Origin of the sequence: Colwellia sp. BRX8-5, from assembly GCF_014077325.1 — a bacterium.
In the GTDB taxonomy this organism is placed as follows: Bacteria; Pseudomonadota; Gammaproteobacteria; order Enterobacterales; family Alteromonadaceae; genus Colwellia_A.
The window spans coordinates 1-57,671 of sequence record NZ_JACGVR010000003.1; the positions used below are offsets into that span (position 1 = coordinate 1).

52 protein-coding genes are annotated in these 57,671 nt (G+C 37.5%); 29 read left to right on the forward strand and 23 right to left on the reverse strand.

Annotation, left to right across the window (positions count from 1 at the left end; genetic code table 11):
* From H4J62_RS02815 to envZ, 3 genes are all read left to right on the forward strand, one after another.
* The coding region (locus H4J62_RS02815) for a hypothetical protein (RefSeq protein ID WP_139083085.1) at nucleotides 1–66 on the forward strand (66 nt) is incomplete at its 5' end.
* 872 nt (nucleotides 67–938) lie between these two features.
* Nucleotides 939–1,664 (forward strand): two-component system response regulator OmpR, encoded by a 726-nt coding sequence (gene ompR / locus H4J62_RS02820; RefSeq protein ID WP_070375641.1) that lies wholly within the window; start codon nucleotides 939–941, stop codon nucleotides 1,662–1,664.
* A 58-nt stretch (nucleotides 1,665–1,722) separates the two neighbouring features.
* Nucleotides 1,723–3,018 carry a two-component system sensor histidine kinase EnvZ gene (envZ, locus tag H4J62_RS02825; protein WP_182213863.1) on the forward strand — a complete coding sequence of 432 codons (1,296 nt, stop codon included), beginning with the start codon at nucleotides 1,723–1,725 and terminating at the stop codon, nucleotides 3,016–3,018.
* 170 nt (nucleotides 3,019–3,188) lie between these two features.
* Here the strand turns inward: envZ and pckA are convergent, their stop codons facing one another.
* Entirely contained in the window at nucleotides 3,189–4,799 is a 1,611-nt protein-coding gene (gene pckA / locus H4J62_RS02830) for a phosphoenolpyruvate carboxykinase (ATP) (protein ID WP_070375643.1), read from the reverse strand.
* 473 nt (nucleotides 4,800–5,272) lie between these two features.
* Nucleotides 5,273–7,837, reverse strand: a complete 2,565-nt coding sequence (locus H4J62_RS02835; RefSeq protein WP_182213861.1) for a penicillin-binding protein 1A — start codon at nucleotides 7,835–7,837, stop codon at nucleotides 5,273–5,275.
* A gap of 185 nt (nucleotides 7,838–8,022) precedes the next feature.
* Between H4J62_RS02835 and H4J62_RS02840 the strand changes: the two genes are divergently transcribed.
* The 9 genes from H4J62_RS02840 to H4J62_RS02880 all read left to right on the forward strand — a co-directional run bounded on the left by H4J62_RS02840 (nucleotide 8,023) and on the right by H4J62_RS02880 (nucleotide 16,983).
* Nucleotides 8,023–9,102: a pilus assembly protein PilM gene (locus tag H4J62_RS02840; RefSeq protein ID WP_182213859.1), complete on the forward strand. Its 1,080-nt coding sequence runs from the start codon at nucleotides 8,023–8,025 to the stop codon at nucleotides 9,100–9,102.
* Nucleotides 9,090–9,680, forward strand: a complete 591-nt coding sequence (locus H4J62_RS02845; protein WP_070375646.1) for a PilN domain-containing protein — start codon at nucleotides 9,090–9,092, stop codon at nucleotides 9,678–9,680. The genes H4J62_RS02840 and H4J62_RS02845 overlap by 13 nt, the downstream gene beginning before the upstream one ends.
* A complete protein-coding gene (locus H4J62_RS02850; RefSeq protein WP_182213857.1) occupies nucleotides 9,677–10,285 on the forward strand; it encodes a type 4a pilus biogenesis protein PilO in 609 nt (202 codons plus the stop codon). The genes H4J62_RS02845 and H4J62_RS02850 overlap by 4 nt, the downstream gene beginning before the upstream one ends.
* Entirely contained in the window at nucleotides 10,282–10,821 is a 540-nt protein-coding gene (locus H4J62_RS02855) for a pilus assembly protein PilP (protein ID WP_070375648.1), read from the forward strand. Before H4J62_RS02850 ends, H4J62_RS02855 begins: the two co-directional genes overlap by 4 nt.
* Complete coding sequence (locus H4J62_RS02860) at nucleotides 10,821–12,878, forward strand: type IV pilus secretin PilQ (RefSeq protein ID WP_182213855.1); 2,058 nt, start codon at nucleotides 10,821–10,823, stop codon at nucleotides 12,876–12,878. Before H4J62_RS02855 ends, H4J62_RS02860 begins: the two co-directional genes overlap by 1 nt.
* Nucleotides 12,879–13,035: 157 nt before the next feature.
* Entirely contained in the window at nucleotides 13,036–13,554 is a 519-nt protein-coding gene (gene aroK / locus H4J62_RS02865; RefSeq protein ID WP_070375650.1) for a shikimate kinase AroK, read from the forward strand.
* Nucleotides 13,555–13,586: 32 nt separating this feature from the next.
* Nucleotides 13,587–14,651, forward strand: coding sequence for a 3-dehydroquinate synthase (gene aroB / locus H4J62_RS02870; protein ID WP_182213854.1), 1,065 nt, complete (start codon nucleotides 13,587–13,589; stop codon nucleotides 14,649–14,651).
* A gap of 23 nt (nucleotides 14,652–14,674) precedes the next feature.
* Nucleotides 14,675–16,075, forward strand: coding sequence for an SPOR domain-containing protein (locus H4J62_RS02875; RefSeq protein ID WP_182213852.1), 1,401 nt, complete (start codon nucleotides 14,675–14,677; stop codon nucleotides 16,073–16,075).
* An 89-nt stretch (nucleotides 16,076–16,164) separates the two neighbouring features.
* Entirely contained in the window at nucleotides 16,165–16,983 is an 819-nt protein-coding gene (locus tag H4J62_RS02880; RefSeq protein ID WP_220463144.1) for a Dam family site-specific DNA-(adenine-N6)-methyltransferase, read from the forward strand.
* A gap of 18 nt (nucleotides 16,984–17,001) precedes the next feature.
* On the opposite strand, the gene H4J62_RS02885 is transcribed toward H4J62_RS02880, so the two are convergent.
* Nucleotides 17,002–17,229 (reverse strand): DUF2970 domain-containing protein, encoded by a 228-nt coding sequence (locus H4J62_RS02885; RefSeq protein WP_070375653.1) that lies wholly within the window; start codon nucleotides 17,227–17,229, stop codon nucleotides 17,002–17,004.
* Nucleotides 17,230–17,544: 315 nt separating this feature from the next.
* Here H4J62_RS02885 and H4J62_RS02890 point away from each other — a divergent pair, with 315 nt between their 5' ends.
* Nucleotides 17,545–18,726 (forward strand): GGDEF domain-containing protein, encoded by a 1,182-nt coding sequence (locus H4J62_RS02890; protein WP_182213850.1) that lies wholly within the window; start codon nucleotides 17,545–17,547, stop codon nucleotides 18,724–18,726.
* Nucleotides 18,727–18,783: 57 nt separating this feature from the next.
* Here H4J62_RS02890 and nagB read toward each other — a convergent pair whose 3' ends face one another.
* Nucleotides 18,784–19,590, reverse strand: coding sequence for a glucosamine-6-phosphate deaminase (gene nagB, locus H4J62_RS02895; RefSeq protein WP_182213848.1), 807 nt, complete (start codon nucleotides 19,588–19,590; stop codon nucleotides 18,784–18,786).
* Nucleotides 19,591–19,830: 240 nt separating this feature from the next.
* Entirely contained in the window at nucleotides 19,831–20,520 is a 690-nt protein-coding gene (locus tag H4J62_RS02900; protein WP_182213846.1) for a TorF family putative porin, read from the reverse strand.
* 447 nt (nucleotides 20,521–20,967) lie between these two features.
* Between H4J62_RS02900 and rpe the strand changes: the two genes are divergently transcribed.
* Both rpe and trpS read left to right on the forward strand, forming a co-directional pair.
* Entirely contained in the window at nucleotides 20,968–21,642 is a 675-nt protein-coding gene (rpe, locus tag H4J62_RS02905) for a ribulose-phosphate 3-epimerase (protein WP_182213845.1), read from the forward strand.
* 39 nt (nucleotides 21,643–21,681) lie between these two features.
* Nucleotides 21,682–22,686: a tryptophan--tRNA ligase gene (gene trpS / locus H4J62_RS02910; protein ID WP_182213843.1), complete on the forward strand. Its 1,005-nt coding sequence runs from the start codon at nucleotides 21,682–21,684 to the stop codon at nucleotides 22,684–22,686.
* 88 nt (nucleotides 22,687–22,774) lie between these two features.
* On the opposite strand, the gene H4J62_RS02915 is transcribed toward trpS, so the two are convergent.
* Together H4J62_RS02915 and H4J62_RS02920 are read right to left on the reverse strand one after the other, a co-directional pair.
* On the reverse strand, nucleotides 22,775–23,749 hold the full coding sequence (locus tag H4J62_RS02915; protein WP_182213841.1) for an FHA domain-containing protein: 975 nt from the start codon (nucleotides 23,747–23,749) through the stop codon (nucleotides 22,775–22,777).
* The gene (locus tag H4J62_RS02920) at nucleotides 23,740–24,993 is read right to left on the reverse strand and encodes a serine protease (protein WP_182213839.1); all 1,254 of its coding nucleotides are present in this window, start codon (nucleotides 24,991–24,993) and stop codon (nucleotides 23,740–23,742) included. Before H4J62_RS02920 ends, H4J62_RS02915 begins: the two co-directional genes overlap by 10 nt.
* A gap of 141 nt (nucleotides 24,994–25,134) precedes the next feature.
* Here H4J62_RS02920 and H4J62_RS02925 point away from each other — a divergent pair, with 141 nt between their 5' ends.
* The 7 genes from H4J62_RS02925 (at nucleotide 25,135) to H4J62_RS02955 (ending at nucleotide 32,358) form a co-directional block, all read left to right on the forward strand.
* Nucleotides 25,135–25,557, forward strand: coding sequence for a CBS domain-containing protein (locus H4J62_RS02925; protein WP_182213838.1), 423 nt, complete (start codon nucleotides 25,135–25,137; stop codon nucleotides 25,555–25,557).
* Between the two features lie 323 nt (nucleotides 25,558–25,880).
* The gene (locus tag H4J62_RS02930; RefSeq protein ID WP_182213836.1) at nucleotides 25,881–28,061 is read left to right on the forward strand and encodes a TonB-dependent receptor; all 2,181 of its coding nucleotides are present in this window, start codon (nucleotides 25,881–25,883) and stop codon (nucleotides 28,059–28,061) included.
* A gap of 327 nt (nucleotides 28,062–28,388) precedes the next feature.
* Nucleotides 28,389–28,613 carry a FeoA family protein gene (locus tag H4J62_RS02935; RefSeq protein ID WP_182213834.1) on the forward strand — a complete coding sequence of 75 codons (225 nt, stop codon included), beginning with the start codon at nucleotides 28,389–28,391 and terminating at the stop codon, nucleotides 28,611–28,613.
* Nucleotides 28,613–30,829, forward strand: a complete 2,217-nt coding sequence (feoB, locus tag H4J62_RS02940) for a ferrous iron transport protein B (protein WP_182213833.1) — start codon at nucleotides 28,613–28,615, stop codon at nucleotides 30,827–30,829. The genes H4J62_RS02935 and feoB overlap by 1 nt, the downstream gene beginning before the upstream one ends.
* Nucleotides 30,830–31,009: 180 nt before the next feature.
* The gene (locus tag H4J62_RS02945) at nucleotides 31,010–31,405 is read left to right on the forward strand and encodes an MmcQ/YjbR family DNA-binding protein (RefSeq protein WP_182213896.1); all 396 of its coding nucleotides are present in this window, start codon (nucleotides 31,010–31,012) and stop codon (nucleotides 31,403–31,405) included.
* Nucleotides 31,406–31,815: 410 nt separating this feature from the next.
* Nucleotides 31,816–32,097, forward strand: a complete 282-nt coding sequence (locus tag H4J62_RS02950; RefSeq protein WP_259364960.1) for a DUF6482 family protein — start codon at nucleotides 31,816–31,818, stop codon at nucleotides 32,095–32,097.
* 3 nt (nucleotides 32,098–32,100) lie between these two features.
* The gene (locus H4J62_RS02955) at nucleotides 32,101–32,358 is read left to right on the forward strand and encodes a DUF3081 family protein (protein WP_182213831.1); all 258 of its coding nucleotides are present in this window, start codon (nucleotides 32,101–32,103) and stop codon (nucleotides 32,356–32,358) included.
* A 128-nt stretch (nucleotides 32,359–32,486) separates the two neighbouring features.
* Here the strand turns inward: H4J62_RS02955 and H4J62_RS02960 are convergent, their stop codons facing one another.
* Genes H4J62_RS02960 through H4J62_RS02975 form a run of 4 tightly spaced genes read right to left on the reverse strand, consistent with a single transcriptional unit; the run spans nucleotide 32,487 to nucleotide 34,778 of the window.
* On the reverse strand, nucleotides 32,487–33,233 hold the full coding sequence (locus H4J62_RS02960; protein WP_182213829.1) for an SDR family NAD(P)-dependent oxidoreductase: 747 nt from the start codon (nucleotides 33,231–33,233) through the stop codon (nucleotides 32,487–32,489).
* Nucleotides 33,196–33,621: a thiol-disulfide oxidoreductase DCC family protein gene (locus tag H4J62_RS02965; protein ID WP_182213827.1), complete on the reverse strand. Its 426-nt coding sequence runs from the start codon at nucleotides 33,619–33,621 to the stop codon at nucleotides 33,196–33,198. Before H4J62_RS02965 ends, H4J62_RS02960 begins: the two co-directional genes overlap by 38 nt.
* 15 nt (nucleotides 33,622–33,636) lie before the next feature.
* A complete protein-coding gene (locus H4J62_RS02970; protein ID WP_182213825.1) occupies nucleotides 33,637–34,074 on the reverse strand; it encodes a DUF3429 domain-containing protein in 438 nt (145 codons plus the stop codon).
* 29 nt (nucleotides 34,075–34,103) lie between these two features.
* Nucleotides 34,104–34,778, reverse strand: coding sequence for a flavin reductase family protein (locus tag H4J62_RS02975; protein ID WP_182213824.1), 675 nt, complete (start codon nucleotides 34,776–34,778; stop codon nucleotides 34,104–34,106).
* A gap of 300 nt (nucleotides 34,779–35,078) precedes the next feature.
* Between H4J62_RS02975 and H4J62_RS02980 the strand changes: the two genes are divergently transcribed.
* A complete protein-coding gene (locus H4J62_RS02980) occupies nucleotides 35,079–35,852 on the forward strand; it encodes a MipA/OmpV family protein (protein WP_182213822.1) in 774 nt (257 codons plus the stop codon).
* A 13-nt stretch (nucleotides 35,853–35,865) separates the two neighbouring features.
* On the opposite strand, the gene H4J62_RS02985 is transcribed toward H4J62_RS02980, so the two are convergent.
* The 6 genes from H4J62_RS02985 to H4J62_RS03010 form a co-directional block, all read right to left on the reverse strand.
* The gene (locus H4J62_RS02985; protein ID WP_182213821.1) at nucleotides 35,866–36,300 is read right to left on the reverse strand and encodes a hypothetical protein; all 435 of its coding nucleotides are present in this window, start codon (nucleotides 36,298–36,300) and stop codon (nucleotides 35,866–35,868) included.
* Nucleotides 36,301–36,386: 86 nt separating this feature from the next.
* Nucleotides 36,387–38,156, reverse strand: a complete 1,770-nt coding sequence (locus tag H4J62_RS02990; protein ID WP_182213819.1) for an alpha-amylase family glycosyl hydrolase — start codon at nucleotides 38,154–38,156, stop codon at nucleotides 36,387–36,389.
* Between the two features lie 13 nt (nucleotides 38,157–38,169).
* Nucleotides 38,170–39,399, reverse strand: coding sequence for a glycosyl transferase (locus H4J62_RS02995; RefSeq protein ID WP_182213817.1), 1,230 nt, complete (start codon nucleotides 39,397–39,399; stop codon nucleotides 38,170–38,172).
* A gap of 10 nt (nucleotides 39,400–39,409) precedes the next feature.
* On the reverse strand, nucleotides 39,410–40,258 hold the full coding sequence (locus tag H4J62_RS03000; RefSeq protein WP_182213815.1) for a mannosyl-3-phosphoglycerate phosphatase: 849 nt from the start codon (nucleotides 40,256–40,258) through the stop codon (nucleotides 39,410–39,412).
* Nucleotides 40,255–41,136, reverse strand: coding sequence for a kinase (locus H4J62_RS03005; protein ID WP_182213813.1), 882 nt, complete (start codon nucleotides 41,134–41,136; stop codon nucleotides 40,255–40,257). The genes H4J62_RS03000 and H4J62_RS03005 overlap by 4 nt, the downstream gene beginning before the upstream one ends.
* 374 nt (nucleotides 41,137–41,510) lie before the next feature.
* Nucleotides 41,511–42,038, reverse strand: coding sequence for a hypothetical protein (locus H4J62_RS03010; RefSeq protein WP_182213811.1), 528 nt, complete (start codon nucleotides 42,036–42,038; stop codon nucleotides 41,511–41,513).
* A gap of 151 nt (nucleotides 42,039–42,189) precedes the next feature.
* Here H4J62_RS03010 and H4J62_RS03015 point away from each other — a divergent pair, with 151 nt between their 5' ends.
* Entirely contained in the window at nucleotides 42,190–42,777 is a 588-nt protein-coding gene (locus H4J62_RS03015) for a CIA30 family protein (protein WP_259364801.1), read from the forward strand.
* A 19-nt stretch (nucleotides 42,778–42,796) separates the two neighbouring features.
* On the forward strand, nucleotides 42,797–43,012 hold the full coding sequence (locus H4J62_RS03020; RefSeq protein WP_182213809.1) for a TIGR02450 family Trp-rich protein: 216 nt from the start codon (nucleotides 42,797–42,799) through the stop codon (nucleotides 43,010–43,012).
* Nucleotides 43,013–43,098: 86 nt separating this feature from the next.
* Here the strand turns inward: H4J62_RS03020 and H4J62_RS03025 are convergent, their stop codons facing one another.
* Complete coding sequence (locus H4J62_RS03025; RefSeq protein WP_182213807.1) at nucleotides 43,099–43,971, reverse strand: LysR family transcriptional regulator; 873 nt, start codon at nucleotides 43,969–43,971, stop codon at nucleotides 43,099–43,101.
* A gap of 94 nt (nucleotides 43,972–44,065) precedes the next feature.
* On the opposite strand from H4J62_RS03025, the gene H4J62_RS03030 reads away from it, so the two are divergent.
* Both H4J62_RS03030 and H4J62_RS03035 read left to right on the forward strand, forming a co-directional pair.
* Nucleotides 44,066–44,566 carry a lactoylglutathione lyase family protein gene (locus H4J62_RS03030; protein ID WP_070375692.1) on the forward strand — a complete coding sequence of 167 codons (501 nt, stop codon included), beginning with the start codon at nucleotides 44,066–44,068 and terminating at the stop codon, nucleotides 44,564–44,566.
* Nucleotides 44,567–44,811: 245 nt separating this feature from the next.
* Nucleotides 44,812–46,119, forward strand: a complete 1,308-nt coding sequence (locus H4J62_RS03035; RefSeq protein WP_310733532.1) for a GGDEF domain-containing protein — start codon at nucleotides 44,812–44,814, stop codon at nucleotides 46,117–46,119.
* 32 nt (nucleotides 46,120–46,151) lie between these two features.
* On the opposite strand, the gene H4J62_RS03040 is transcribed toward H4J62_RS03035, so the two are convergent.
* Entirely contained in the window at nucleotides 46,152–46,505 is a 354-nt protein-coding gene (locus H4J62_RS03040; RefSeq protein ID WP_182213806.1) for a DUF3802 family protein, read from the reverse strand.
* Nucleotides 46,506–46,875: 370 nt separating this feature from the next.
* Here H4J62_RS03040 and H4J62_RS03045 point away from each other — a divergent pair, with 370 nt between their 5' ends.
* Nucleotides 46,876–49,863: a TonB-dependent receptor gene (locus H4J62_RS03045; protein WP_182213804.1), complete on the forward strand. Its 2,988-nt coding sequence runs from the start codon at nucleotides 46,876–46,878 to the stop codon at nucleotides 49,861–49,863.
* Nucleotides 49,864–50,054: 191 nt separating this feature from the next.
* Here H4J62_RS03045 and H4J62_RS03050 read toward each other — a convergent pair whose 3' ends face one another.
* Complete coding sequence (locus H4J62_RS03050; RefSeq protein ID WP_182213803.1) at nucleotides 50,055–50,198, reverse strand: hypothetical protein; 144 nt, start codon at nucleotides 50,196–50,198, stop codon at nucleotides 50,055–50,057.
* Between the two features lie 368 nt (nucleotides 50,199–50,566).
* Here H4J62_RS03050 and H4J62_RS03055 point away from each other — a divergent pair, with 368 nt between their 5' ends.
* Nucleotides 50,567–53,533 carry a TonB-dependent receptor gene (locus tag H4J62_RS03055; protein ID WP_182213801.1) on the forward strand — a complete coding sequence of 989 codons (2,967 nt, stop codon included), beginning with the start codon at nucleotides 50,567–50,569 and terminating at the stop codon, nucleotides 53,531–53,533.
* Nucleotides 53,534–54,028: 495 nt separating this feature from the next.
* On the opposite strand, the gene H4J62_RS03060 is transcribed toward H4J62_RS03055, so the two are convergent.
* The 3 genes from H4J62_RS03060 to astA form a co-directional block, all read right to left on the reverse strand.
* A complete protein-coding gene (locus H4J62_RS03060) occupies nucleotides 54,029–54,850 on the reverse strand; it encodes a DUF1338 domain-containing protein (RefSeq protein ID WP_182213800.1) in 822 nt (273 codons plus the stop codon).
* Nucleotides 54,851–55,054: 204 nt separating this feature from the next.
* On the reverse strand, nucleotides 55,055–56,524 hold the full coding sequence (astD, locus tag H4J62_RS03065) for a succinylglutamate-semialdehyde dehydrogenase (protein WP_182213798.1): 1,470 nt from the start codon (nucleotides 56,522–56,524) through the stop codon (nucleotides 55,055–55,057).
* Nucleotides 56,525–56,648: 124 nt separating this feature from the next.
* Nucleotides 56,649–57,665 carry an arginine N-succinyltransferase gene (gene astA / locus H4J62_RS03070; protein WP_182213797.1) on the reverse strand — a complete coding sequence of 339 codons (1,017 nt, stop codon included), beginning with the start codon at nucleotides 57,663–57,665 and terminating at the stop codon, nucleotides 56,649–56,651.
* Nucleotides 57,666–57,671 lie beyond the last annotated feature (6 nt).

A 57,671-nucleotide genomic window follows, 5' to 3' on the forward strand; every position in this document is an offset into this window, starting at 1 on the left:
CGCTTCGCTATCCGTGAAGGTGGTCGTACTGTTGGTGCTGGTGTTGTATCTAAAATCATCGCATAATTGCAGATTTTAGTTCTCACGAGAACTTAAAGAAAAGACGCTTAGGCGTCTTTTTTTATCACTAAATTTTAGTGAAATTGTCAAACAGTCAAAACTGTCAAAGCTGCTAACACAGAGCAGGTGTTGTATCGCTGTACCTGAAAGAAGCATCGCATAATTGCAGATTTTAGTGCTCACGAGAATTCAAGAAAAGACGCTTAGGCGTCTTTTTTTATATCTAGATTTTAGTGAAATAGTCAAAACAGTCAAAGTTACTAACACAGAGCAGGTGTTGTATCGTTGTACCTAAAAGAAGCATCGCATAATTGCAGATTTTAGTTCTCACGAGAACTCAAGAAAAGACGCTTAGGCGTCTTTTTTATATCTAAAATTTAGCAAAACAGTCAAACAGTCAAAGCTGCTACCACAGAGCAGGTGTTGTATCGCTGTACCTGAAAGAGGCATCGCATAATTGCAGATTTTAGTTCTCACGAGAACTTAAAGAAAAGACGCTTAGGCGTCTTTTTTTATATCTAGATTTTAGTGAAATAGTCAAAACAGCCAAAGTTACTACCACAGAGCAGGTGTTGTATCACTGTACCTAAAAGAAGCATCGCATAATTGCAAATTTTAGTTCTCACGAGAATTCAAGAAAAGACGCTTAGGCGTCTTTTTTTATCTCTAAATTTTAACAAAACAGTCAAAGTCGCTAACACAGAGCAGGTGTTAATAACTTTGCAGTTCAATGAGACTGTCTGGCCTCACTCCGTATGCCTGTAAACGGTCAAACTTCATAAATTGTAACAAATACCTTAACTTTAATTCTTAATAGCAGCTTTATTATTACTTTTTTTAGATTATAGTGAACAAATGATTGTTATAGGATGACCCCAATGAGTAATGAAACTAAAAAGATATTAGTAGTTGATGATGATATGCGCCTTCGAGCGCTTTTAGAGCGATATTTAGTTGAACAAGGGTTTGCTGTGCGTACTGCGGCGAGTTCAGAGCAAATGGATCGTTTACTTGAGAGAGAGAACTTTCACTTGTTAGTCTTAGATTTGATGTTACCTGGCGAAGATGGCTTATCTATATGTCGTCGCTTACGTCAACAATCTAATGATATGCCAATTGTCATGCTAACCGCCAAAGGCGATGAAGTTGATCGTATTATTGGTTTGGAACTCGGTGCTGATGATTACATGCCAAAACCTTTTAATCCAAGAGAATTATTAGCGCGAATTAAAGCTGTGTTGAGACGTAGGGTACAAGAAGCTCCTGGCGCTCCTTCACAAGAAGAGAACATTGTTTCTTTCGGTGAGTATCAACTTAACCTTGCCACTAGAGAGATGGTAAAAGGCGATATTAATATGCCTTTAACGAGTGGCGAATTTGCTGTTTTAAAAGCCCTGATCACTCACCCGAGAGAGCCACTGTCTCGTGATAAACTGATGAATTTAGCGCGTGGTCGTGATTATTCAGCTTTAGAGCGTAGTATTGATGTACAGGTTTCACGTTTAAGAAGAATGTTAGAAGTAGATCCGGCAAAACCTCGTTATATTCAAACGGTTTGGGGTTTAGGCTACGTCTTTGTGCCTGAAGGTAAAGAAGTCAATTAGTGCGTTTAACACCGTTACCTACCTTATATAAGCGAAGACCCTACTATGGATGTAAACCATGAAAATATTGCCACGTAGTGCCTTTGGGCAAACCGTACTCTTGATTGGTTTTTTACTCTTGATTAATCAAGTTGTTTCTTGGGTATCAATGGTTTATTACATCATCCAACCTAATACTCAGCTAACTAATGAGTTGTTAGCAAAACAAGTACGGGTTGTGCTTATTGATATTGATGATGATCTGCTTAGAAAGGCATTCTCAAGATCATTTCAAGAAAAAACGGGCATTGAAGTTTATCGTGAAAGTGACGCATTATCGTCAGGGTTGGCAGAAGCTACCTATCTTGCGCATCGCTCTAAAGAGATGTCAAAATTACTTGATGGCGATGCTGAACTGAGACTGACCCAAGGAGGGGAGCAATATATATTCTGGATCAGGCCTCCGCAAGCGCCACATTATTGGATCAGAATTCCCCTTTCAGGTCTAGAAGAAGCAAACTTTTCTCCGCTTACAGTGGTGTTAATGTTTCTGGGCCTATTAAGTGTCATTGGCGGTTGGTTGTTTGTTCGGCAAATAAATCGTCCTTTAAAAGCATTACAAAAAGCCGCAGAAGATGTCGGGCGTGGCGAGTTTCCTCAGCCATTAGCCGAGTTAGGAACCACTGAAATTGTTGCGGTAACTCAAGCTTTTAATCATATGTCTCGAGGTATAAAACAGCTCGAAGACGATCGTAACTTATTGATGGCCGGAATTTCTCATGATTTACGCACGCCATTAACCAGAATTCGCCTTGCGGCGGAGATGATGTCAACACAAGATGAGTTTTTAAAAGAGGGTATCGAAGGCGATATTGATGATATGAACAGTATTATTGATCAGTTTATCGACTACATTCGCCATAACAGTAAAGATAAGCCTGAGCTTTGCGATCTCAATCACTTAATTAATGATGTGATGCAAACCGAACTTATTTATGGTCGGCAGATAAATTTTTCAGAGCAAGAACTACCTGAAATACCGCTACGCTTTGTTGCGATGAAGAGAGCGGTTGCTAATATTATTCAGAATGCCTTACGTTACTCTGATGGAGATATTGATATTATTACCGGGATTTCAGCGGATAAAAAGTCAGTGTATTTCTGTGTGTCTGACAACGGCCCTGGTATTCCTGAAGAAGATATAGAACGTTTGTTCCAACCTTTTACGCAAGGGGATAAAGCGCGAGGCACAGAAGGAAGTGGTTTAGGCTTAGCGATAATAAAGAAGATAGTGAATACCCATGGTGGCGATGTTCTGTTAACTAACCGTGCTGAAGGCGGTTTATCAGCCAAGGTTTTATTACCCATTAAATAAATTTTCTGAAATTCACACAGTAACCGTGCGTTGCACAATGGACTGATGCAATAGAAGGCATGTCTCACTAAGAATGGTCATGCTGTGATAACGGTTCATCCTGAACATAAAAAAGCCGCTAAATGTTAAGTTTAGCGGCTTTTTAGTGATAACATTTAAATATTAAGTCGTTATAGCTGAGGTCCAGCATCCACTAATGACTTACCATTATCAGTATCAGTAAACTTACTAAAGTTTTTAACAAAGCGCTTAGCTAAATCTTCTGCTTTAGTGTTCCACTCTTCTTTATCTGTGTAAGTATCACGAGGGTCAAGAATATCGCCTTCAACTCCTGCAACACTCGTTGGGATTTCTAAATTAAATAACGGTAAAACAGTAGTTTCAGCGCTATCTATAGAACCATCTAGAATCGAATCAATAATCGCACGAGTAGCCTTTATTGAGATACGTTTACCCGTACCATTCCAACCGGTGTTAACTAAGTAAGCTTCAGCACCAACGGCTTGCATACGTTTACGTAGAACTTCAGCATACTGAGTAGGGTGCAAGCTTAGGAAGGCTGCGCCAAAACAACTTGAGAATGTCGGAGTCGGCTTGGTAATACCACGCTCAGTTCCAGCAAGTTTAGCTGTAAAACCAGATAAAAAGTAATATTCAGTTTGTGCGGGGGTTAACTTTGAAACAGGTGGTAATACACCAAAAGCATCGGCAGTTAAGAAAATAACTTTTTTCGCATGACCAGCACGAGAAATAGGCTTAACAATATTTTCAATATGATCAATAGGGTAAGACACACGGGTATTTTCAGTTTTTGAGTTATCATCAAAATCAATTTTACCGTGCTCATCAACGCTAACATTTTCTAATAATGCATTGCGACGTATCGCATTATAAATATCAGGTTCATTTTCTTTGCTTAAGTTGATCGTTTTAGCGTAACAACCACCTTCAAAGTTAAACACACCATTATCATCCCAGCCATGTTCGTCATCGCCGATAAGTTGACGCTTTGGATCTGTAGAAAGCGTTGTTTTACCTGTACCTGATAAGCCGAAAAATACCGCTACATCGCCTTCTTCACCGACGTTTGCACTACAGTGCATTGAAGCAATACCTTTTAAAGGTAATAGGTAGTTCATCATTGAGAACATACCTTTTTTCATTTCTCCGCCGTACCAAGTACCGCCGATCAATTGAATTTTTTCAGTAAGGTTAAAGGCAACAAAGTTTTCAGAGTTAAGACCTTGTTCTTGCCATTTATCGTTAGTTGTTTTAGCACCATTCATTACGATGAAATCGGGTTCGTAATCTTTCAACTCTTCATCTGAAGGGCGAATAAACATGTTTTTAACAAAGTGAGCTTGCCATGCAACTTGAGTGATAAAGCGAACTTTTAAGCGTGTATCGGCATTAGCACCACAGTAAGTATCGACAACAAATAAACGCTGTTTAGAAAGTTGAGTAGTCACTAAAGTCTTTAAATGATCCCAAGTTTCTTGCGTCATTGGTTTGTTATCATTCTTACCTTGATCAGACCACCAAACCGTATCACGGCTAGTATCATCACGAACAATATATTTATCTTTAGGTGAGCGACCGGTAAAAATACCCGTATCGACGTTAACCGCACCAAGTTCGGTTTCTATGCCTTTATCAAAACCAGTCAGTTCAGACTTAGTTTCTTCAGCAAAGAGTAACTCGTAAGACGGATTGTAAACAATCTCGGCAACATCATTGATGCCATATACAGATAAATCAATTGAGCTTTCTAAAGAAGCCATAGCGAATACTCTCCTAAAAGTACGACAGTGAACATTTTGTGTTAAACATGTTTGAGAACGCAATTTTAGGCGATTATTAGACAAAACGAAAGCAAAATTTCTTTCGTTGTGAAAGTTTTCACTATAACTTTCATTTATAGTGGTAGGGGGGAAGATACGGTGACTGAGTAATTAAACTAAATATTTTACCATTAGAACCATGTTGATTTATTTTAATTGTTTTATTACAAGAACTTATTGCTGGTTTTGCTTTATGGGAGAGACTGTAGATTATGCTGTTGATTCGCATAATCTACAGTGAATTTATTTTTGTAAAAGGAACAAAACAATTAAATAAATGTTTTGTTCTGTAAGGAATAAGTTGCAAATGAAAGTTATAAAAGTCAAAAGCTGACAATAGCGACAAGTTACAGCAAGTATCTCACTAACATTTGTCAGGCGACTAATGATATTGGAAGAAAATTACTGCCTGGTTAAAATATATCGCCGTTACTACTCTCATCAAAAATACGTGAGCCATCAAGTATTTCACTACTATTATCTTGTGTTACCGATTCTGTTGGCGCGGTGCCAAACTGAAAGTATTCAAAAAAGCTGGTTTTATCTGTTTTATTGGTCAGTTTACCGCTGCTTTTATCAATGCGTACTGACACTATATCAACAGGCTGAATAAAAGGTTCTTCAGGATGAGCAACTAATGCAACTTCCATAAAGTCTATCCAAGCTGGTTGTGCTGATTTTGCACCAGCTTCGCCACCGGTAATTTGATATTTATCGAGATTGCTATTATAACGTGTTTTACCCAAACTTCTGCCAGGGTCATCAAAGCCTACCCAAGAAGTAGTGACCAATCGACGGCTAAAGCCTGAAAACCACGCATCTTTTGATTGATTTGTTGTCCCTGTTTTTCCTGCAATATCATGTCGTTTTAATGTTTGTGCGCGCCATCCTGTTCCTCGCCAAAACGGTTTCATTTGATAATCTGAACCCCAAATTGCCGCATTTAATGCTTGTGTCACTAAAAAAGCGTTCTGCGGGCTAATCACTCGTTCAGCTTTAATAAGTGGACGTAGGTCTTTTTCAGCTAAAAGCTCAAGCGGGACTGAGGAATTATTAATATCTCGTTGCTTAATTTCTAGTGAACATATGTCACAGGCAATAGCTGGATTTGCTTGGAAGAGGACTTTACCAAACGAATCTTCTATTCTATCAATTAAATAGGGTCTGATTAAATAGCCGCCGTTCGCGAAGGTTGCAAATCCGGTGGCCACTTCTAATGGTGTTAGAGATGCAGAGCCTAGAGCAAGTGTTTCGTTTCGTGGTAAATCGTTGGGTACAAAGCCAAAGGCTGCTAAATGCGGAATTATTTTGTCTAATCCAACCGCTCTTAATAGTCTAACGGCGATAACATTTTTAGATTGTGCAAGTGCTAATCGAACCCGAATGTCGCCGTTATAAATAGGGGGAGAGTTTTCTGGACGCCAAACTGAACCTGAACTTTCATCCCATTGGTTAATTGGCGCATCATTGACAAGTGTGGCTAAGGTAAAGCCATTATCTAAAGCGGCGGAGTAAATAAAGGGCTTTATGTTAGAGCCCACTTGTCGTTTTGCCTGTGTAACTCGATTAAACTGGCTTTGCTGAAAGCTAAATCCGCCAATAGCTGCTTTTATCGCACCATTATCTGTTGATAAAGAGACGAGAGCAGAACTCACTTCTGGTAGCTGGCTTAATGTAAAACCCTGCGCGGTTTTAATAACAAAGACAACATCGCCATATTGGAGTATTTCATTGGCAAGCTTAGGTGCAGCGCCCTGTTTTTCATCATTAATAAATTCGCGTGCCCACGACATGCCTTGCCATAATATATCGCCTTCTTGCAAAGTGATGTGGTTATTATCTTGATGACCTAAAAATTTAATCGTCGCTGACTGTTCAGCAATACCTGTGATCACAGCAGGAAAAAGTGTTTGATAATTATCGATTTTATTAAGCGCTTTGATAACTTCATCATCGCTGAGCTCAGCTACCTTATCAATAGTACTTGTATTTTCAGTTAACTCTGGGCGTAAAGAAACGACTGCGCCACGATATCCATGTCGCAAATCGTATGACAGTAAGTTATCGATTACTGCTTTTTGTGCTGCTCTTTGAAAATCTGAGTTAACCGTTAGATAAACATTGTAGCCACCGGTATAGGCAAGCTCTTTTCCATAGAGATCGACCATCTCTTGGTGTGCCATCTCTGCTATGTATGGCGCATTCAACTCAATTTCTACACTGTGTCTCTTGCCGGTAATAGGGGCTTGGTTTGCTTGTTCCATCTCTGTTGAGTTGATATAGCCTGCGCTATACATACGCTGTAAAACAATTGCGCGATTGGTCTTGGCGTTATCAGGCGAACTTATAGGGTTTCTGTTAGAAGGTGCTTTAGGTAAACCAGCAAGTACCGCTATCTGTGCCAGTGTTAAGTCTTTAACATCTTTACCGTAATATACTTGTGCTGCTGCGCCAAAACCAAAGCTACGATGACTTAACGGTATTTTATTCATGTACAGGGCGAGTATTTCATCTTTTGTGAGTAAACTTTCAATATGGAAAGTTAAAAATATTTCACGGATTTTTCGAGTGTAGGTTACTTCAGAGGATAAGAAAAAGTTTCGTGCCACTTGCATGGTAATGGTACTTGCACCCCCTTTGTTTTGTCCCATCAGTTTACCGAGTACAGCTCTGCCTAGTCCAATTGGGTCGACGCCAAAATGTGAATAAAAGCGATCGTCTTCACTGGCTAAAATGGCGTTAATCAGTTGTTGTGGAAATTCGTTAAGCTTTAAGGGGATGCGTTTTTTTTCGCCAAACTGATTGATTAACTTATTATCGGCACTAAAAATTTGCATCGGCGTTTGCCATTGCATGTCTTTTAATGAAGTCACACTGGGCAATTCACTGCGCATTGATAAATATAAAGCGGCTAAAGACAAACAAGCTAAAAATATAAAGATTAGCCCTACTTTTATGAGACGTTTAAATAAAAGCACTAAATTTTTCTCTCAATATTGGACAAAAAAACGATTAATAACACTAGTATATCCTTTAAAAGCATGTAATAAATGTATTTATCTCAGGTTTATGCCTAATATAAAGCAATGCAATAATGTTTATTTAAATTTATTTATTTAAATTGTGTCGTTATTAGTGAATTTACTCATATTAGTAGGATGTTATGCTCAGCAGTCTTTTTAAAAAGAATACATCTTTAATAGTTGGTATTGATATTGGTTCTCATGCAATAAAAGCGGTTTTGTTAAGTCAAGACGATGAAGGGTATGTGCTGGAAGCATTAGCAACAGAAGTTATGCCCCGTGGCGCTATTATTGACCGAGAAATCCAAGACATTGATGCCGTTGGCAAAGTTGTTACTAAAATCAGAAAAGAAATTACCTCTTCAGTCAATCAAGCTGCAGCAGCCGTTTCTGGACAAACCGTTATTACTAAAGTTATCTATATGGACGTTAATTTGTCTGAGCACGAGCTCGCCAGTCAAATTGAAATTGAAGCCGATAGTTTAATTCCTTACCCTTTAGATGAGGTTAGTTTAGATTTTGAAAAACTGGACATTAATGAATCAGACCCAACCAAGGTTAATGTTTTATTAAGTGCTGCTCGAACCGAATCAGTAGAAGCGAGAGTTGCGGCTTTAGAATTGGGAGGATTTCAAACTAAGGTTATTGATGTTGAGTCATATGCCGTGAGTCGAGCCTACGATTTAAGTTTATCGCAATTACCCGATGATGCTAAAGACAAAACGGTTGCTATAGTTGATGTGGGCGCGGTGATGACCTTGTTTTCGGTGACTGATGCTGGCGCACATATTTATAGCCGGGATCAACTCTTTGGCGGCGAACAATACACTCGATCAATTGTTTCATATTATAATCAAACCTTTGAAGAAGCCGAGCATGCCAAAATAACGAATGACTTGCCGCCTAATTATACCTTTGAAGTTTTAGGACCGTTTCACACCATTTTTACACAGCAAATTCGCCGTGCAATACAAATGTTCTTAACCTCTAGTGGGAAAAAGAAAGTAGATTATATTATTGTTTCAGGTGGTAGTGCTAATGTTGAAGGTCTTGAAGCCTTGTTAACTGAAGAATTAGGTATCCATACTATTATTGCCAATCCTTTTAAATCGATGACAGTTGCCGACAGTGTAGATAAAGATGTGTTAGATAAAACCGCCGCTCAATATATGGTAGCAGCAGGTTTAGCATTGAGGAGCTTTGTTTCATGGCATTTATAAATCTACTCCCATGGCGCGAAGAAGCCGAAAAAGCCAAACAACGTGAGTATTTTACCCTACTTACTATTGTTGCCGTAATCGCCTTCGCACTGGTTTTTATTATTAGTCAATTTTACCAAATGCGTATTGATGGTCAAAATTCACGTAATCAGTTTTTAAAAACAGAAATTGCTCTTCTAGACGCCCGTATTATAAAAATTAAAAACTTAAACGAAAAGAAAAAAGAATTACAAAAAAGAACTCAAGTGGTTGAACAACTTCAGCGCAGCCGAAATGTGGGTACCCAAGTTTTTGATGAAATAGCTAAAATAGTGCCAACAGGTGTTTATTTGACCCGTCTTGAAAAACAGGGCAACAGTATTAACATCGTTGGCAAAAGTGAATCGAATAATCATTTAGCGAATATGATCCGTGAAATAGAGCGCTCGGTGTTATTTACCGATGCAATTTTAGAATCTATTACGACCAATGAAGCAAAAAACAAATTATTGAGTGACTTTAAAATGCGGGTGCGTATTAAAGGCTTATTAAATAGTGGAGATGACGGAAAAGTCATCACTAACGGAGGTAAATCATGAACATAGATTTAACTCAATTCTTTGAACAATTTGAAGGTTTAGAGGCTGATAACGTTGGGCAATGGCCAAAAGCTGCCAAAATAACATTAGCCGTTTTTATCGCTATCGTGGTTTTGGTGTTAGGTTATTTTTTATTAATCAGTGATAAAATAACAACACTCGATAATTACGCGGCGGAAGAAGTTACACTAAAAAGCCAATATCAAATAAAATACCATGTTGCTGCCAATTTAGAGTTATTTGAGCAGCAAATGAAAGAGGCAGAGGCCTTATTTGCCAATCAATTAAGAAGTTTGCCTGAAAGTCATGAAACCCCTGGCTTACTTGATGATATAACTTTTGTTGGGACAACAAGTGGGCTGAAATTTGTTAAGCTTAATTGGCAGCCAGAAATAACCCGTGAAATTTATATTGAACTTCCTATTGATATTGAAGTGGTTGGTTCTTATCATGAGTTTGGTAACTTTGTCAGTAAAATTGCTGGGTTACCTCGAATTGTTACTTTGCATGACTTTGATGTCGACATTAACAATATGGAAAATGGTTTGCTGGGTTTAAAACTACAAGCAAAAACTTATCGTTATCGAGAGGCTGAAGAAAAATGAAAAAGTCAGTCTTATTTATTGCGCTTGTTATCAGTGTCAGTGGTTGCTTTGATGATACCAGTGATTTACGAACCCATATAGCGACAGTGCAGGCAAATACACCTAATGTTATTAAACCTATGCCGGTAATTTCAAAGTTTGGTCATTTTGACTATTCAGCGCAAGGGTTACGAAGTCCATTTGATAAACCAGAAGTTGAAGCAATCCAACAGAAAATTCAACAGATGTCAGGATGTTTGAGTCCAGATCCTCGTCGCCGTAAGCAGCCCTTGGAAAAGTATCCGCTCAGCAATTTATCAATGCGAGGAACTTTAGGAGAACAAGAGATTATTTGGGCACTTGTTGAGGCCTCTGATGCAACCTTACATCGAGTTGCTGTTGGAAGTTATTTAGGGTTGAATCATGGTCGCATTACAATGGTGAATCCATTTGATGTTAAAGTTAGAGAATTAATTGCTGATGGCGCTGGTTGTTGGGTCGAACGTGAGACGACACTTAAAATGGTCAAGTCAGGTACAGAGGGGCAAGGGAAGTAATGTTGCTATTTAATAAAATAAAAACTAATCAGTCAGTTACATTAACGGTAACGCGAAGTGTTATCACCGCAGTGATGCTCTATTCTTTGGCTTTTTCGGCATGGTCTAGTGATCTAATCGGTATTAAATATAATACTTTACAGAACGATGAAATAGAGTTGCAGTTTGAACTCACCGAAACCATTGTTAATCCACCCGTGATGAAAACGGCGATGAATCCTGCTCAAATTAGCATTACCTTTGATGCGAATGAGTTTAATGAAAAGTTATTAAAAACCATTGTTGAACATGCCGGTGTTAGTCATGTTAGCGTGCAAAAATTAGCAGGAAAAGTGGTTGCTACGGTTCACTTAGATCAACTGTCAGTTTTTGATATTAAGCAAAATGGTAAGTTCTTCTCATTAATTCTCAATAAAGGTGTGGGCGACTCGCCGATTACCCAGGTCAATCCATTAGGTAATACCTTTATTAACAACATTGATTCGATAGATTTTCGTAATGGTGAAAACAATGAAGCACAAATACTGGTTTACCTTGATGACAGTATGGTTGCTGTTGATGTGACAGACAAACTCGGCAAGCTGTATATCGAATTCCATAACACCCAAATTATTGACGATTTACTTTATAAATTAGATGTTACCGACTTTGGTACGTTAGTTACTGGCATCGAAACCTTTAGAGAGGGACGTAATGCCAAGTTTATTGTCGATATCAATAGTGATTTTACTTTTAAGCATCAACAGATTAATAATGTTTTTTCATTAACCGTTGTTAAAAATGATAAGGCGCCCGGTTACTTAGAAGAAGATGGTGATTTTAGTGGTCGCGCTATTTCTTTAAATTTTCAAGACATTCCTGTTCGTACCGTTTTACAAATTATTGCTGATTACAATGGCTTTAACTTAGTGACCAGCGATAGCGTCTCTGGAAATGTGACTTTGCGTTTAGACGGCGTGCCATGGGATCAGGCCCTTGATATTATATTAAAAGTTAAAGGCTTAGATAAGCGTATGGAAGGCAACATTTTAATGGTTGCTCCGAGCGACGAACTTTCTGCCCGTGAAGCACGTGATTTACAAGCTAAACAGCAAGTCGCTGAGCTTGCGCCACTCTACTCTGAATATGTACAAGTAAATTATGCTAAGGCAACCGACTTTGCTAACTTAATTAAAAATGATGACAACAGTATTTTGTCAACACGTGGCAGTGTCAGTGTTGACGAGAGAACGAATACCTTATTAATTCGTGATACGGCGAAAAGTATCGAAGATATAAAGCGTATGGTCAATGTTTTAGATATTCCTGTACGACAAGTGATTATAGAAGCGCGTATGGTCACAGTGAAAGACAGCATTAATGAAGAGTTAGGTATACGCTGGGGGGTTACTGATACTGACGGGGAATATGCGGGCTCTGGCTCCTTAGAGGGGGCTAATTCTGCGGCAAGTGGGCTGGTACCTAATTTAGCTGACCGATTAAATGTTAACTTACCCGTAGCAAACCCAGCAGGTAGTATTGCTTTTCAAGTGGCGCGATTAGCCGATGGTACTATATTGGATCTTGAGTTGAGCGCGATGGAGAAAGAAAACAAGGGTGAAATTATCGCAAGCCCAAGAATTACTACGGCAAATCAAAAACAAGCGTATATTGAACAGGGGGTCGAAATTCCCTATCAAGAAGCATCATCAAGTGGCGCGACATCAACCCAATTTAAAAAAGCTGTGCTTAGTTTAACGGTAACACCACACATTACCCCAGACGATCGTATTATTCTTGATTTAGTTGTTACTCAAGATACCGTCTCTGATGTACAAAGTGGCCAAGCACCCGCAATTGATACTCAGCGAATAGGTACACAAGTGCTAGTTAATAATGGCGAAACGATTGTTCTTGGCGGAATTTATCAACAAGCAATTATCAGTACAGTATCAAAAGTACCTGTTTTAGGCGACATTCCCTATTTTGGTTGGCTATTTAGAAATAGCAACAACTTTAATGAGAAAAAAGAATTATTAATTTTTGTGACACCACGCATCGTAACTGAGCGTTTTTAAACAACTTTGTGAGTTACTGAGTAATTTCATTTTATTTTCGTCTTAGTTAACTTGCAATGTACACCGAACAATTGCGATAATTACGCCCTCAAAATTTTCGGAGGGGGTTCCCTCATATTTGTAAACGTAATTATTTATACGAGCTGAAGTTAATCTAATGGCAGAAAAACGTAATATTTTCCTTATCGGCCCTATGGGCGCTGGTAAAAGCACAATTGGTAGAGAATTAGCTGATAGGCTACATCTTGAGTTTTTTGACTCTGATCAGGAAATAGAGCGCCGAACAGGTGCAGACATCGCATGGGTTTTTGATCTTGAAGGCGAAGAAGGCTTTCGCAAAAGAGAAGAAGGTGTAATTGAAGACCTAAGTGAAAAACAAGGTATTGTTTTAGCGACTGGTGGTGGTTCAGTGATAAGTACACAAGTACGTAATCGCTTATCGGCACGAGGCATAGTTGTCTACTTAGAAACAACTATAGACAAGCAAGTGGCTCGTACGCAGCGTGATCGTAAACGTCCATTGTTGCAAACCTCTGAAGAACCACGCACAGTACTTGAGAATCTAGCAATAGAACGCAATCCTTTATATGAAGAAATTGCTGACGTTATTGTAAAAACAGATGATCAAAGTGCTAAAGTTGTTGCCCATAAAATTGTTGAGCGCTTAGATTTCTAAAAGCGGCTAGGCACTCAAAAAAAGACCTAAAAATGACAACGCTAAATGTTGAACTCGGTACACGCAGTTACCCCATCTATATTGATAGCGGACTATTAACTAATAATAGTCTGCTTACTCAGCATATTCGTGGTAAACGAGTATGTATCGTTTCTAATAATATTGTTAAGCCGTTATATCTTGCTACTTTAAAAGCAAAACTAAGCGCTTTCGACATTGACGAAATAATATTACCTGATGGCGAAGCTCAAAAGTCACTTGCAAACTTTGATGTGATCATGTCACATTTATTGGCAAATGGTCATGGGCGAGATTCGACATTAATTGCTTTAGGCGGCGGTGTTATTGGTGATATTACTGGCTTTGCAGCCGCATGTTACCAACGCGGAATCAACTTTATTCAAGTTCCAACCACATTACTTTCACAAGTCGACTCTTCTGTCGGTGGTAAAACAGCGGTTAATCATCCTTTAGGTAAAAACATGATTGGCGCTTTCTACCAGCCAAAAGCTGTTCTTATTGATATTGATAGCCTTAGCACTTTACCTATCCGCGAATTCAATGCGGGCATGGCTGAGGTGATTAAATACGGTATCTTAGGTGATAGTGATTTTTTTGCTTGGTTAGAAAGCAATATTGAAAAAATAAAATCAGCAGATAAAAACACACTGATTGAAATGGTTAATACTTGCTGCCAATGCAAGGCAGATATTGTTGCCGCTGATGAGACCGAATCAGGCGTAAGGGCATTATTGAATTTAGGCCATACCTTTGGTCATGCTATCGAAGCCGATCAAGGTTACGGTAACTGGCTTCATGGTGAAGCTGTCGCTACTGGCATGGTACTTGCCTCTAAGTTATCAGTAGCAATGAATTTGCTTGAAGCGTCAGATCTTCGTCGTATAGAAACATTAATTGCCGCGTTTGATTTACCATTAACAGCGCCTGAAAGTATGGGCTTTGAAGAATTTATTTGTCACATGCGTCGTGACAAAAAGAATTTGGCAGGGGTATTACGTTTAATCGTACCCACCGCTATTGGTCAATCAGAAATGCGTGATGATATTAGTGAGGAGATGCTTCAACAAATTCTGTAATTTTAATACAGAACAGGTGAAACATGTCTGCACAAGCACATGCCACAGAATATAACGCTCCACAAAGTGTAACAACCATTAGTGCTAACGCACGCGTTGATTATATTTTACGCTTTTCAAAGCATGCCGTTTTGGTTGTTGACCAAGATGCCAATGTTTATTCTCAAGTAGCGAGTCAGTTTCTTGGCTCTTTGGGTAATGATCACAATGCTGCTTTTATCGCTATATCACCTAAATTAAACGATATTCAAATTCGCTGTCGTATTGTTGAGCAACTTTTCGCTGACACTCTATTTGATCCTGAGCAGTCTTTAGCTGTTAGCTTGATCAATTTATCTAAGCAAGAAAAGCAAACCATTGATATTGTCATCGAACACGCCCAGTTTCTCTCCGTACAAATTTTACATGAGCTATGTCAATTAACTGACATAGCTAAAAAAGCCAATTATGCAATCAGTGTGCTTATGCTTGGTACGCCAAAAGCTGGACTTTTATTGGCGCAAAATAAATCACTATTCCATAAAAAAATCTCAGTTTTATCTGGAGAAACAGGTCAGTTATTAACCCTTAACTCCAAAGCATTCAAAGTGAAGACATCACTTTTTACCTTCAGCCGTTTTACGAAATGGACCTTAATTTTTATCTGTTTCGTGATTTGCTTAGGGGCAACAGGTTATTGGTTGTTTCAACAAGATGTTTTTAGTGCGAACACCCAGCTTAAATTAAAAGCGGTACCAGCAAACTCGACCAGTATTATTTCAGCCTATAATAATAAAAATGTGAGTGCTCCAGCGAAGAGTGAAGATATATTTCTTTCGTTAACCGCACCGGACCCAGGGGGAAAGGTTCTAATTAGTCTACCGGCAGAGCCAAATGATATCGTTCAAGCGATTGTCAACGCAGAAAAAGACGTCGTTAAGTCGACAGAGCCAATAGCCACCGATAAAGTTAAGCGCTTTGCATCGTTTCTTGATAAAAAAGGGGATACTGAAAATAAAGCTTCTGTTACCTTATCAACGGATAAAACCGTAATAGAGGCTTTATCCGTTAAAAAGTCAGAAAATAAAGTGACCCCCCTTATTACGCAAGCCGCTATTCTAGTAAACTCGATTGAAGATGTTGGCGCCCAAGCCAGTTACTATATAAGCGCACCATCGGGCTTTGTTATACAAATTGCTGGTTTTACTCGTCTTTCCGTATATCAGGAGTTTATACCTGATTTTGTCGGTCTCAAGATTAAAAGTTACTACCGACTATTTAATCAACAACCTATGCTAATGATAACCTCTGAGGTTTTTGAGACTCGTTTGGCCGCAGAAAAGGCTGTTACGTTACTGCCAAGTAGTATTAAAGTTTATCAGCCGTGGGTAAAGTCACTTCAAGCAATTAATAATGAAATCAATGCTTATCAAGACTCCCAATAATAAGCTAATCAGGATACAATTCGTTTTCTATTTTAAACGTCTATTTAAGCCTAGCACTTAAATAATGAGTTGTAAGGCAAATGGGTTAAATGATCAAAAAGCATCGAGCATTTTTAAAGTGGGCTGGCGGAAAATACGGCCTCAGCGATGTAATTAATAAAATGTTACCCAAAGGGGAGCGTTTAGTCGAACCTTTTGTCGGTGCTGGTTCAGTATTTCTGAACAGTAATTTTGACCATTACTTGTTAAATGATATAAATCAAGACTTAATCAATCTCTATAATATTATTAAAGAAAACCCACAAAAATTTATCAAAGATTCAGCGATATACTTTACGCCTGAATATAATCAATCTGAAGTTTATTACCGGTTACGAAAAGAGTTTAATGCCAGTAGTGACAGCTACTTTCGTTCGCTGGTATTTCTTTATATGAACCGTCATGGTTATAATGGCTTATGTCGATATAATAAATCGGGCGGTTATAATGTTCCCTTTGGTAAATATAAACGTCCATATTTTCCTGAAAATGAAATGCTGTATTTTGCGGAAAAAGCTAAGAAAGCCACTTTTGTTTGTGAAGGTTACCGAGAAACTTTTGCCAGGGCAAAAAGTGGCGATGTCATTTACTGTGATCCCCCTTATGTACCATTAAGTAAAACAGCTAGTTTTACCAGTTATGTTGGTAATGGCTTTGGTTTAGATGAGCAAGCTGATTTAGCCAATATTGCTGAAGAAGTCACTGAGCAAGATAAAATATCAGTATTGATCAGTAATCATGACACTATCTGGACACGTAAAATATATGAGCATGCCAGTAAGCAAAAAACGATACAAGTAGCGCGCACTATTAGCCAAAAGGCGAGTAAACGTAATAAAGTTGCAGAGTTACTGGTACTTTATAAGTAAGCTTCTAAGTCACTTATCTTAAGGTAAAACTAAAGATACTGCCGCGATCAACACGCCTATAAATATAGCTACACCTATTACAGCAGCAATGATGAAGTGGCTTAGTTTTCCTTCACTAAAATCTCTATCGCGGTTTTTATTACTTTGTACGCCAAAAAAAGCGGCGCCGACGCTTTTAGCGGTCGTTTTAAAACTACTGCTTTTATCAGAAGAATTTGTTTTTTTTGATAAGTTTTCCGTTGGCATCATATAATCCTTTTGTTGGGTGACACTTGATAGTCGCTTACTTTTCGCGCTAAAACAATCCTAAATATATTTCATCATTACTATCTACACGTTTTAGCGTTATCGAACGAGCAACTTATTTCAAGGTGATCGCTAACGTGGTGGCGATGAACAATGATTACCTGTTTAACATAACAGGGTAAAGACGATATAAATTATAAAAAATACATATATTTTTGACAGTAAAATATAGCTAGTCTATGCTAAATTGTATATTTGTCTAATATACAGATTATTTATCTAATTTACTGATAAAAATAGAAAAAGGATTTTCCATTGAACACTGATTTACTCAATTATGTTAACTTTCCCGCTTTAATTATTAATGAGCAAGGAACTGTAGTTAGTCGTAGTAAACACATCAAGCATAAATATCATATTAATGAGGGAGATGACTTCTTTGCATTATGTGACAGTAAGGTTAGTTTATCTGAATTCATTCTCAACATTTCTAATATGCCTTTAGGCTCAAATGATAAATGTTTAACACATTTTAGTTTTATCCAAAAAAATATAGAGGTGTATGTCAGTATTATCAGTAAACAGCCGATTCTGTTTCTTATTGAATATAGTGCTGAATTACTACAGGACTCATCTGTTGTTGATTTAGTCGACCACTCGAATAATTTATTGTCCTTAGTTGATAAAAACTATCACTATTTGTCAGTTAATGAGCAATATAGCCTTAAATGGGGCTTGCAAAAAGCGGACATTATTAACCAACATGTTATAACGGTCTTAGGAGAAGAAGCTTTCAATAAAGTGGTTAAGAAAGAGCTCGATTTATGTTTTTCAGGCAAGGTGAGAACTTATACTGATTGGTTTTATTCAGAAAATAAAAAACAAATGCTCTTTCTCAAAGTTGCTTATCAGCCTGTTTTTGATAGTCATTCAGACCAAGTTAACTCTGTAGCCGTTACAGTAACTGATATTACCGATATTCAAGTACTCAATGAAAAACTGACGGAACAAGCTTTCCATGATCCGCTAACCACCTTAGATAATCGATACGCTTTAATGGCATATTTCGATAAACTTTCTGCCACACTGACCAGAAATGATTGTTACAGTCTAGTAATGATAGACTTAGATGATTTTAAACGCGTTAATGATTCATACGGTCATAATATCGGTGATGAACTGTTAAAAGCCTTCGCGGTTAACTTAAAAAACACTTTACGTGCCGATGACTTTTGTTGTCGATGGGGCGGAGATGAATTTGTGCTGTTATTAGCGCAAGGAAACACAGCTCAAACATTAGTCACTGCGAGATATAATATAAACGATCGATTTCAGCAACTGCAAGAGAAAGTTTACCAGGTGGCAAAGCATAAATTATCATTGAGATTCTCATTCGGTTTAGCGTTATTTCCTCAACAATCCAAGAGCTTAGAACAACTCATCTCGATAGCAGACAGCAAAATGTACCGAGACAAAAAACTACAAAAGTTAAGTTAAATCTCACCTCAACAAAGGTCCCTAGATTAGGGACCTTTTATTGAAGCATTCACTTTGTTAATAATTATGATAAAAACCATAAGTTTCGTTGATTTTACGGTGTTGCTGATCAGCCCAAAGGTAATACTGATGATCTTGTAGTTGGCTTGCAGCTGCTTTGTCTAACAAAATAACTGCATTTTCATGCATCTGTAATGCGGATGCCGGACACATAGCGGATAAAGCTCCGGTGATCATTGTATTTACTGCTTGGGCTTTATTTTCTCCTGTCGCCATTAATAATACATAGCGAGCATCCATAATAGTGCCAATACCCATGGTCATTGCCATCGTTGGTTGTGTTTCACCGTCTTTAAATAAGCGGCTATTATCTGTCAGTGTTTGCTGGGTTAATGTTTTGATACGGGTACGAGATGATAAGCTCGAAGTCGGTTCATTAAAACCAATATGGCCATTAGCGCCAATACCTAATATTTGTAAGTCGATACCCCCCAATGATTTTATTTTGTTTTCATAGTTAAGCCCTTGTTCACGAGGGTTTTGGTTATGGTTACACGTTGGTAGGTAGGTATTGGTTTGTGCTATGTCTACGTTATCAAATAAATGCTCTTTCATAAAACTCCGATAACTTTGAGCATTATTAGCATTAATATTATGGTATTCATCAAGATTAAATGACGAGACGTGGCTAAAGCTTAGCCCTTCATTTTTATGTTTATTAACTAAATGTTTATAGAGGCTAATCGGGGTGCTACCGGTAGCAAGACCGAGCACAGGTTTGGCTTTTTTAGTGATTAATTCACTGACCCATTGTGCTGCATGCTCTGCAACTTGTTCAGCATCATCAAAAATAATTATTTGCATGTAAAATCCTTAAAATTTAATTTAATTAGGTAAAATTTCACTAATGGATGCAAATCGTTATTGTGATGAATATCGGCTTTTTGGTTTCGCTAAATATATTAATTAGGTTTAAATATCTTAGCTATGCCGCCGTTTATTTTTAAATCAACACTAATATAATTGTACTACGCGAAGATTTTTTTTGCACTGTCTTTAACTATCTTTAAAAAGCCAGTAAAATTATTACTGGCTTATCTTTATTTATAAGTCGATATCAACCGAATAAGAAATGACAAACTTCATATCATCATTATCGATGTCGGTATCAGATACCGCAAAGGTAAAGCCATCTTTACTTAAGCTAACACTGTAATCGTTATAATCTTCTGCGATCATGGCGTCGTCAAAAGAATAATCGCCAAGATGAAAAGCTAAGGTTAAACCATCAGCTACTTCAAACTCTGCTCCCGCTGCAATATATAAGCTGGCATCAGCAAAAGCAGCACCGTCGTCGTTATGAATTCCGTAACTTGCTGAAAGTGAAAAATATGAATAGCCCAAAGAGCCATATATCTCGCCAAAATCATATTCGTTAGTACTATCAGTTTGGGCTGAGTCAGGGTAGGCATAATAAATATAACCCACATCATAACTAACATCTTCGTTTAATTGGCCGCTAAAACCTAAGTAGAAATCTAGTTCAGCACTCGCATCATCACCAAAATCGACATTTGAAGCCCAAGCTCCAGCATAAAAGCCTGAATCGTCAGCATAGTCGATACCACCAGAAATAGCGGCAGCATTGTCTGTTTGGCTAACACCACGCCATATATAGTTACTACTAGCAGCAACATTAGCAGATAAACCTTCAACAGCTGATGCTTGTGTTGATAATAATGAAGTAGCGGCAAGTAAAGATGTGAGCGATATCGATAATAGTGTTTTTTTCATAATAGTCTCTTTATGTAGTAGTTTTTTATTTAATATTTTAGGGCTAAACCATACATTGCAAGGTAGATGCCTGAGCGACATAATAATATTAATAAATTTTACATAGTTATTTCAATGACTTGGTGAGGTTGTTTTTTTTATTATGAGGATCGCTCACTAATAGATGATCTTTATTGGTGCAATTAAATCGTTAACGCTCATAAAAAGTGCATAAAATATCGACTGGTATTATCTGGTATGGAGTGGTCTTTCTTGGCAGTCTTTCACGTTATAGTTAAGCCGTGGTTATAAAAAGTAATCAGAGCACGAAATAATCATGAGCATTCGACACTAAAAGAGCAATCGCTGGGTAACATTGAGTTAAATAACGCTTGGACGCATGAATTTATAGAGTTTTCCCTTAGGTCGTTGTTATAATGTTGCGCAATATTCTAAAAAGGTTTATCTATGTCTTCATTTTTAATTGCTCCTTCTATATTGTCTGCTGATTTCGCACGTTTAGGTGATGATGTTGCTAAGGTTTTAGCTGCGGGTGCCGATGTTGTGCACTTCGATGTAATGGATAATCATTTTGTGCCTAACTTAACTTTTGGCCCAATGATTTGTCAGTCGCTACGTGATTACGGTATTACCGCACCTATTGATGTACATTTAATGGTCAAGCAGGTTGATAGTTTAATTCCAGGCTTTGCTAAAGCAGGCGCAGATATTATCACTTTTCATCCAGAGGCAAGTGATCATATTGATCGTACTCTGCAATTAATAAAAGACCATGGCTGTAAAGCGGGACTGGTACTAAATCCGGCCACACCATTGAATTGTTTAGATTTTGTTATGGATAAACTTGATGTTATCTTGTTGATGTCAGTTAATCCTGGCTTTGGTGGTCAATCGTTTATTCCAACCACATTGGATAAGTTGAGATTAGTAAAAGAGCGCATCATCGCTAGTGGACGTGATATTCGTTTACAGGTTGATGGCGGTGTTAAAGCAGACAATATTGCTGAGATAGCGGCGGCGGGCGCTGACATGTTCGTTGCAGGGTCAGCCATTTTCTCAAAGCCAGATTATAAGCTGGCGATTGATGAAATGCGCAGCGAATTAGCGACAGTTAGCCAATAGTTTAATTAACAAATAAATCAAATAAAATAAAGAGAAATCATGAGTAAACCTATCGTATTAAGCGGCTGTCAGCCATCAGGTGATTTAACCATTGGTAATTATTTAGGTGCGTTAAAACAATGGGTTAGCATGCAAGATAGCCATGAGTGCTATTACATGTTGGTTGATCAACATGCTATTACTGTTCGCCCAAACCCCGCTGATTTGCGAAAGGCGACGCTTGATGGCCTAGCCTTGTATCTAGCCTGCGGCGTTGACCCAGAAAAGAGTACCATCTTTATTCAATCACATGTCCCTGAACATGCTCAGCTTAGTTGGGTGTTAAATTGTTACACACAAATGGGCGAATTGAACAGAATGACGCAATACAAAGATAAGTCACAAAAGTCTGAAGCAAATATGAATTCAGGTTTATTTACTTATCCAGTCTTAATGGCAGCAGATATTCTTCTCTATAATGCTGACCGTGTGCCGGTTGGTGAAGATCAAAAGCAGCATCTAGAATTAGCTCGTGATATAGCGACTCGTTTTAATAATCTTCATGGTGACACATTCACTGTGCCAGACCCTTATATTCCTGAATTTGGTGCGCGAGTAATGAGCTTACTTGAACCAACAAAGAAAATGTCAAAATCAGACGCTAATCCTGGTAATTTTATTGGCTTATTAGAAGACCCTAAAAAAATCAGTAAAAAAATCAAACGCGCCATGACTGATTCTGATGAAGAAGCTAATATTTATTTCAATATTGAAGAAAAACCAGGTGTATCAAATTTACTGTCTTTATTGTCTTGTTGTACAGGTGAAACCGTTGAGCAGTTAGTACCACAATATGAAGATAAAATGTACGGGCACTTAAAAGGTGACGTTGCTAATGCTGTGGTTGCTTTATTAGAACCTATTCAGCAAAGATATCATCAGATCCGTGAGGACCAGGCTTATTTAGATGCAGTGATGAAAGCAGGCGCTGAAAAAGCATCAGCTAGAGCAAGTAAAATATTAGCAAAAGTTTATGATGCGGTAGGTTTTATTCCTCGACCTTAATGTGTCGTCATCACTCAGTCGTTATTCTCTGGGCTAACAAACAAAAAAGCTAACGAACTCGTTAGCTTTTTCTGTTTATTAAGGCGCTTTATTTGTCTTCAAGTGCTGCTTCTTGCGCATCGTTAAATAATGTTTTACTGCTCTCAAGAAAGCCTTGGACATTATTGCTGTGAGTAAATAAATAACTTGGCGCCATTAACGTGGTATTAAAAGCGGGACGGATACTGAATTCAGGTTTTTTACTTAACTGAATTAAGAAGCTACCACCAAACAATAGCAGCGTCATGCAACTTGCTATTACTGTTCTGCGTCGAGTGCTCATATGAAAACCAATTTGGCAATTTAGCCAGAATAAACAAAATGCCAATACAATAGGTAAGAAAGTGGCAAGTACGCTGAGTATTGACTGAGATGAAGCATTAAAGCTGGTGATGTTTTCAATAAAATCACTTAGCCACATTAAATTATAAAAGACAAAGCAGATGCCTAATTGTCCCCAAAATCTAGCATCATGCTTGGTTAAATGAGAAACCAAAGCAACACCAATAGGCCAAAGCCCAAAGAGTAAAGTCATGCCAATAGCCGGTACTAATAACTGAGTGAAATTGACTTCTACAGGGTTGTGAAGGTTAAATAACCAGCCGGTAACACTGGCAAATAATAAAATATTTATGGCTAAAAAGACCGGATGTCTTGTTAAGGTTAAAATATTTTCAAAAGGGCTAAAACTAATGCTTTCAGGTACGGGATGATCGGGAAAAACAATGCGTACTAAACTTTTGCCAATCATAAAGACTTGTCCAGAACGAACGATGTGCTGATGGACAGCTGATTTTGTTTTTGAAAACTCATCGTCATAAAAGCTGCCGTTAATAGAGCCTTCATCGTTTAGCAGCCAATGTTCACCATTAAAATTAAGGCTAAGATGTTGGGCACAAATATGTGGGTCCGCCATAATAATATCATTATCATAACCACGACCAATATTGATGTGATTTTGTATAAATTTATGTCGAGCTATTAATTTATGGGCGCGAGTAATTTCTTCTATGATTATTTCCATGAAATAGACTCCATAAATTTCTCTGTAAATTTGAGTGCACTATTTTGCGTAACGCCAGCGACAGTAAAGTGGCTAAGTAAGGCTTGGTCGCCCTTATCAACAGAAATAGCTATATATAAAACGTCAAATAATTTAGGGAAATCTTTGTAGGCACGGGTACAAAAAACTGATTTGTTGGTAATCGCTTGGTTTGATGGTGTAACAATATCGTGCTGACATTGAAACTCAGTAACATCATCTTTACCCGCTTTGTTTCCTGGCATGACTTGCGTTAATTGACGCTCAAATATTTGATAAAACTTAGTGTCACTAAGTTCTTTTGCTTGCATATAGCGATATTCCATTTCAATAGAGCCGGTGAAAAAATCATTTGAGATGTAAGTGTTTTCATCCAAAGAACAATTAGCAACCACGGCTAGAACAATAGCATCTGCCTTATCAGCGTTTGACTCTCCCCAACAACGAATAAAAGGAATATTAACCACGGGAATTAAACCTTCTCCTAAAGGGCGCATCTGCCATTCGCTATTTAACAAGGTGGTAATTAACTTGTCTTGATTATCGGCAAGTTGTTGTGCCATTTGTGCTGCAATACTTTCAGAATTACCTGTTTTATAACGCTTGTATAAGTTAAGCAGTTTATCGTGTGGTACTAAAAATCCGATTTGATTACCTGAAGTCGCCACATTTATCCCAACGACTTCAGAGTTTTTATTAACGACAGGTCCGCCACTCATCCCAGAGTTCACTGAGCCGGTAAAATGGATGCGGTCGTTAAAAGATTCATTCTTCAAACCATTGTAAGTGCCGGGTACTACTATCATGCCTAAATCGTGCGGGTTACCTAACGAATAAAGCTCTTCGCCTTTTTGGGGAACACGCTGTGCAATTTTAAAGAAAGGCATTTCGCCATCAGTCGTTCTTTTTACCAAGGCTAGATCATTGATAACATCAACACTTTGTAAAGTAAGTGGCGCTTTTTTACCTTGGTGATCAAAAATTTCAATCGTGTACTTATTGGGATGACGCGCATAGCCAGAAATAACGTGATAATTGGTTGCAATTAAACCGTCGGCACTAATTTGAAAACCAGAGCCAATTGATGACTTTTCACCGCTGGCGATGTCTATAAGTCTTATTTGATAAAGTGACGGAGCAAGTTGTTTGAATATTTCTTCTGCTTGTTCGGTGGCATAACTTATTGTGCTAACACACAATAAAATTAAGGTAGTTAAACCTTTCATTTATATTCCTTATTTTGAGTCTTAGTTCATTGTGCCATTGTTAGGTTAATTGTCATCTATTATCCCCAAATAAAGTAAATTCTCTTTGTTGTTTGTTAATGTATTGTATAGTTAAGAATAAAATGGATAAAAGGTAGCGTAATGAAAATAGCCAGCATCATGACCAAAGCATTTGTTAGTGTCTCTTTGGACGATACGTTATTGACGATAAAAAATATTTTTGAACATGCTAATTTTCATCATTTACTGGTCGTTGATAATAAACAATTATCAGGGGTTATTTCAGACAGAGATCTTCTCAAAGCACTGAGTCCTAATATCGGCACTGCCGCAGAGCTCCCAAGAGATACAGCAACCTTAAACAAGAAAGCGCATCAAATACTGAATCGCAAATTGGTCACCTTAACGCCTAACGCTAATGTTTTTGATGCCATTGATATTTTCAATCAGACTAAAACGTCATGTATTCCTATTGTTGATGAAAATAGCATTCCCGTTGGCATATTAACTTGGCGAGATATCATGAAAACTTTAGGAGATAAAAATGCAGAGCGCCGTAATTAAGACAATAAGTTATTAACTATTGTCTAGGTTTAAAGCAATTATGTTGCTTAAAGTAACTGCCGTTAATAGGTTAAATTAGTCTGCTTTGAAAATAAGCTAGTTGTGCATTTTTTGCTTTTAACGTTAATCAGCTCTGTAGCTAAGGTTTTTAGTTAAATAACGATTACTCTTCTAAAATGTCTTGTTTGACTTAGGTCAAGTAAGTCATTTTTTATTGCGACATTATGTCGCAGTTCACTGTTTTTACTTTGTTTTTATTGATTATAGCTAACACAATAGTATTAATTCTATTTGGTATACTCAAACAAGTAAGTGAAACAACTATGACGTTTTCAATTAAACCCATTGCTTTAGCAATAAGCTCTTCATTAGTTTTTAGCAGTCTTTTGTCTATTAGTGCTTTTGCTAATAATACGTTTGATTCAACGGCTAACCTCGATGAGATTGAAGTGATCACTATCACTCATCAACGTCACCATATCGGCATTGAAAATAATGAAAGTTATGCCCAAGGGAAGACTACGGAGCCCGATTTAGCGAGTTGGTTAAAGTCGGTCCCTGGTGCAAATGTCAACAGTAATGGCCCGGTAACGGGTATTGCACAATATCGTGGCCTATATGGCGACCGAATTTCAACCACACTTGATGGACAAGCGGTCATTGGCGCTGGTCCTAATGCTATGGACACACCCTTAAGTTATTCTACGCCATTAATTGTTGAGTCTATGACTGTCTATCGTGGTATCGCCCCGGTTTCTGCCGGCATAAATACCTTGGGTGGTGCTATTGATGTAAAAATGCGTAAAGCAGAAGCCAATAATAGCGAGAAACTCGCGATAAATGGTGATTTACAAGCAGGTGTTCGAAGCAATAATGAAGCGCAAACATTATCATCGGTGGTTAATCTTACCAAAGGTGATATTGCTGGGCTTTTTTATGGCAATGTTCAAGAAGGTGAGAATATGGAAAGTGGCGATAGTAAAATTATATCGCCAACTGATTTTGCTAAACGACAATTTGGCACTGATTTACGTTATTTTGGCGAGAGTAGTGAAACAGGTTTTAGCTACCATTATACAGATACCCAAGATTCGGGTACGCCAGCATTACCTATGGATATAGAATATATTTATAGTCACCGAGCAAGTTTAGACGGTAACTTTATCTGGGCCGATTGGCAAGCAGATTGGTTGTTAGGCTACACCGATGCCGATCATGGTATGACTAACTTTGAAAAGCGATTGAATAATAATCCAGAAAAACATCGTCGTAATAATGCTACGGGTATAACAACTAATTTTAATTTTTCGCTGGGTAAATCTTTTACTTTTGGTGAGTTAGAATTTGGCTTCGATGGTTATTTAGCCAAGCATGACTCTGTGATCACCAATCCAAATAACTCGATGTTTGCCGTGGTAAACTTTAATGATGTCAAAGATGATCGCTTTGGGCTATTTGCACAATGGCAGCAAACCTTTAACAATACCAAAGTTCAGTTAGGCGTCCGTTTAAAAAGAGCTGAATTAGATGCAGGTCAAGTGGCAACATCTATGGCAATGATGATTATGCCGATGGGCTCTGCAATGATGGATAATATGAATTCAGCTATGCCAACGATGGCTGATTTAGCCATAGACTTACGGGATAACTTTAATAACAGTGATCACAGTGTTAATGATACCAATATAGATATCGCATTAAGCACGGAAACTCAATTATCGAAAGATTTATCATTATATATAGGCGTAGGTTTAAAAAATAGAGCGCCTTCATATCAAGAGCTTTATCTCTGGACCCCGATGGAATCAACGGGTGGGCTGGCCGACGGTAACACTTATGTGGGTAATATGGATCTTAACAGTGAGACAGCTTATCAAGCGGATGTCGGTTTTACCTACCAAACTGAAAAAGTTATGATCACACCTCATTTCTTCTATCAAAATATTGATGACTATATTCAAGGTACTCCTTTAGGTATGTTGGATATGTCAGCAAAAATGATGGCCCAAATGATGGCGGGTGATGATAACCCTCTAAAGTTTACTAATGTAGATGCTAAGCTTTATGGTGCTGATGTAAATGGCTATTACACTATAAATGATCAAATACAATTATCAGCCGTGGTCAGTTACGTACGTGGCGAACGTCGTGATATTAATGATAACTTGTATCGTATTGCGCCATTGAATGGTCAGTTAAGTGCCAATTACTTTAGTGAGAATTGGTCTGTAAATATGGTTTTAGTGATGGCCGCCGCACAAAAAGATATTTCATTAACGAATCAGGAACAAACAAGTGCTGGTTATGGTGTGATGAATGTAGACGCTCAATATTACGTCAATAATCAATTAACGCTTCGTTTTGGCGTTGATAATCTACTCAATAAAGAATATCAAAATCACTTAGGTGGCTATAACCGAGTCAAAGGCAGTGATGTAACGTTTATGGACCGTTTACCTGAAGAAGGTACCAGTGCATGGGCAGAAATGACATATAGCTTTTAATCTATAAATCATACTGTCATTAAAATAGTAAATCGCTGACAAGCTATTTGGATTTGTCAGCGATGTTTCATTAGGTAATATTTAATTTTCATAATAACAATACCTCTCTTACCTTTTCGCTATTTTTACGTAAGCTGCGCAGATAAATCCAGTTATATTTTTAATATGATTATATTGAACGCTTGCTAAACTATTAAATTTTAAATCAAATTTATTAGTAGATTAATTTAAGCTGATTTAGATCAATTACGCTGTTATATACGCTTGCTGAAAAGTTAATAGTAAAGTAGAATCAAATGATAATCATTATTATTTGAGTTGTTGTTTATGACCCTTTCACAATTGAGGCGTACCCAACGAGCGGTGATCCGCACGTTGCCAACAAATTTCGATTTGACTTCAAAGTTAATCGAGCAGGGTTTTGCGTTAAAAACTGAGATATCATTAGCCCATAAAGCACCATTTAATGGGCCACTTGCCTTTCATCTCCATGGTACTAAAATTTGCTTAGCACCGAGTATTGCTCAACAAATAGGTATAGAAATCGTCTAATGTCACAAGCTTTACATTTGGCTCTAGTTGGCTTTGCCAATTCAGGAAAAAGCACGTTTTTTAATGCTCTAACGGGCGCGAAACAACAAACAGGAAACTGGACTGGCGTCACTGTAGCGACAAAACAGCAGCGCTTCTCATTTAATAATGAGCAAGTTTTACTTTCAGACTTACCTGGCATTAGTTCTCTCGCCACTCGAACTGAACAAAGTAAAGACCTGACTATTACCCAAGATTTTCTTAAAAATAACGACATTGATTGTTTAATTAATGTCGTCGATGCGACGCAATTAAAGCGTCAGTTGTATTTAACGACTCAGCTACTTGAACTCGGTTTACCGGTATTATTGGTTATCAATAAATCTGATCGAAAAGAAGCGCAAACCGTTGATATAAATATTTTAGCCAAAGAACTTGGCTGTAAAGTTATTATTGCCAACAGCTTAGCTAAAGATACCTTAAAACAAGTTGAACAGGCTTTACTTGAATTACCTAAAGCAAGTGAACGTCCAAAGAAATTAATGTTATCAGCAGATATTGTCAATAAACTCGCGGACAAAAACTCAACTGAGGTGTTAATTGATCTTGAATGTGGCGCTTGTAATGATCAAGGTGGCTGTCAGCAAACCAATACCGATGCTATTAGTATTATGCAGGCGCGTTACGAGTTTATTCAGCAGTTATTGATCGATGTTAAAAAGGGTCTACCGGCTTCCAAAAAAGCACCGGCAATAAGTTTAAGTGACCGCCTTGACCATTTTATCCTTCATCCTTGGTTAGGTGTGCCCGTTTTTCTTAGCATGATGTACTTATTGTTTATGTTTGCAATCAATGTTGGTAGCGCTTTTATCGACTTTTTTGATATTTTAGCCGGCGCTATTTTTGTCGATTACCCGCAAAGATTTTTATCAAGTTATGATTTACCTCAGTGGTTGCTAACCTTAATTGAAGGAGCTGGCTTAGGTATTCAAACGGTCGCTACTTTTATTCCAATCATCGCTTGTTTATTCATTGGTTTATCGATTTTAGAAAGCAGTGGCTACTTAGCGCGTGCAGCGTTTGTGGTTGACAGTGCTATGCAAAAAATTGGTTTACCCGGCAAAGCTTTTGTCCCTTTAATTGTTGGTTTTGGTTGTACGGTTCCTGCTGTAATGTCGGCACGAATTCTTGATAGTGAGCGTGAACGTATCACCACCATAATGATGTCACCGTTTATGTCGTGTGGGGCACGTTTACCGGTATATGCTTTATTTGCTGCGGCATTTTTCCCGGATTCTGGGCAAAACTTAGTTTTCTTATTGTACTTAATCGGTATAGCGGCAGCACTATTCACTGGATTTTTATTAAAGCACACGGTATTAATGGGCAAAAATTCTGTCAATATTATGGAATTACCGCTTTATGAAATACCTAAGCTTTCTTATCTAGTGCATCGTGTTTGGCAACGTACTCGGTCTTTTATTTTGGGGGCAGGTAAAACGATTGTCTTAGTGGTTTGTGTACTCAACTTCTTTAACTCATTAGGTACTGATGGTCAGTTTGGTCATCAAGACTCTCAAGAGTCGGTATTAAGTAAAAGTGCTCAGGTTGTTACCCCTTTACTTGCACCTATGGGTATTAAGGAAGATAACTGGCAAGCAAGTGTTGGCATTATTACCGGCTTGTTTGCGAAAGAGGCTTTAGTGGCTACATTTAATAGTCTCTATACCGATGTGAATGCAGAGCCAGAAGCATTAAAGTCAATGGCTGAGTTGTGGACTGACGCGACGGATTCAATAAAAGAAAACTTATTAGGTATTCAAGCTGATGATCCTTTAGGGACTGATATCGGAGATGTTACCAACTTACATACCGCCGCAGAAGAACAAGGCGTTAATGAAGGAACATTCACCGTTATGCAGGCTGCATTTGCCGGTAAAATTGGCGCATTTAGTTACTTGTTATTTATTTTGCTTTATACACCTTGTGCAGCAGCTATGGGCGCAATAAAGAGTGAAGTTGGCAGTCGTTGGGCTGGATTTGCGGCTTTATGGAGCTTTTCATTGGCTTATTTAGCGGCGACATTTACTTATCAAGTGGCAACCTTTGCTACTAATCCGTTGTCAGCGGGAATTAGCATCATCATTGTCATTGCCATTTTTGCGGCGATATATTATTGGTTAAAGCGTTTTGGTAAAAGTATTTTAACAATCCCAACACAAGTTTCTTATTATTAATTTAAGCTAAGCTCAGCTTTTGCTAAAAAATACCGATAGATTGTTTATCGGTATTTTTTTAGGCTGAAACTTCTGCTCATCTTGCTCATTAACCCAAAGTCACTCTTTACTGCTATGCTTAAATTCATTAGACCGTAAATTTAAGCCTTTAATGTATAGAGATAAACGTCAATGAAATCTATGAACCAACAAATGGCTGAGCACTATTTATTAGCTAAACCAGCAAGCTCACTTTATTATCCATTTGGCGATGACGTTAGCGTTTTCAAGGTCAAAAACAAACTGTTTGCAACGATTTCTCATGGTTCAAACGCTAAAAGTGCCAAGGTTGCAGAAGACGCTAAAGGCCACTTTTGGATGAACCTAAAATGTGACCCAGATGAGGCAGAGATATTACGTGATATTTTTCCAGGCATCATTCCCGGCTATCATATGAATAAATCTAATTGGAATACTATTATCTTAGATGGCTCAATTCCTCAGGGCGAGCTAGAGAGAATGATGGATAATTCTTATTTACTAGTGGTCAGTAAAATGACCAAGAAAGATCAGCAGTCAATTCTAATCCAGCTTTAGCCGCTATGGCAATATTGATCATAAACCTAGCTATTCGCTTAAAAGCGTTATCTGTTAATTTAACTGTTTGAACTAATCAATTTACTATGTGCAACCCTTAGCAGTGTGGTTACGCCATTTTGTATATACATACTCTGGGCTTTTTTGATATGAGCAAGGTTACCAGAGGATACACATCTCCACTCATCCATTACATGGAGATGGAGATACCAGACAGTTTTACTCTTCATAGATGTTCCTTAATGGCTGTAGCTGAATACTAGCTAAAGGATAATAGAGAGGAGCATCTTTTGACAAACGAGATATTTTAAGGTGATAGGTTAGTAAAATTCAACTATGAATTTTACTGAAGTTGATCTTTAATCTTCGTATCACCGTAATGATAGCTATACTCAAGTTGGAGAATTATTATGATGAATACATTAACTAACAGTAATCAAGCAACTATACCTACTATTATTGGTGTCGCTGAATCGACTCATTATTTGGTTGGCGCGGTTGATTCTCTCAATAACTTTATTGGTCTAACCCAATCTAGAGATGTTGCTGTGATGGGATCTTTAGTTGAAGCTAAAAATTATCTTCGAGATAATAATATATTTAACGCTGCACTAGAGTATCAAACAGCTTATGATGAAATGTGTGGCACCAGCAGTAGCAATGGTCGATGCAGCCAAATGATTAAGTTTTAACTGATGAAGGATAGACAATTAACGCTAAGAGATTTTTTAGAAATCTATGACCATATCACCAAAGAGGGTACTAAACTCGATGGTGTTTATCAGTATTCTGGTATTAAAGCTTGGCATGACTTTGATGGATATACATGTTGGTTAGGTTATAAAGACTTAACAATAACCTTGTTATTCCATGGCAGATTTTCGATTGAATATGATAATAAAGTGACGCTTGAATCTTTTCATAAAATAGCTGACGGTTTTACTAAAAAATAATCACCTTTAATAAATAATCCCAATAAAAACTGCAAATCTCATTGCAGTTTTTTTTATTGTTTTTAACTTCAATAGTTAAATCAAAAAGTAACCTGGAATAACTAACTTTTAACGGCCATTACTGTCAGCTACCAATTAATAGACTTGCCCTGCCAATCAAGATAACTCAAGGTATGATCAATAGGAGTATCAGCAACAATAGTTAGCAATTGTTTGGCAACAAATTCACTGGTAAAAAGTTTATCTGCAGGGACATTCTTTTGAAAAGGTTTAGACAACGGCGTATCTGTAGTACCGGGATGAAAAGAAATTAGCTTTATATTCTTTGCTCTTCTTGCAAACTCAATAGATGCAGTTTTAAGCATCATATTTAATGCTGCTTTCGATGCCCTATAGCTATACCACCCGCCTAATTTGTTATCATTTATACTGCCGACCCGGGCACTAAAAACAATAAATTTACAGGGTGACTTCCTTGTCAGTATTGGTGTCAACTTCTGAACCCATAACATTGGGGTTAATGTATTTGCGCTAATAACTTGCTCAAATGCTTGTGCATCGAAGTCTTCTAGACGTTTTTCTGGTTGAAATTTATCACTATGCAGTATGCCGTTACAGACAAAGACTTGGCTTATGGGTAACTCACTATGCGCAACTAATTCTGCTATAGCATTGTCTATTGATTGCGGTTGGTAATCTTTAACCGTAATTTTTTTAGTTTTAAGGCTGTTTTGCTGCTCAACAGTGTCTTTCTCGTCAATGGCTTGTCGACTAATAAGAATAAGGCCAGTATCAGCTAAAGAAGCTACTTGGGTGGCAATTGCTTTGCCAATGTCGCTATTTGCGCCAATGATCAGTGTTAGTTGATTTATCATAACAAGTTCCTGAATTACAGTTTGCTGTTTTTATGCCAAAAACCTTGGCGAGAAGTGCTGAAATTTGATGACGGTATTTAGCCAGTCCTAAGTAAACCCAGTGGCTTAGTGTTTTAAATACTGGCCAATTAAGTGGAGCTACCCAAAAGCCTTTACCAACAAGTGTCCAAGCCCTATGTGTGACTTCTAAACCGAGCAGAACTTTACCATTATAAGTCGCGTGTAATATTTTCATAGCGGCTGAAAAATCAATTGCAGGGTATAGACTTGAAAAATTTTCTTGATGTATATCGACCAAAAGTATGATGTTGTCTTGATCATGCCTTTTTAGGTGGATCATTTCAGTTGCACACATTGGACAGTTGCCATCATAGAATATAGTTAGCATGAATTTTCCTAAAAGTTATTGGGTGGCTACATAAATGAACCACAAATAATAAGCACTGGTATGCAGTGAGAGAACAATAAAAGTTAGCCAAAAACGCATTCTCATGTAAGCTAAATCAACATCGTTTATTTGCTCTGTTATCGCTAATTTTTTTTCATATAAAAATAAAAATATAAAGCTGAACGACAATACTATCAAGGCCAAATCACCGGGCATCAGTAAAGTGGTAAAAGCGATTAAGCTTAATAAATTACTAATAATTTGCTGTGTTAGCCGAGTATTGTCTTCGGCTTTACGCCACAATGTGCCAGCAATAAAACTGACTATAATAGCGCTATAGGCTATAAAAGCTTGTTGTGCCCACACAGAAGAGTCTTCTAGCACAACACTTAAATATAAAAAACCTGCAAAAGGTAATAGACCAAGATAGCCAAGTAACTGCCAACTTTTCATTTTTGTCCCTAGAGTTCAGTGAAGCTTATTTAGATTTCAAATGAATTACCGTCAAACGTATGGCCATCAAGTGAAATTTCTCCAGGTTGAGTTTCTGGCTTAGCATAACTCAATCGTGATAAGCGTTGACTGTTGTGGTAGCTATCTAGTCCTGATATGGCAACCGTACCCAATGATTCGATATCAATATAGCCATCGGCTTTAATAGCAACTTCATCACAAAGAATATCAGTGATTTCACCTATTACTAATTGGGTACCATTAAGTTCGATTGGCACTATCTCACGCAGTTTCAAGGCGTACTTTAAGTGACTTTCTTTAACAAAAGGGGCATTGATACCATCAACGTTATAAGGCGTTAAACCGGTTTGCTCAAATTCTGATTGGTCGGCATTATAACGCGCTGATGTTTGATGGGCCGCTTGCCAAAAACTTTCATTAACTTGATTTATGGTGAATTGTTTCGTCTGCAGAATGTTTTCTAAAGTATGACGTTCTACAATGTCTGGGCGAGTAATAAAACCAACTAGAGCAGGCGAAGCACCTAAATGGACAACAGAGCTAAATATCGCTAAATTGTTATGGTTTTGCTTGTTGCGTGTACCTATGAGGTTAGCACTTTTAAATCCGGATAAACTATTGATCAGTTGAGCCCGGTAGCGTGCATCCATCTTTAACAATTGGTCATGGCTCAAGTGTTTCATTTTAGGTTTACCCGATAATATAATTGATGGTTAACTATACGTAGTTTAGGCCAAGGTCGATCACCTCGCTGAGATATTTTAATTATTGTACCTAGCTAAAAGTAAAGACAAGGCTGCACTTTACTCTTTGTTATAATTAATATTATTTTTAATAACCGTATTATTAAATTAACACTGAATAAATAGAGTTATGATAAATGTATAACAAGCTGTTACTCGGTTAATTTCATCGGAGGTTTAAACCTCATTGCACTTTTAAACGTATACTCGATATGATAAAAATCCAGTGAGAATCACCCAATGATACAAAGCATTTATAAAGCCTTAATATTAATTTTAGTTTTTCCAGCTTTTTACGTCTTTTCAGAGCAGGATACAGTCGTATCTGTTGAGCGAAAGAAAGCCGAAGGTTTTTTATACGGCGTAGGTATCAGTGTTAATAAAGAGATATATAAGGGATATAACACCCGAGTAATGCCTTTACCTTTATTGGGATATCAAGGAGAAAACTTATCGGTATTTGGACCATTTATTAATTATAAGTTAATAAATGCGAATCGATTAACTCTCTCCGCAAAATTATCCCCAAGATTCCAAGGGTTTGATGAATCTGATAGTGCTATTTTCGAAGGGATGAGAAAAAGAAAAAGTTCATTTGATGTCGGCTTTGGTGTTGATTATCAACAAAATGATTGGAAAATCGGCTTTTCTTCGATGTTTGATGCACTAAATCGCTCAAATGGTTTTGAGATAAAATCAACGATTGGTCATGTTTTTAGGTATGGGCCAATATTTTTCGAACCCTCAATTTCACTCAGTTTCTTAGATAAACATCATGTTGATTACTATTATGGTGTTTCTAAAGACGAAGTGAATCAAAATAGGGGGGCTTACCTTGGTCACAGTGGCGTTAATAAAAATCTTGGATTTTCAATCGCGACCCCTATTTTTTTTGGCGGATATACCCGCTTAAATCTCGAATACACTTGGTTTGATAAAAGTATTACTGACAGTCCTCTAGTTGAAGACAAAAGCAGTTTACAGTTGCTTTTAGTGTTTACGAAAAACTTCTAGCAGCACCATCAAGCTATACTAATTCGTAAGCTTTTAATCCTTTTTTTGTAGTAAAACCATATTCATTGAGCCAGCTAATCGCTTTATCTTGATCAGAAAATATTCGCCTCTCAAAGTTACTGCGTGTTTCAATTGCCATTTTATCGAGGTACATTTTTTTCATCATTGATTCATTGGCGACTTGTGCTGATTTTTCTAAACCATTTAAAATACAAAAAGCGGCTAAATCATCAACAACAGGGACAATTTCAGGAACACTTATTTGCCAGTCATCTAAGAAGACTAAATGCGCCCATTTTTGTATTTTTAACAATTTCACTTGCGCTATAAATGCTTGTGAAAAATTTTCCGCACACTCTTTATTCCAGGAACCCGTTAAGCGCGCGATAATTATATTATTGCTCACGTGTAATTTGAATTCACCATGAGGTGCAAAATAATCATTCATTGATAATCCCCCCTGCTATTCCAAAGCTAATCTGCAGTTAATACCAAAATTATTTTTAGTATAGCGTTTATTTTTAACTTTTCACTTTATATATTTGATATCCATACTGTTTGATAAGGTGACAAAGTAAGCTCTTGGTTTAATTCTGTTATTTTTACTGCGGTAATAAGTTCAAACCATGATTCGGTAATAATTAAGTTCAGCTCACTCAAGGGTAATACTACCGGTTGATCAGAAATATTACTCACACAAAACATGCTTTGTTTTCGGTCTTTACTTTGTCGCCAAAAGCCAAACAATTGCAAACCTAAATGCAGGGTAAATTGCGTTGCGTTAGGATGAAAGGCGGGTTGTTTAATTCTTAACGCCAATAAAGATTTTAATGATGAAAGCACTTTTGCATGGTGTAAGTTACTGTCATTAAGCGCTTCTTCTAAAGCTTCTACATGCCAGCGACGCCTGTTAATTGCACGGTTATGATGGGTATTTGCTAATTTTTGATAATCATTTTGTGTGCCTAGCATGCTGTGAATGTAGATACCTGGTATGCCTTCGAGGGCAAACATAATGGCATGTGCACAAATAAAACGCTCAAAATTCCACTGATCTTTACCTCGCACTGTGCCTTGCATTGCATCATAAAGTGATATGTTCATTTCATAGGCTTTTTGTTGGCCGGTATCTGTAGTGCGCCAAGATATTTTTCCACCGAAATTTTCTACTGCCTGTACTAAGTTATCTAGCTCAGCTTCATCTAATAATCCTTCTGCCGGACGTAAACCAATACCGTCATGTGATGCAATAAAGTTAAAGTACATAGTGCCATCTTGCGCAGGAGGCATACTCATTAGCCAGCGTTTAAGGTATAAACAGTTACCTGTTAGCAAGGTATTTAATAACAACGGCGGTAATGAAAAATTATAAATCCCATGGGCTTCATTGGCATTACCAAAATAAGTGAGGTTCTGCGTATTGGGGATATTGGTTTCAGTGATAATAACAGCATCTTGTTTAGCTGACTCGATAAGCGTCCTTAATAACCTGACCACCTCGTGAGTTTGCGGTAAGTTAATACTGGGTGTTCCTACTACTTTCCACAAAAACGCGATGGCATCTAGACGAAATATTTTTACACCCATATCAAGGTATTGTTTAATAATAGAAGCGAAAGCTTTTAAAACTTCAGGATTACGAAAGTCAAAATCAACTTGGTCATGACTGAATGTGCACCAAACAAATTGTTTGCCTTTGCCAGTTTCAATTTCCTTTAAGAGGGGCGATGTCCTTGGTCTCACAACGGCTGACAAGTCATCATCAGCAAGAGCCGTAAAAAAATAATCGCTGCCTTGTCCTTCACCTTTAATGAAATTGTCAAACCATGCACTTCTGCTTGAACAATGATTGATGACGAGATCAGACATTAAACGATAATGTTCACTTATCTGGCCAATATCTTGCCAAGTACCTAACGACTCATTTACCGATGAATAATCGATAACTGAAAAACCATCATCAGAACTATAAGGAAAAAAAGGTAAGATATGCACGCTGTTAACCGTATTGCTAACGTTAGTGTCTAAAAAAGTCTTCAACGTTTTGAGTGGTGCTTCATCAGCCTTAACGATACTATCGCCATAGGTTATCAAGATAATATCTTCTTCTGACCAATGGTTTGAGAAAGGCTTCGCCGCCATTGTTTCTTTAGATAACCCCATAATATCAAGCAGAGATTGGGCAATATCACTTACTGGCTTTTCAAGCTGGACATCGTGATAGATAGTCGAAAGCTGCTGAACTAACTTTTCTTTTAAATTACCCTGCAATTTAGGTGTTAACTGATTATCTTGCGTTGGCATGTGGCACCTTTTTTTATAATGCTTGTCTGAATTCTTCGTTATCTAACTCTACCGCTTCTTTTAGTTGCGATAAAATATCAGGTATGGCGCTAACTACTCTATTCCAAGAAGGAATAAAAGGCGTATCCATGGGTTGATCTAAGAAGGTATTGCCCGCGGTTAATATATTCTGTGCGAACATCTCAACTGCTTTTTCTTCATTATGAATATCAAGTTTAAGGCCATTCATCATGGCATCATTTCGATAAGTTTCGACATAATCCAACGCAATACGATAGTAAGTCGCTTTTAATGTTCTGAATTTTTCTGCCGTGAACGTTTCACCTTGGGTAGCAAGTTTACGAATAAAAGCTTTACTGATATCAATCGACATTTTTGATAAACCACCATCAGTATTATCCAAAGATAAATCTTGATGCTTATGATCGTAGGTCGCGGCAATATCAACTTGGCATAAACGGTTAGGCGAATAGTTGCGATACATTTCTGAGAGCACACCAATTTCAAGGCCCCAATCACTAGGAATACGAATATCGTTTAATACATCTCGACGGAAAGAAAATTCACCGGCTAAAGGATATAAAAAACTGTCCATGTATTCTAAATAGTCACAATGACCGACTGTTTTTTTCAACGCTTTAATTAGCGGTGTTACTAATAGACGGGATACACGGCCATTTATTTTTCCACCGGCAACTCGTGCATAAAAACCTTTAGCAAACTCGTAATTAAACATAGGGTTAGCAACAGGATAAAGTAGTCTATCTAGTAGTTCACGTTCGTAGGTCAAAATATCACAATCATGTAGGGCAATTGACTCCGCTTTACCCGAAGCTAAAATATAGCCCATGCAATACCAAACATTACGGCCTTTACCCAACTCTTTGGGGGCTAACCCTAGGGCATGTAATTTTGCATCTATCGCTTGTAATCTTGGACCGTCATTCCATAATACTCGGTGATGTTGTGGCAGTTGACCAAAGAAAGTTAAGGCGTGTTTATATTGTTCAAGATCGGCACGGTCAAGACCAATAACTATTTCTGATAAATATTCGACACCTTTAATTTTATTAATAATGTCGGGCAAGGCTTTGCCTTCTAATTCAGAAAATAATGAAGGTAAAATAAGCCCTAAAGAGCGCTTTTTAGAGAAGGCTAGTATTTCAGCTGCCATATCTGCTGGTTCACGCTGTGCTAAGTTATGTAGCGTGGTTACTGTACCGTTTTGATAAAAATCAGCCATGGTTTACCTCTTATATAATAGTAGAAGATGAAAGTAGTTGCTTTGCTAGCAAAGTTTGTAGTGCTTGAGCCCAACCCTCAGGACCATAATCTTGAGTACGAGTCGTTTTAAATTGGCGATAGAGTTTGGGGAAGTTATGAACGGGTGAACGAATTTGTACCGCGATATCTGCGGCTTCTAGCATTGGGCTATCATTTTCACCATCACCCAAGGCGATGGTCAGAATTGCAGGGTTATTAAAGTTTTCTCGATATTGCTCTGTTAGCCAAATTAGGGCTTGGCCTTTATCGCAGTAGCCACCGACATGAATGAACCGACCACCTTGAACAACATTGGCTCCTAGATCAATAAGATGCTCTATAAAGCTATTTTTGCTGACCTCATCACCGAACCATTGAATGGGTTCACCATATTGTCTTTGTTGAGCGCGCTTAGCTTCTGTTAACGACAGCCCTGTTATTTCGGTAAGGTCAGCAGCAGACATAGTAGAAAAACCTTGATAATACTTTTTAAATTCATCAGTTTTTTCAGCTAATAAAGTTAACCAATGCTGCCTAGGTAAACAGAAAGATTTTACCCAATAGTCTCCAACAATTTCAGTGTCAGCAGGTTGTGCTGAAAAAGTAGCTATAGGTATATAAATAGCGGCACCATTTTCAATAATAAAGGGGGTATCTAGTTTGAGTTCACGATGAATAATGGCTAATTCAGCTAGGGTTTTACTGGTATTTAAAATAACCGGAATATTTGCACATTTTAATTGCGCAAGTGTTTTATCTGCGGGCCTTGATTGATAAGTGAAGTGATCGAGTAAGGTTCCATCTAAGTCACTAAAAACAAGTGTTCTTAATGAGCTCATCGTACTTCCTTTAGAGGCACATCTTTGATTTGGCGAGCATAATCTAAGTAAAATATTGCGTCAGCAGATTGTGCGATAGTCGTGCAGCTCTGTACGCTAAGTCTCTGAAAATATTGGGTGAAGTTTAATATTTCTTCAGGAGACATTACCTTTGAATTAGCTAAGTTGATGTTTCTAGCTTGTAATTTTTGTTCTTGCTCTAATCGCCATTTATAAACACAGTCAAATGATGGTGCTTGCAGTGCTAACCAAAAATCCATGTTTTTGTACAAGGGAACATAAGCCTCGCTCAGTTGTTGATTAACGTAATTTCGCCATTCACCTTTAGCGTCATACTGCAATTCAAGTTCATTAATAGCTGACCTTAGTTGTTCTTCAGTTTGAGGCTTTACCCCCCAACACCATCCTTCTAATAAAATAATATCTATTGGTTTATCAACCACAGTCCAATGCTCTTTTGGATAGGGTTCATCGGTAGCCTTATTGAATCTAGGGATAGAAAATCCCGTTTTTTTAGCTTTTAATTGCAAAAGTACGTGCTCAAGAGTCGCGATATCATGGGTGCCTGGCACACCTCTTGTTGCTAATAATGGGTGAATATTTTCTGCAAGCTGCTGACGTTTTTTACCTGTTAGGTAAAAATCATCTAAAGACATCACCACCACATTAAGAGGGTATTGAGTTGTTAAATATTCAGCGAGAAAGTCTGTTAATGTTGACTTTCCACTACCTTGGCAGCCATTGATACCGACAAAGTACGGTGTGTTGTGTTTTTTGAATTGCCCCAATATTCGCTCAGCAAGTGGTTGATAATGCAGTCTAACGGTGTCGCTGAATTCATCAGGTAGTTTGTGTTGTTCAATAAAAGCAGAGAGCATAATTTTCACTGTAGATAATTATTCATTATTATCAGAGCTTCAAGTCTTATGCCAGATCATTAGTAAACAGTGCTTTGCTACTAATTTATTGTAATAAAAGGTTTTTATTTGAGGTTAGTGTTTTTTTGAAATGATGAGTAACCGAGGGAATTGCACTGATGTGATTAAGCGCCCCGTTTTGGTGCGGTAAAAATCAAGGGTGAAGTAGTGAGTTAATATGTCGTGCTTCAAAATATTTTGACGACAACGTTGAAGGAAATAAAGAAGTATGGGTATATAAATAGATAAGAATAAACCTTGGGTAAATAGCTAAAATTGGCAAAAAACAGTAACGGTTAATTGCTGTCTCTTGCACAAGTCTCAACAAAGTTACACTAGCTCGATGGCGTTAACTTATCTCTCAACTCATTAAGCGCTGCAACTGAAAAACCGTCATCATAAAAATAAACAATGATGCCATTTTTATCTAACAGTAATACTCGCGCGTTATTAGGGCTTTCATTTCCAGTGAAAGCTTGAACTTTATCACCGTCTTCATAAATTGTAATCACCCCTTTCCAAAGAGGTTTTGGAATACCAGCACGCATACCATTGTCGATAAAAGTACTAAACATTTTTGGGAACAATCCCTGAATAGTCGGGAGCTCATAGACATCGACTTTAGTTTCAGTCATATCTAAACCGATTAACCATCTATCGATATCGAACTGTGAATTCTGTTTGTAGCCTACTAATAATAAAGTAAATTCTTTGTTGAAATCGGCTGGAATATTGACTGTGTTTTCTTCTAATGTTTGTCCGGTAACCGCTGGAAAAGCTTTACCTGTGACTGATTGATTTGTATATTTTGTGCTACAACCTGAGGCAAGGCTGATAAACAATATCAATAAAAAAATGCGCATATATTTTTACTCGTTGGTTATTATTTTAAATTAAATCTAACACTACATACGTTAGAGTATTAATTTTAGCTCATTTTTAGTGATTTTGATCTTAACAAGTTTATTTTGCGTATTTAAAAGGCGATATAGAATACTTAAGTGGAATTTATTGATGCGATTTATTTTAATTTTATGTTTGTTTTTCAGTGCTTATGCCAGTGGTAACAATATTAATAACCAGGCCAATGATAATTCAAGTGGCAATAAGAAGGCTTATATGATTGATTTTTCAAAGCAAGAAAACGGACGCTGGCGGATAACCAATGATGGCGTTATGGGCGGCTTATCAAACGGGGAAATGATATTTGCTCAAGATCATGGTATTTTTAGCGGTAGCATCTCTCTAGACAATAATGGCGGCTTTAGTTCGGTTTTTCGTGCTGTCGATAATCTTCCACAATCTTATAAGAAACTTGTTATTAACACCGAAGGTGACGGGCAAGCCTATCAATTAAGGCTAATTATTTATGTAAATGGCTACCGGTTAGCTTATAAACATGACTTTAAAACCGTCGCTAATAAGCGTGAAAATCATATCTTCGAGCTTGCAGACTTTAAAGCAACTTTTCGTGGAAGGGCTATACCAAATGCGCCTTTACTTAACTCAGAAGATATTAAAGAAGTCGGATTTTTAATGACTAAAAAAGTCCCTGGGCAATTTTCATTATCGATATTTACACTGTCTTTTTTGAAACAATAACTTATACACTAAGGTAAAGATGAATAAAATTAATCCCAAAGCCCTCATCAATAGTAAGTGGACTAAAGTTGATATTACCAATAAAGAAAAACACTTTATTATCACTAAGGTGGAGTTTGACGAAGAACAAAAAGTAATTGCCTGTGTTATCGAAGCGGTGATGACTCATAATGAATACACCATAGATTGGCGGGATCTAAAAGTCAGTGATCAATGGCGGGTCGGCTGGAAATAAATTTACAATTAAGTCACTATGAGCCGATTTGAGTGTTTGCTTATCGCTAAAAAATTCATAGGCTAAGTGAGTTTTTATAGTCAATGTTATAAAATAAATTTACGAATCGATTTTTTAATTAATTGACTCCTTTGAGTGTCAAACGAATGTTTGTTTTGGCAAAGATATAAGGTTTCACTGACCGGTATCTCCAATGTGTGTACTTTTATCAGGCTTTGCTCAGGGAAAGCGTTTACCGCATGTAGGGGTAATACGGTAAAACCTAATCCTTGGCTAACGGGCAATAAAATCAAACTTATTTGATTAGAAAATCCTTTGTGCTTAAATTGACTTGTATGTTCAAATTCAAGGTAATTTTTACTCAATAATTGTTGTGCATGATGTTCTGAGTCAGGGTGGCTGATAAAACCTATAGAAGTAAGCACCTGCCAGTTGATACTTGTGATATCACTTGACGTCACTAAAACCAAAGGCTCAATGGCTATTTTTTTGTAGGCTAACTGTGGGCTCCTATTTAACTCAGTGAGTATCCCCAGGTCAATTTTTCGCTCAATTAAATTTTGCTCTATATTTTTATTGGGTGCAAAGGTGTAATCGATAATAAGCGCCGGATAGCGTTGCTGCATATCAAGCATCTTTGGGTATAGTTTTAAGCCGACACTGCCAGGTGTACTTATTTTAATGACACCGATAAAAGCATCATCTTGTTTAATTGAAGCTTCGATATCAGCAGATGTGTCTAATAAATCTTGTCCTTGTTGGCGTAATTTAATACCCGCATCGGTCAATGAGAAAGACTTACCCTCCCGCGTTAATAATAAAATGTCCAACTGCGCTTCAAGTTTTTTTATATGCTGGCTTACGCCTGATTGCGTCATAAAAAGAATTTCCGCTGTTTGGGTAAAATGTCCAACGTCAGCAAGCGTGCAAAATGTTTTTAACCAAATAAGATTTATCATAACAAAATGTACTCATTTATATTACAAATGATAATTTTATATACTTTATAAAGTTCACTATACTTTGTCTATCAAATTTAACGAGGTAATAAAAATGAGTAAAGCATATCCAAGAACTTTTTCCCATATCGGTATTTCAGTCCCTAATTTAGAGGCTGCTGTTGAATTTTATACTGGCGTTTTAGGTTGGTATGAAATAATGAAACCAACAGAAATCATTGAAGATGATAGCCCCATTGGCGCTATGTGTACCGACGTATTTGGTGCTAATTGGGGTAAATTTAAAATAGCCCACATGTCGACAGGCGACCGCATCGGCGTTGAGCTATTCGAATTTGCTAATCAAGAAAATCCAGAAGACAACTTTGAATACTGGAAAACAGGCGTGTTTCATTTTTGTGTGCAAGATCCTAATCTTGAAGAACTGGTGGAAAAAATTGTCGAAGCAGGTGGTAAAAAACGTATGGCAGAGCCGCGTTACTACTATCCCGGTGAAAAGCCCTATCGTATGATTTACATGGAAGACCCTTTTGGTAATATATTAGAAATATACAGCCACAGCTATGAATTAACCTATGCGGCCGGCGCTTACTAATTTAAAGTCATAGCTTATTAACACTGATGATTTAATAACCCAATAGAAAGTCATTTTCTCTTGGGTTATATCAAGATAACTTTAGCGCTTAATCCTGTCTCCTGTCTCCTGTCTCTGCACTATGCAAGCTTACCCACTGAATAAATATTGGCTAAATAACGATTATGTCGCAAGCATAATGCCTATTATTAATTTTCAACTACAATTAAACTTTCTGTAATATCATCAACAGTTAAGGTTTATTAGTGAGTAAAAAGAAACCATTACCCGTTACTTCAACGTCAAAGGATAATTTATCCGTAGACGTTAAGATGTTAACGGAAGTGTTAAATAACGTTGGCACTTGTATATTCACTAAAGATATTCATGGTTGCTATACCTATGTAAACCAGGCTGTACTGGATTTATTTAATATTAACTCAACAGATATCATTGGCTTTGATGATAGTCATTTCTTTGATTTAGCGTTATCTCAGCAACTAAAAGAAAATGATCGAAAGGTTATTAAAGAGGCTATAACTGTAGAAAATGAAGAAACAAACTTCATCAAATCCCTACAAGAAACCCGGATATATAAAACGGTTAAAAAACCCTTGTTCGATGATGCTAACAATGTCATCGGTATTTGTGGTGTATCAACAGATATAACAGCAGAAAAAAAGCTCCAAAAAATAATTAAAGCACAGAAAAAATTACTTCATACGGTACTTGATAATGTTGATGCTTATATTTACATGAAAGATAATGAGCGAACATTTAAATATGTAAACAGTAAAGTTGCTGAATTATTTGGTACGTCAGCAGAAAATATTATTGGTAAGAAAGACACTGAGGTTTTACCACTTGATGTTGCTGAGCATTTTAACCAATCTGATCAAAAAGTTTTTGATACGGGCGAAAAACAAACCATAGAAGAAACCTCAGCAGATGAACAAGGTAATGTACGTTACTATATTAGTACAAAAATTCCTTATCAACACCAAGGTGAACTTCCAACGTTAATTGGATTTTCTACCGACGTCAGTGAATTGTATGCGTTAAAAGAAGAATTTAGAAAACAAGCAAATACCGATTCATTAACTAAGCTGTATAACCGCCGCTATTTTATTGATCATGCTGAACGAGAGTTTCATCGTGCTAAAAGGCACCTTCGCATTCTATCCTTGATTGCTATTGATATTGACCACTTTAAAGATATCAATGATAGCTATGGCCATCCGATAGGGGATAAGGTGCTAATGTCAGTGGCTCAATGTTTACTTCCTTGTCTTCGACAAGAAGATATTTTAGCCCGTATTGGCGGTGAAGAATTTTCAATATTGCTCCCTGAAACTACATTGCAGTCAGCAAAGGTTGTCGCAGAGCGTATTCGACTTAATCAAAGTAATCTAATTATAAAAGGTGAGTGGCAGGGCGAAATTAAAGTAACTGTTAGTATCGGTGTTACTTGTATAAGATTTGCAGATGATAACTTTGATGATTTCTTTACCCGCGCTGACCGAGCATTATATCAAGCGAAAGACTTGGGTCGTGATCAGGTTTTTTGTTGGTAAATATTATTGCTCGAAATAATTCGTTCAACGCCTTAAGATAAAAACTGACTGTGAATTTCGCTATCAAATAAATTCTTAATCAGTAAGGCAAATTCTTTAATGAATGTTTTTTGCTCGTTAGTGACTTTGTTGTTAATAACGCCAGAGAGAATCTCTTCTAAATCATAAACAATAGCATCAACTTCTCGAATAATAGTATTGCGCTGATTAAAAGACAACGCTTCGTTCTGGCTGCAAATACTGATGATTTGTTCACTTAATTCTTGTTCAATAACGCTCATAACGGTATCTGAATCAGCACTTACTGAGGAGGAATTTTCAAATAAACTGAAATGCTCAGTCAAGTATTCGATAATATGGATGTAACCTTCAGTATCTGTAACCATTAAAAATGTAACCTTTATAAAAAAATATACCATACCTCTTATGTAGGCGTTTGATCAAGGTTGGTCTCTGCTATTTTTTCGTTATTTATAAAAACAATTTAGATTGAAATATGTCTATTAATTAGTCTTTTTTTTTATTGAAAAAGATATATTGTTGCAAACATTACTGTACGAATAAACAGAGATTTATATAAATATCAGGTGGTTAGCTTCGTCTGTAAAAGTTCAAAATAACTTTGACCTAAAGGCTTGTAATATCTCCATATTCAGGCAGTATCAAGGGGTTGTTAATTAAACGAACGATTTGTTTAAAAGTTAACCTCATGATTTTAAATAATTAAAATTATAAGTTCAGGGAGAAATACTAATAATGAAAAATTCTAATTTAAAGCGAAACTTTAAACGCTCAATTGCAGCTATCGCTGTAACGACTGTTCTAGGTATGAGTACAGCATTTGCAGATACCGGTGGTCTAAAATTCCAAGTAACTGATGCAGAGGGTAAACCTGTAGCGGGTGCCGTTGTAAATGTAAGCACTTCTGAAAGTTTAGTTAGCCGCAAAGGTGTAACTGATAAAAATGGTTACTTAAGATTATCAGGTTTAGACCCATCAACTAAATATGAAGTTGAAATAACAGGTAATGGTTTTGAACCTTTTTCACGTGATAAGGTGCGTGTAGTGTCAGGTAAAAGCTTTGATGTAAATTACATCTTATCTGGTATTGGGGATAATATCGAAGTGATTTCAGTGAGAGGCTCTGTTGCAACCATTGATACTAGCTCAACGACATCAGGTATTGATTTAACTTTAGAAATGCTTGAATCTTTGCCTACTGCGCGTAATTATCAAGCATACTTACAATTAGCACCAGGTACTAAACCTTCTACAGGTGGAAACCCTTCCTCTAAATCAGGTGTTAACTATAGTGATAGTGGTGGCAGTGTAGGGGTATCTACAGATAACGTTTATTATATTGATAATATTAATGTTACCGATAATAACACAGGTACATTTGGTGCAAACTTTAACTCCGAAATTATTCAAGAACAACAAATACTGACGGGTGGTATTCCTGCTGAGTTTGCCGGTGGTGCAGGTTTAGTCTCTCGCGTTATTACTAAGTCAGGCAGTAATGAATTTCATGGTTCTGTTAACTACTACCTGCAAAATGATGGCTTAGTTGCTGATAACAAAAATGAAGATGCAAATAGTTTTTCAACCTTTGATACGGCTTTTACGCTTGGTGGTCCAATCATCAAAGATGAATTATGGTTCTTTACTTCTTATCAAGTCAAAGACCTTGAAGAAGATGTTGCTGATCCAGAAACGGGTGCACTACAACGCACGATTACTAATGAAGCTGATTTAGGTTTTGCTAAATTAACTTGGCAAGCAACTCAAAATGATCGTTTTGTTGTTTCGTACTTTAACGATCCAACAGAAATAAGTGGTTCAGCTGATGCGTCACTCTTTAATAATCGAGATAGAGCTCGAAAACAAGGTGGTGATAATCTGCATTTTGAATACTCTCATACATGGGATGATTTAATTGTTACTGCAGAATATGCTTCACATGAAGGAGAGCTGTCTAGTTTAGCCGCAGACCAATCTTCAAGAAATGATGTGGCTTATTTAGGGGGGAACCCTACGGGTCGTGATCTTTCACTCGGTGGACTCGGTTCTGACTCTATTACCAGTCGTGATGGCACTGAAATGAAAATTACTGCCGAATATTATTTAGATACGAGTGATTTTGGCTCTCATGTTATTAAAACCGGTTACTCACAAACTAAAAGTACCTTTAAAACCAGCCTAGAATATACTGGTGACGGCGCGCAATACACATCAATTCCAGGTCAAAATTCAGGTGCAACTTTTGGTAGCTATGTTAGCGATAGCTGGACAGGAACTACCGATATTTCTGATTCAGACAGTGACGTAGATGGCATTCTAGATGCGATGGTAGCAACTGATAGCGCATACTATTTAGGCCTGTTAGATTCTGATAATGATGGTGCAATTAGTCGTGCAGAATTAGATGAGATGACTTTTAATAGTTCTACGGGTAATCCAAATGGTTTAAATAATGTTTATCGCATTAATATGACCCAAACAGCTCCGGTTGAAATGTCAATTGAAGGTCAAGTATTCTTTATTCAAGATGAATGGAGCAATGATGATGGTATTTCGGTAAATATTGGCATACGTTCGGAAAAATATGAGCATATTTCATCTGCAGGCGATACGATTCAAACGTTCGACTGGGAAATTGCTCCTCGCTTAAGTGCTGCATGGGACATTAATAACGATGGGGAAAGTAAAGTCTTTGCTTTTGTTGGTCGCTACTATGATCCGATTCGTACCGACATGACAAGTTTTGCGGGTAATCTGACGGGCCCTGTTCGTGAAGAGCAAGTTTTTGCTGGTGACCGCTGGCTAACATTCCGTACACGTGGTGGTCAAAAGGGTGGTCAAGATGCCTTTTTCGCTCCCAGTATTAAAACGCCCTACACGGACGAGTTATTAATTGGTTATACGCAAGCCTTATCTGACGATATGAGTATTGATCTTACTTACACTAAGCGTGTAACCAAAGATATCATGGAAGATTATGACCTAGGAACTTTCTCAGATCCAAATAATGAAGCATTAGTAAATTCACCCTTTTACTTACCTTATTCATACTTTGGATATTCAGAAGCTCCTGAATCAAACTTTGTTATCGGCACACTGTCTGGTGCAAAACGTGAATATCAAGGTCTTGAGGCAACTTTCCGTAAACGCCGTACAGACAATTGGTCAATGCTTGCGTCCTTTACTTATAACGATGCGCAAGGTAATTCAAACTCAGATGGCAACGCTGATTACCAAGGTGATGTATTAGAGTTAGATCCAGCCGCACCTAATATGTGGGGTGATCAACCGGGTAATATTAAATACTTAGCGAAACTGGCAGGTAGTTATTATTTTGATAATGGCATTGAAGTTGGTGCTGTTTACAACTGGAACTCGGGGACACTTTATAGTACTAACTACGCTCGCGGTAGTCGTCACTTCCCGTTACGTGAAGATAATGCTTATGATTTTGGCGGTATTTCTTCACGTTGGGTTCAAGATGGTGTGGTCGCAGCTAACACTAGTGCTTCCTATGGTACTTTAGATCTTCGTGTTAAATATGTTTATGATTTTGATGAATACAAAGCAGAATTTTTTGTAGATATGTTTAATGTCTTGGATGATCAAGCAGGTGTACGTGAACAAGATCTTAAAGCGGGTGACGGTATTTATGCCTTTGGTGAAGCTATTGAATGGGTTCAACCTAGAAGACTATACTTAGGTGCGCGTCTTTCTTTCTAATTAAATGATAACTTAATAAAAATGCCAGCATCTTGCTGGCATTTTTTTTATATATCTAGATACCTCAGTTATTAACTAGGTTTATTTCATGCGTTAACTGTCGTCGCGTAGAACCTTGGCTGCTTGCTCATCTAAACTGACCATTATTTTTCTACTCAACACTTTACCTAAACATTAACGAAAATTCCCCCTTAACTTTTTAACGGGCCATGTAAATATGGGGATAAATCAATCATTGGCATTATTTCTGGGCGAGGTAAATCGTTATATTTTTTAAATCGCTCAGCCACAGAGCTGCAGTTAAATTGATCTGCATTATATAAAGTAGAACTCATTGTAGCTCCCTCAAGTGATTTATAGCTTAATTTGATTACTGATATTTGGAATATTTCAATTAATACGGATATTTTGTATAAAATATTTTTACAAAAAAGTTACAAAAAGGCTTTTTTTTTGTTTGTAGCGTCTATAAATCGATACATATTTGGATATGGTTTGGTTAATAGGTTGATTATTTCATTGGTAAACAGTTGGTTAGGTACTAATAAAAAAGTTCAAAAACATTTTTGTAATAGGGGTTGTAATATTTCTATATTCAGGCAGAATTAATGGATATTGTTACCTAATGTAACAATTTGTTGAAATATTCAAAGAATTTAAAACAATAAATATTTAAACTATAAGTCCAGAGAGAAACACTAATATGAAAAATTCTAATTTAAAGCGTAGCTTTAAACAATCAATTACTGCTGTAGCAGTAGCGATGTCATTGAGTGCAGCAATGCCTGCAATGGCAAATAACACAACAGGTTATATTACTGGTAGTTCTATTAGCCAAAGTGGTCAAGTTCTTGGTTCAGTTACAATTAAAATTGTAAACAAAGAAACTGGTTTAACCCGCTCTGTTGTTTCTGATAGCGAAGGTTCTTTCCGCTTCCCGCTTCTTCCTCCTGGAATGTATGACATTACAGCAATGAAAGATGGCTTCCAAATCACAGCTCAAAAAGATGTTAAAGTTGGTATGGGCGGTAAAGTTAGCCTTAACATGACTCTAGCTGCTGATGATATTGAGCGTATTGAAGTTACTGGTTCAGCTATTGCTATGGTTGATATCACAAGTTCAAGCACAGGTATCGTTGTTGATACTTTAACTCTTGATAGAGTACCTGTTGCACGTGATTTCACTGGTGTTGCTTTATTAGCACCGGGTACAACTAAAGGTGATTCTGCTTTTGGTAACAACCCATCTATTGGTGGTGCATCTGTAGCTGAAAATGCTTACTATGTGAATGGTCTTAACATTACTAACTTCCGTACAGGTGTTGGTTCTAGTCAACCACCATTTGAAATGTATGATACATTTGAAGTTAAAACTGGTGGTTACTCGGCTGAATTTGGTCGTGCTACTGGTGGCGTAATTAACGCAAAAACTAAAAGTGGTTCAAACGAATTTAAAGCTGGCGTAAATGTTTACTACGAACCAGATGCTTTAAGAGAAGATAAGCAATCACAAAAACGTGATGACGGTACTTTACGTATTGATAACACTGGCGATGAGAATGACTTCTACGAAGTTAACTTATGGGCAAGTGGCGCTATCATCGAAGATACTCTTTTCTATTACGCACTATACAGCCCGCGTAGCGATGAATTTGAATACAACGGTGGACAAGCTTCTACTCCAGATGGTATTGCACAAAGTTTATACTCACAAAAAGATGATGATTCTTTCTGGGGTGCAAAAGTAGATTGGTATATTACTGAAAACAATATCCTTGAAATCTCAGCTTTCTCTGATCAAAGTACTACAACTACATTGAGAACTGATTATATTGGTTCTACTGGTGCTGAACCAAAAGAAAGTTTTGAAGACAATGGTGGTTTGAACTACACAGCTAAATTAACGTCTATTATTACTGACGATTTTTCAGTATCAGTTCAATACGGTATCAATGAAACAGACCGTACAGCTGGTAGTGTTTTAGATGCTAACCCAGCTATTTACCGTAACTTCACTAGAACAGGAGCGTTTGTTCCTGGTGGTAACTTTGCTAACTTTAGCATTGGTGAAGGTGATGATCAGCGTCAAGTTGTTCGTATCGATGCTGATTGGTACTTAGGTGATCATGAAATACGTTTTGGTGTTGATAAAGAATCACTAACGGCAAACCAACAAACAATTAACTCTGGTGGCGCTTACTACTTATACGTAATCGGTGAAGATGATACTACGATTGATTATGTACGTCACCGTACATACAGCAGCGGTGGTTCTTTTGAATCAGAAAACTTTGCATACTACATTCAAGATCAATGGCAAGCTACAGACGATCTAGTTATTAATGCTGGTATTCGTAACGATTCATTTGAAAACAAGAATGGTATTGGTGAATCTTTCATTAAACTTGAAAACCAATGGGCATTACGTTTAGGCGCTGTATACGATGTTATGGGCGATGGCGAGTCTAAAATATGGGCAAGCTACGGTCGTTACTATCTTCCAATCGCTGCTAACACTAACATTCGTTTAGCCGGTGCTGAAACTTATGTTCAAGATTACTACAACTACGACGGAATGAGCAGCGATGGGTTAGAAGTTCCTAACCTAACTGGTGGTACTTACACTGGTCGTCCTCAAGATGTATTCTCAAACGGTGATGTTCCAGAAGCAGGCGCAATCGTTGATTCAAGCATCGACCCTATGTATTCAGATGAATTCATTGCCGGTTACCAGTTCCAGTTAAATGACGAATGGAGCATGGCAGTTCAAGGTACTTACCGTGAACTAGCAACAACTATTGAAGATGTTGCAATCGATTTTGGTTTTAATGAATATGTTAATCGTGAATTCGGTTCAGCTTGTACTGAATGTACAGGTTTCCATTACTATGTACTAACTAACCCAGGTACAGACATTACTGTAACAACTGACCCTGATGGTGATGCTGGTCCTTTAGCTAATCAAGAATACACTATTCCTGCATCTGACTTAAACTACCCTGAAGCTATCCGTAAATATGCTGCTGTTGACGTAACTGTTAACAAAGAGTGGGATGGCAAATGGATGTTAACTGGTACTTACACTTGGTCACATAGCTGGGGTAACAACGAAGGTTTAGTTCGTTCAGACAACGGTCAAGATGACGCTGGTTTAACAACTAACTTTGACCAACCTGGTTTATTAGATGGTGGTGATGGTAACTTACCAAATGACCGTCGTCATTCAGTTAAAGTATTTGGTTCTTACCAAGTTACTGATGACTTGAATATTGGTGCAAACTTCTCATGGCAAGCAGGTAAGCCAAGAAGTGCATTTGGTATTCACCCAACTGATATATTTGCTCAGGCATATGGTTCAGAGTCTTTCTACAAAGGCGGTCAATTAGCTAAACGTGGTTCAGAAGGTACAACAGATTCTCTTTGGAACCTTGATTTAACGGCTAGTTACGACATTGAATTTGAAGACTTTGACTTAAATCTTCGTGCAGATGTTTTCAACGTATTTAACAATGATACAGCATCTGAATTCGACGAGATTTATGATGATGAATCTAGAACTGATTTCAATGAAGACGGTTCAGGTAACTACTTTGTTAGCCCAACTTACGGCTTAGCACAGAACTGGCAGACTCCACGTTATGTTCGTTTAAGCGCTTCAATCCGCTTCTAAAAATTGTTTAAACAATAATTTAGTTGTTAAAAAACCCGCTACTTAGCGGGTTTTTTTATGGTTAATATTTAACAAGCGATATTTATTGTTCACTGAACTTTAACGTTTGCTGTATTTATATAAGGGTAAATGCCAGACATTAAAAATTAGAGGGCGTTAAATGAAACGCTTACCTATAAATAGCAGAGAATAAATAGTAAGGGTTAATCCCTTTCAGTCGTCAGCGATGCTTTAAATACTAGTTCAGGAAAAACTAATCATAATATAGGAAAAGGATAAGTTCTTATTCGAACCAAAGGATCCGATTTCAGTGCCAAAATAGAAAGGCTGAGCACCAATGAAAGGTGTTTGATATTTGTAATCGGTAATGTGACTAATGTCATGGAGTAAAAGGGAGGACTATGCAAAGTAATGTTATTGTTGTAAAAATTTAGCGAGCAGGGCTTTATTTCTGCTCGCTATAACCTAGCCCATTGATGGGTTGTTGAACAACAATTAGGCTGCTACGTTGGTACTTTCAAATATCTTATCTGCAGAAGCCGCAACAAAACCAGCATATAGCTCGCCAGAATCTAATGGGTATCGCTTAGCAAATTCATAAAAACAGCTAGGGATTTCTGCTTCTCCATCTGAGAATTTAACAATAGCTTTATCTGCCATGGTTGACGATTGTTCAAGTTTAACGATTGAGTCGCCTTTGATTTCACCGCCGGTCGTGTTTAATAAAAACCCACCTGCTTTAACGGCGATATTTACCTCTTCAATAGTCGAAAAGTTATCTAGGTGATTGATACTGACAGTAAAGTGGTTTGCACGGTATCCCCAAGCAGCCACCCAAGCGGCATATTCACTCTCTGCTAACAAAGTTTGGTACTCTGCTTTGCTTACTTGCCAATGTGTACCAGAATACAAGAAACTACTCTGTGCAACCTTCTCATCGTCTATAGCACTAACCATTTTTTCGATAATGTTTTGAACATTAACTGAGAATTCTTTGACGCGTAATTCACTGATAAAAACTTTTGGCAAGCTCGCATCACTGTGTTCAAAATGTTTTGCATTAAGTTTTTTGCTTGAAAAGTCATATTCACCAGAATATTTATAACCTAGCGCTATTAAGATCGCGGCTAATTTATCTAAATTTACCTTCGCACTATCAAAGGTTCGATAAGCAACATGATCGTTGATTAAATCGCCTCCTGAGCTGAGTAAATGATGAATTTTATCGGCAGAAGGCGTAACTTCAATATAGTTTTGCCAAATGTTAGTAAACAAGTCAGTAACTTGCTGGTGTTGAATTGAATTAATATTTGTCATGTAAATATCCGTAGTAGGAGTAGGTAAAATTAGTGACTAATGAATAGTTAAAGAGAGGCGTTCATTTTAAAAGGATTTATGAGAATGCGTGTCACTGCTAACTATTCAGGCTGAATGGCTAGATTTGATCTATATTCTTAAAAAAGCTGGGACGAAGCCCAGCTTTGATTATTAACTTATTAGCGTACATTACTGTAAGTGTGCCTAAATACTCAAGCCTGGGCTTAATGTTGCTGGTAATGACACTTTAGGTGCTTCAACAGAGGCTACTGGGTAAGCACAGTAATCAGCTGCATAGAATGCACTTGCTCTATGGTTACCACTTGCGCCAATACCACCAAATGGAGCCGCACTACTTGCGCCTGTAATTGGTTTATTCCAATTAACAATACCTGCACGTATTCTACGGAAGAAGTGGTTGTATAAATCTTCGCTGTCACTTAATAGGCCAGCAGACAAACCAAATGAAGTGTTGTTTGCTTCATTGATCGCCGCGTCGAAATCTGTGTAACGGTATACTTTTAATAATGGACCAAAATGCTCATCATCAGGCATAGCTTTAATCGATGTTACATCAACAATACCCGGAGAAATAAAACCAGTACCTGCTTCTAAATGCTTCATTTCAACTAATGATTGTGCACCTAAATCTAGTAACTGTTGCTGTGCAGCAACAAGACTTAACGCTGCTTTTTCAGAAATCATTGAACCGATAAAAGGTTGTTCTTCATCGTCAAAATAACCTATTTTAATCGCTTTTGTCGCTTCAATAAGCTTAGCGATAATAGCATCACCTTGTTCGCCTGCTTCAATAAATAAGCGTCTTGAACAGGTACAACGCTGTCCTGTAGTAACAAAGGCTGATTGAATAATATCATGTACTACCGCTTTAACATCGCTAATATCTTTAACGATTAGTGGGTTATTTCCACCCATTTCTAAAGCTAAAATCTTACCCGGTTGGCCGCCAAATTGTTCATGTAATAAATGGCCAGTATTTGAACTACCGGTAAAAAACAAACCATCGATTTGTGGATGTGAAGCAAGCGCTTTGCCTGTTTCAACTTCACCTTGTACGAGATTTATGACACCGTTTGGTAAACCCGCCTGTAACCAAAGTTTTAAGGTTTCTTCAGCAACTTTTGGTGTTAATTCACTTGGTTTAAATACAACTGTGTTACCCGCTATTAATGCAGGAACAATATGTCCGTTAGGTAAATGACCAGGGAAGTTGTAAGGACCGAAAATGGCAACAACACCATGAGGCTTATGACGTATCATTGCTTTTGCGCCAGGCATTGGGTTTTCAACAGTACCCGTTCGCTCATTGTTTGCTTTGACAGAAATCGCTATTTTACCCATCATGGCGCCAACTTCTGTAAGGGTTTCCCAAAGAGGCTTACCTGTTTCTTCTGCAATAGTTATTGCCAGATTTTCTTTGTTCTCACCAAGAAGCACAGCAAAGTTTTCAGCAATAGCAATACGAGCTTCAAGACTCATGTCTGCCCATGACTCAAACGCCGCTCTCGCACTTTTTACCGCAATATCAACTTGTTCTTTAGAAGCAGACTTTCCCTGCCAAATAACTGTGTTTCTTGCGGGGTTTAACGAGCTAACATCGTGACCTAAACCTGCTTGCCACTGACCATTAATTAATTGTATTGCTTTTGACATTTTTCTGTCCTTATACTTTACGACGTTACCAGGTGACATAAAAACCCACCTAATGAACTAATTATTATTTCACTGCGCGCTGCTCAGTGAAATAAAATGATTGCTTAGAGAATCAAGGTTTACGTTAATTGCGAACTAAGCGTACAAAATCACCTTCATTTACATGCAGTGCTTTAGCGATATCGTCTGACATCAACACCTGTTCAGCAGTTGCTCTTAGCGATACCTTTGCTTGAACAGCTCTAAAACCTGCAACTTTCGTGTTACAAATAATAAAATTAGCTTTATCATCTGTCTCACCAATAATGACTTGATACTTGCCACTATTTCGAATTGTTTTTACTTTGGCTGTTTGTGCTTCAACCGTGGGGCCACCATCAAAGATGTCAACGTATCCTCGGCGGGCAAAACCTTCGGCTTCTAATAATCGCAAGGCAGGTAATGTCTTAGGATGAACTTCGTTAATCACTTTTTGTGCATCTTTGCTTAATAAACTGACATAGATAGGATGCTTTGGCATTAACTCAGCGATAAAGACTTTTTTACCAATACCGGTTAAGTAATCGGCTGTTGGAAAGTCCATCGAAAAGAAATGCTCTTCTAACCAATTCCAAAAAGGAGATCGTCCTTCTTCATCAGATATACCACGCATCTCAGCGATAACTGTGTCTGCAAAGCGCTCGTGATGTTCAGCCATAAACAAAAAGCGACAACGAGACAAAAAACGGCCATTTTTATTTTTTCGGTGACTCTCACCCAAAAACAAAGTACAAATTTCAGATGCACCCGTGTAGTCATTACACAGTGACAATGTTTCTACGGTATTATAAATGCCTAACTCACGAGAATTATGGACGACTTTACCTAAATGATAATGGTAAAAAGCATCTTCTAAACCTACAGCGGCTTCAATACCACTTGTACCAACAACCTGACCCGTGTCAGTATCTTCCATTACAAACAGATAACCTTCGCTAGACGGGTGCGACACATCTTTATCGAAAGAATACTCAGAATGAGCGATACGTTGCTTTAATAAGCCTTCATTGACAGGTAGTGATGTAAAACCGTGTCCTGATTCTATCGCAATACGATGTAAAGAGTCATAATCGCTCGCTTGAATAGGGCGTATAATAATCATAGAAAG

What these genes read in the sequence shown, in the direction of transcription:
- H4J62_RS02840 (WP_182213859.1), top strand. Translation starts at nt 8,023, where the DNA reads ATGCTCAGCAGTCTTTTTAAAAAGAATACATCTTTAATAGTTGGTATT.
- H4J62_RS03050 (WP_182213803.1), bottom strand. Translation starts at nt 50,198, where the DNA reads ATGAGTTCTACTTTATATAATGCAGATCAATTTAACTGCAGCTCTGTG.
- H4J62_RS02930 (WP_182213836.1), top strand. Translation starts at nt 25,881, where the DNA reads ATGACGTTTTCAATTAAACCCATTGCTTTAGCAATAAGCTCTTCATTA.
- H4J62_RS03020 (WP_182213809.1), top strand. Translation starts at nt 42,797, where the DNA reads ATGAATAAAATTAATCCCAAAGCCCTCATCAATAGTAAGTGGACTAAA.
- H4J62_RS03040 (WP_182213806.1), bottom strand. Translation starts at nt 46,505, where the DNA reads ATGGTTACAGATACTGAAGGTTACATCCATATTATCGAATACTTGACT.
- H4J62_RS02950 (WP_259364960.1), top strand. Translation starts at nt 31,816, where the DNA reads ATGATGAATACATTAACTAACAGTAATCAAGCAACTATACCTACTATT.
- H4J62_RS02920 (WP_182213839.1), bottom strand. Translation starts at nt 24,993, where the DNA reads ATGAAAGGTTTAACTACCTTAATTTTATTGTGTGTTAGCACAATAAGT.
- H4J62_RS02990 (WP_182213819.1), bottom strand. Translation starts at nt 38,156, where the DNA reads ATGCCAACGCAAGATAATCAGTTAACACCTAAATTGCAGGGTAATTTA.
- H4J62_RS02850 (WP_182213857.1), top strand. Translation starts at nt 9,677, where the DNA reads ATGAACATAGATTTAACTCAATTCTTTGAACAATTTGAAGGTTTAGAG.
- H4J62_RS02875 (WP_182213852.1), top strand. Translation starts at nt 14,675, where the DNA reads ATGTCTGCACAAGCACATGCCACAGAATATAACGCTCCACAAAGTGTA.
- astD (WP_182213798.1), bottom strand. Translation starts at nt 56,524, where the DNA reads ATGTCAAAAGCAATACAATTAATTAATGGTCAGTGGCAAGCAGGTTTA.
- H4J62_RS02880 (WP_220463144.1), top strand. Translation starts at nt 16,165, where the DNA reads ATGATCAAAAAGCATCGAGCATTTTTAAAGTGGGCTGGCGGAAAATAC.
- H4J62_RS03015 (WP_259364801.1), top strand. Translation starts at nt 42,190, where the DNA reads ATGCGATTTATTTTAATTTTATGTTTGTTTTTCAGTGCTTATGCCAGT.
- H4J62_RS02975 (WP_182213824.1), bottom strand. Translation starts at nt 34,778, where the DNA reads ATGAAACACTTGAGCCATGACCAATTGTTAAAGATGGATGCACGCTAC.
- ompR (WP_070375641.1), top strand. Translation starts at nt 939, where the DNA reads ATGAGTAATGAAACTAAAAAGATATTAGTAGTTGATGATGATATGCGC.
- H4J62_RS03025 (WP_182213807.1), bottom strand. Translation starts at nt 43,971, where the DNA reads ATGATAAATCTTATTTGGTTAAAAACATTTTGCACGCTTGCTGACGTT.
- H4J62_RS03045 (WP_182213804.1), top strand. Translation starts at nt 46,876, where the DNA reads ATGAAAAATTCTAATTTAAAGCGAAACTTTAAACGCTCAATTGCAGCT.
- H4J62_RS02935 (WP_182213834.1), top strand. Translation starts at nt 28,389, where the DNA reads ATGACCCTTTCACAATTGAGGCGTACCCAACGAGCGGTGATCCGCACG.
- H4J62_RS02995 (WP_182213817.1), bottom strand. Translation starts at nt 39,399, where the DNA reads ATGGCTGATTTTTATCAAAACGGTACAGTAACCACGCTACATAACTTA.
- H4J62_RS02955 (WP_182213831.1), top strand. Translation starts at nt 32,101, where the DNA reads ATGAAGGATAGACAATTAACGCTAAGAGATTTTTTAGAAATCTATGAC.
- H4J62_RS02885 (WP_070375653.1), bottom strand. Translation starts at nt 17,229, where the DNA reads ATGCCAACGGAAAACTTATCAAAAAAAACAAATTCTTCTGATAAAAGC.
- H4J62_RS02980 (WP_182213822.1), top strand. Translation starts at nt 35,079, where the DNA reads ATGATACAAAGCATTTATAAAGCCTTAATATTAATTTTAGTTTTTCCA.
- pckA (WP_070375643.1), bottom strand. Translation starts at nt 4,799, where the DNA reads ATGGCTTCTTTAGAAAGCTCAATTGATTTATCTGTATATGGCATCAAT.
- H4J62_RS02915 (WP_182213841.1), bottom strand. Translation starts at nt 23,749, where the DNA reads ATGGAAATAATCATAGAAGAAATTACTCGCGCCCATAAATTAATAGCT.
- H4J62_RS02970 (WP_182213825.1), bottom strand. Translation starts at nt 34,074, where the DNA reads ATGAAAAGTTGGCAGTTACTTGGCTATCTTGGTCTATTACCTTTTGCA.
- H4J62_RS02860 (WP_182213855.1), top strand. Translation starts at nt 10,821, where the DNA reads ATGTTGCTATTTAATAAAATAAAAACTAATCAGTCAGTTACATTAACG.
- H4J62_RS02855 (WP_070375648.1), top strand. Translation starts at nt 10,282, where the DNA reads ATGAAAAAGTCAGTCTTATTTATTGCGCTTGTTATCAGTGTCAGTGGT.
- trpS (WP_182213843.1), top strand. Translation starts at nt 21,682, where the DNA reads ATGAGTAAACCTATCGTATTAAGCGGCTGTCAGCCATCAGGTGATTTA.
- H4J62_RS02900 (WP_182213846.1), bottom strand. Translation starts at nt 20,520, where the DNA reads ATGAAAAAAACACTATTATCGATATCGCTCACATCTTTACTTGCCGCT.
- H4J62_RS02925 (WP_182213838.1), top strand. Translation starts at nt 25,135, where the DNA reads ATGAAAATAGCCAGCATCATGACCAAAGCATTTGTTAGTGTCTCTTTG.
- H4J62_RS02845 (WP_070375646.1), top strand. Translation starts at nt 9,090, where the DNA reads ATGGCATTTATAAATCTACTCCCATGGCGCGAAGAAGCCGAAAAAGCC.
- aroB (WP_182213854.1), top strand. Translation starts at nt 13,587, where the DNA reads ATGACAACGCTAAATGTTGAACTCGGTACACGCAGTTACCCCATCTAT.
- H4J62_RS03005 (WP_182213813.1), bottom strand. Translation starts at nt 41,136, where the DNA reads ATGCTCTCTGCTTTTATTGAACAACACAAACTACCTGATGAATTCAGC.
- aroK (WP_070375650.1), top strand. Translation starts at nt 13,036, where the DNA reads ATGGCAGAAAAACGTAATATTTTCCTTATCGGCCCTATGGGCGCTGGT.
- H4J62_RS03060 (WP_182213800.1), bottom strand. Translation starts at nt 54,850, where the DNA reads ATGACAAATATTAATTCAATTCAACACCAGCAAGTTACTGACTTGTTT.
- nagB (WP_182213848.1), bottom strand. Translation starts at nt 19,590, where the DNA reads ATGCAAATAATTATTTTTGATGATGCTGAACAAGTTGCAGAGCATGCA.
- H4J62_RS02945 (WP_182213896.1), top strand. Translation starts at nt 31,010, where the DNA reads ATGAACCAACAAATGGCTGAGCACTATTTATTAGCTAAACCAGCAAGC.
- astA (WP_182213797.1), bottom strand. Translation starts at nt 57,665, where the DNA reads ATGATTATTATACGCCCTATTCAAGCGAGCGATTATGACTCTTTACAT.
- H4J62_RS02985 (WP_182213821.1), bottom strand. Translation starts at nt 36,300, where the DNA reads ATGAATGATTATTTTGCACCTCATGGTGAATTCAAATTACACGTGAGC.
- H4J62_RS03010 (WP_182213811.1), bottom strand. Translation starts at nt 42,038, where the DNA reads ATGCGCATTTTTTTATTGATATTGTTTATCAGCCTTGCCTCAGGTTGT.
- H4J62_RS03030 (WP_070375692.1), top strand. Translation starts at nt 44,066, where the DNA reads ATGAGTAAAGCATATCCAAGAACTTTTTCCCATATCGGTATTTCAGTC.
- H4J62_RS03055 (WP_182213801.1), top strand. Translation starts at nt 50,567, where the DNA reads ATGAAAAATTCTAATTTAAAGCGTAGCTTTAAACAATCAATTACTGCT.
- H4J62_RS03000 (WP_182213815.1), bottom strand. Translation starts at nt 40,258, where the DNA reads ATGAGCTCATTAAGAACACTTGTTTTTAGTGACTTAGATGGAACCTTA.
- feoB (WP_182213833.1), top strand. Translation starts at nt 28,613, where the DNA reads ATGTCACAAGCTTTACATTTGGCTCTAGTTGGCTTTGCCAATTCAGGA.
- envZ (WP_182213863.1), top strand. Translation starts at nt 1,723, where the DNA reads ATGAAAATATTGCCACGTAGTGCCTTTGGGCAAACCGTACTCTTGATT.
- H4J62_RS02960 (WP_182213829.1), bottom strand. Translation starts at nt 33,233, where the DNA reads ATGATAAATCAACTAACACTGATCATTGGCGCAAATAGCGACATTGGC.
- H4J62_RS02965 (WP_182213827.1), bottom strand. Translation starts at nt 33,621, where the DNA reads ATGCTAACTATATTCTATGATGGCAACTGTCCAATGTGTGCAACTGAA.
- rpe (WP_182213845.1), top strand. Translation starts at nt 20,968, where the DNA reads ATGTCTTCATTTTTAATTGCTCCTTCTATATTGTCTGCTGATTTCGCA.